A 57,671-nucleotide genomic window follows, 5' to 3' on the forward strand; every position below is an offset into this window, starting at 1 on the left:
GGTCCTCAAGAACTGGCACATATTCGACCGTTTCCGCGGCTGCCCACGCCGCGTCGGCATCTTCGCCCAGGCCGTCCTCGTCCTCTCCAGTGAGGGCCTTTAGGAAAATCGACTTTGAAAAGGCTCAAACTACATAAAAGACCCTTGGGCTGGTGACGGGTGGTTCGGCTCGCCCGACCCAGTCCAGTGTCGGGCGACACCGACGCGTCGCCGAGCTGCTACCACCTCCGATCATGTTCCTTGGGTTCTGGCTGCCGCTGCCGGAGGCGGTGGCGATGGCGGTGCCTTTGGGGCCGGGTCCCGCCGCAGACAGACGCTGGGCAGGACATGTCAGTCCCGAACTGTCTGTCGCCTCCGGTCGAGCAGGGGCCGAGAGGTCCGATCAACGGTGGGTGTGTGTGCGTCAGCCCGGAGGTGCTCGACGCGCGGCACTACCGATGGGGCTTGGCGCGCACGGCGGTGCGACAGCCTCGGCGAGATCCCAGTCGTGGGAGTTTTGAGGTGGCAACGGGTGTGGCAACGCGGGTGAACCGGCGCGTACGTCAGCGACCTTCGGAGAAGGTAGTCGACGCGGACATTGGCGTGCCATGGACCCGGGACGTCGGACCGCGGACCGCGCCCGGCCCCGTACGGTCACCCGGCAGCAGCAGCAACTGGTGTGTCGGTTGTGGACGTACGACGGCGCGAGCGCGCGGTTCCGCCGGTAGACGGCCTGTTCGTGTGATGGGGGATGGCGATTGCGGGGCCGGGGATGGTGGGGTGGTGGTTCGGGTTGTGCCCGGTTCTGTCCACGCGATCGACCTTCCTCTGTTCGGCGGTCTTTGACCACCTTCCCGGGCTCCCGCGCCATGCTGGCCCAGGGGGGCTACCCCCTGGAACCCCCGCCTCAGGGGGCTTCGCCCCCCGACCCCCCGGCCGCTGCGCTTCGCGCGAGCGGCTTTTCTTCTTTCATGTGCGGGCAGAGGCCGCCGGCAGCGCCAGTGGCCTCGTTGGTCTCAAATCTGGGCTCAGTTGCTCTTTGCTACCTTGCTACGGTCAGGGCCAAGTGCCGGCCGTGCCGTCGTGTCCCTCGTCGTCCGGGCTTGGCGTGTGCCGGAGCAGATCACCGACCAGATCGGCGATGCCGGTCCGGACCTCGCTGTGCACGGGCTGCTACCGGGTAGCCGTGCTCGCCTGCGACTTCGGCGGGCATCGTGGAGCCGCGCTCGGCGCACGCCGGCCTCGGTGCAGGCTGCGCCATTCGCCTTAGTCGGTCGCGTCGAAGGCGAACGGCTCGCGGCTTGGTGATGGCCGGAGGGTTCTTCACGATCCAGCGACGCCGCTCGGCCTCGTTCAGAGCGGTCCGCGAGGTTCGGTGAATCTGGTGGATCGTTGCGGGCTTCAGGTTGTTCATGGGTTAGTCCTCAGGGAAGCATGACCTGCGCACCAACTACCTGGGCACACTGCGGATCACCCGAGCGTTCGTGCCGGCGTTGAAGGCCAACGGCGGTGGGGCGATTGTCAAACTGCTCACCTGATCGGCGCTGGCACCGGTTGGCCCGATGGCCGGCTACAGCGCCTCCAAGGCCGCCGTGCACTCCATGACCCAGGCCCTGCGGGCCGAGCTGCGCGGTACGGGCATCACGGTTGTGGGGGCGTACCCCGGTGGCATCGGCACTGACATGCTCGCCGGGGTCGATGCCGACAGGGCCGCGCCCGAGGTCGTCGCCGCGCGCATCCTCGACGGCGTCGCCGACGGTGACAGCGTCGTGTGGCCCGACGACGCCTCGGCCGGCGCCGGTTCGGTGTACCTGGCCGACCCGGTCCGGCTGGAGGAGATGCTGGCTGGTTGACCTGGGCGCCGCCCTCGGAAGAGGGCGCAAACGCCACGGGGACCGCCCGGCTCGGCCTGGCCGGGCGGTTCAGCCAGCCGCTTCGGAGGCGCGGTGGCGGACGCGGAACGACGCGCTCTTGGCGCGGTTCCCGCACGCGGCCATGTCGCACCAGCGCCGCGAGGTGTTGCGGGAACCGTCAACGAAGACCCATCGGCAGTCCGCCCCCCGGCAGGCCTTGAGCCGGGGCCAGCCGGGTCGCGCCGTGGCACGCAGAAGGGCCGTGACGGTGGCCGCGCAGACGTCGCGAACGAGCCCGTCGGGGCCGACCGCAAGCAGGGACGGGCTACCACGCAGATCCGGACGCAGGGTGAGCCGGTCGAGCCCGGCAGGGTCGACCCGGATGTCGACGCCATTGTTACGCAGGGCGAGGCCGCGGACCACGGCGCGCAGAGCGCGAAGCGTCGTCAGGTCCTCAGGGGTGTCGGGCCGCACGGATCCCAGGTCGGCTGGCGCGTCCAGGGCTGCCCACCAGGCCCGCATCGCGGGCGGATCGGCGAGTTCGTCGTGCTCGCCGTGCCCGGTGTTGGCCACCGCTACCAGGAGCTCTTCGTCTGAAAGGCCTGGCCACCCCGGCTCCTGCATCACCTAACCACCGTACGAGATTAATCGGTTGACCATCTGGATAACCAGTGTGACCGTTACAGCGGTTACATCACCGGTGGGGTGGTGTCAGGACGGGAGGCTTCGGTGGCACCGCACGGCGGCACCACGACCGGCATCCAGGCCCGAGCCGGCGAGTTGTCGATCATCGTCGCCGCCGCCGTCGACGGGGTGGGCACCACCGTCTCGGTGGCCGCCCTGCAGGCCGTGCGCCCGGCCGACCTGCTGGCGGTCGAACTCGGCGGTGCCGCCGCGGTACTGCTCGGGACGGCGGCGGCGACCGGGCGGCTGCACCGGCGCGGAGCGGGGCGGCACCTGCTGCTCGGCGCGCCGGTGCCTGGCCTGGCGTTTCTGCTGGGCGACCTGGGGCTGGCCCGCACCAGCGCCTCGAACGGCAGCCCTGCTTCTGGCGGCCGAACCCCTGCTGTCGGTGCTGCTGGCTGTCGCCGTCCTGAGGGAACGACTGCCCGGCCGGGGGGTAGTCGCGCTCGTCGTCGGCCTCGCGGGCGGCGCGCTCGTGGCGTTGGAGCCTGGCGTCGACCGACCGGGCGGGAACATGACGGCCGGCAATCTCCTCGTCCTCGGCGCGGTCGTCGCGGCGGCGGTGTTCCTCGTCGCCACCCGCCGTTACGGCGATGTCGGTGACGGCGTCAACGCCAGCGCCTGGCAGACGACCGGCGGAACGTTGAGCGCGGCACCGTTTGCCGCCGTCGCCTGGACCGAGGGAGGCAGCCGGCTGGGTACTGCCGGCATCACAGCCTGGGCCGCGTGTGCCGCCGTCGCGCTCTGCGGCGTAGTGGCCGGGGTCGCGTTCAACCGGGGCATCGGCCGGGTGCCCGCCGCCCGTGCCGGTCAGCTGCTGAATCTGACACCGGTGGTCGGCACGGCCACGTCCGTCGCCTTCCTCGGAGAGCGCCCGACGGCGCTGCAGTGGGCAGGAGGCACAGCCATCCTCGTCGGTCTGGCAATGCTCCTGCTCAGGGGCTCGGCGTATGCCCGGCAACATCCGCTCGACGACCTGACCGGTCGCACCACCGGTGAACCCCCGGCCATGGTCGAGGTCCACTCCGGTTCGCGTGGACGTCACGAAAAGGAGCCGTGATCATGTTTCCCTGCGGCCTGGGCGTCATGCCGCCGCTGGCGTACCCGGTCGTGCTCGCTTCTCCAACCGCCGGCGAACCGCAGGCCTCAGCTCTGGGAGTCCCCATGCCACACCGTCCTGACGGGCAGCCGCTGTTCTGCGCCGTCGCCCTCGCCGAGCGCATCGAGCGGGCCGAAGCCCAACTCATCACTGAAAGCAGCGAGGCAGCCCGCCGCCGTCGACCGGGTGCCACCGGGTTCGCCACGCCCCTTGCCGGCGGCGTGGCGAGCTTCGCCGACGAGGGCTCACCGCTGAACAAGATTGTCGGACTCGGCTTCGCCGGAGCGCCCGAGGCAGCCGACCTCGACGAGGTCGAGCGGGCGTTCGCGGCCTGTGGCTCCCCGGTCCAGGTCGAACTGGCCCATCTCGCCGACCCGGCGGTCGGCGAGCTGCTGACCGGTCGCGGTTACCGGCTGATGTCATTCGAGAACGTGCTCGGCCGTGTCCTGGAAGGCTGCCCGGACCAGACGAGGCCACCAGGCGTCGAGGTCCGGCCGAGCGGCGACGACGAGTTCGAGCTGTGGCTCGACGTCGCCTTCGACGGCTTCGCCCACCCCGACACGCAGGGGGTGCCCTCGCACGAGGACTTCCCGCGCGAGGTGCTCGCGGACGCCGTGCGCGACATGGCGGCATCCGGTGTCCGACGCTACCTCGCTTTGTGCGACGGATCTGTCGCCGGTGGTGCCAGCATGCGTACGGCTGACGGCGTCGCGCAGCTCACCGGCGCGGCGACGGCGCCCGCGCACCGGCGCCGCGGTGTGCAGTCGGCGCTGCTGGCCGCCCGGCTCGCCGACGCGGTCACCGCCGGCTGCGACATCGCGGTCGTCACCACCCAGCCCGGCTCCACATCCCAGCAGAACGCGCAGCGCCAGGGATTCGACCTGCTCTACACCCGGGCCGTGCTCGTGAAACACGCCTGAACGGCCCACTGCCGGAAAGGCGAGTTCGCCGATGAGCGGGGAGACGGCCGGGCGTCGCCGAGCACGCCGACGACGCTGTCAGACCGGCGGTTACCGCCTCCGTCGCCGGCTGGGGCGGGGCGGCACGGGAGTCGGACGCGTCTAGATTCCCGGACTCGGCAGGGTTGGGGCTGCGGACCGCAGCCCCAACCCTGGGGTCAGCCGCCGGCGGCGGCCGGGATTCTGGGCGGCGCCGTATGCCTGCGTCGCCGTGTGTTTCCACTGGTAGGCGGCCTGCTTGTGCGATCGGGGACGGTGATCGTGGGGCCGGGGATGGTGGGGTGGAGGTTCGGGTTGTGCCCGGTTCTGTCCACTCTCCCCGTCTGACCAGCGCAAACGTCGACAGGCCGGTTAAACCGTCCGTCGCACAGCGCTGGAACAGAGGAAAACTTTCGATGACGGCTTCCCGGCCCCGGCAACCCAAGACCTTGATCGCTGGCCCGTTCCAGCCCGTGATCAACTCCTTCCGGCTCCACCTGAGCGCCGAAGGCAAGTCCCCCAAGATGATCCGCACGTACGTCGAAGCAGCGCAATGGTTCGCCGCCGCGCACCTGCTCGCGCACACCAAGCAACGACGACTGGACGGACGTCACCGCGGACAACGTCCGCGCGTGGCTGGTCTACCTCCTTGATCAGTACTCGGACAGCTACGCCAACAACCAGTACCGGGCCCTGCAGTAGTTTTCAATTGGCATGCGGACGAAGACAAGGTCGACAACCCGATGGGCCGGCTCAAGCCGCCCAAGGTCGCTGCCGGCGGGGCGAACATGATCGCATGGGATCGTCCTGGGCTGTGACCTCCGTGGGATCTCGCCGGCATCTGGGGGTCGTTCGGGTCGCGACCTGCGCGGAGCGCCGTATGCTGGTCTCGGTTCGTAGCGTGGCGGAGACACCAGCGAGGAGGTCTCGTCTATGGGCGCTCCAGAGATCGGCCATCCGCTGTACCCGCCGCTGCGCCCCACGGTCAGCGTCGAGGAGCTCTTGGCCGCGAGAGGCACCCAACCGATCCGGTCCCTCGACGACTTGGCCGCCGACACCTTCGATTCTGACGAGGAGCTCGACGAGTTCCTCGCGTTCACCTATGCCGAGCGTCGTCGCGACGTTGCCTGAGTCGTCGCCGTGCAGTCTGTCGTCCTTGACACCGACATCGTCTCCCTGAGCCACAAGCGCAGGTTCGGCGGACCCGTGGCAACTCGCCTGATCGGCCGCCGGCCACTGATCACGTTCGTGACCTTTGGTGAGCTCACCAAGTGGACAGACCTGTGAGACTGGGGCAGTCGCCGACGTCAGGAACTCGCAGACTGGCTTTCAGGAATCCCTGTACTGCCTGGCGACGAAGCAGTTGCCGCTACCTGGGGCATACTCTCCGCGGCCGCCACCCGGGCCGGACAGCCCCGGCCGGTCAACGACATGTGGATCGCTGCCTGCTGCCTTACCCACAATCTGCCGCTCGCCACCTTGAACCTGAAGGACTACATGTACTTCAGGGATCATCACGGTCTACGGATTCTCGGCGAGGAGTAACCGCTGTTCCCGACTTGGACAGTGGTGTGCGGGGCCGGACCGCGCCCGGCACCCGGCCGTACTGATCTCCGGCAGTCGTGGCCGATGGATCGGTGGCAGACGTATGGCGGCGTGGCAGTGTGTTTCTGCTGGTCGGCGGTCTGTTTATGCGATCGGGGATGGAGATCGCGGGGCCGGGGATCACGGGGTGGCGGTTGGGGTTGTGCCCGGTTCTGTCCACCATCAGTACTAGGTAAAGTAAAGCCCGCCAAGGATCTTGGCGGGCTTTGTGGTCTCGATCCTGGTCTCGTTTGGGCTTGTTACCCGCCGGCACCAGCGCTCAGGTTGGCCCTGCCATCGTGCCGACGGGACGCTCTCGCTGCACTGCCTGCCAGAAACCGCCCGTCGACCTGATCGGCGACGCGATGAGAGTCTCGGATTCGGGTGAGAGCATCGGTGGGGCAGGTGCTGGAATCTCCTGGGGTGCCGGTCGGGCAGGCAAAGGTCGTTCAGCCGATAACGAGCCGTTCCCCTCCGAAGTCCGCGATGATCTCCAGCTGCCCGCCGAGTGCTTTGACGTAGGCGGCGAGGGTGCGTAGCTCGCTGGCGTCGATGTTGGCCCGCTCGATGGCGGAGACGCGCTCCTGCCGGACATGCATGCGGTCGGCGACTTCTGCCTGGGTGAGGCCCAGGCTTCGACGCATCTCGGCGAGCCGATGTGCGCGGTTCTCCGCCACGAGCCGCCCGGCCCCTGCTTCGACCTCGCGGCGGTCGTGCTCGGAATCAGCTTTGACGGGCGGGTCATCTTCGGCGCCGGTACCCAGGTCGGCACCCGCGTCCAGGCGCTCGCGGACGCGGGTGTCTCGCCCGAGAAACCGGTGCTCTATTTTGGTGATCTTGATGCCGGAGGGCTCAGAGCCGCCCGGCTCGCGGCCAGTGTGGCTCAGTCCGCCGGATGGCCGGCCGTTATGCCGTGCCGCGAGCTCTACGAGCTCGCCCTGGCCTCCGAACACCGGCTCACGCAGCCACCGGTGTCGGCCGAGCTAGCCGGGTGGTCGGAACAGTGGTTTGGTGGTCATCTTGGCGAGCGGGTGCGCACCGCCCTGGTGAGCGGCCTCACCGTTCGGCAGGAGGCTGTCGGGCTGGAGCAGCTGTCCGGCCGTTCTTCGGCGGTGGACGTTGGCTGGTCGTGGAGAACTGGTCCACCTTCGAATCACTGTGCTCGGTCGCCGCGATGTCGGTCGGCTCGCCGCGGTGCCGGCACCGCGGCGACGCCCGTACTGAGCGGCGCCCGTGCTCAGGACGAGGAGAGGGCCTCCGCTGGAGTGACCCGGCTGGCCCGCACCGCCGGGTAGAGCCCGGCCAGGACGCCGATGACCAGGGTGGCGGTGAAGCCGCCGACCGTCGCCCATCCGGGCACGACCGGCGGCCATCCCCGGGTGATGGCGTAGATGCCGGTCACGACGACACCCAGCGCCACACCACCGCCCCCGCCGAGGCCGGACAGCAGCAGCGATTCGCTCAGGAACTGCGCCCGCACATGCCCCCGGGTGGCACCCAGCGACCGGCGCAGGCCGATCTCGGCGCGCCGTTCCAGGACGGAGATGACCATCGTGTTGGCGACCCCCACGCCGCCGACGAGCAGCGCCACTGCGCCGAGGCCGAGGAGCAGCGCGGTGAGGGTGTCGTCGGTGGCCTCCTTGGCCTTCAGCGCGTCGGAGGGGCGTGAGACGGCCACCTCCTCGGGGTTCGCCGGGTTGGCCGTCCGCCCCAGCACTGATCGGGTGGCTGCGATCTCGCTTTCCACCGTCCGGACGTAGACCGTGGTCGGATGGCCGTCGAAGCCGGCGTAGGTCTTCGCCGCCGTCCAGCCGATGAGGGCGGCGCTGTCGAGTTCCGGCGCGAGGGGCACCGGCGCGAGGACTCCGACGACGGCGTACCACTGCCGGCCGAGCCACACCCGGGTGCCCGGGCCGTTCAGGTCCAGCCGCTGGGCCGCCTGGGCGCCGAGGACGACGGCGGGGTAGGTCGCCGTCGCCGGGGTCAGCCACGAGCCGGCGCTCAGCTCGGCGTGCACGGTGCCCGGCAGGTCACGATCGACGGCGAGGACTTCGATGCTGCCGGTTTCTCCCGGTGGGATGTGGTCGTTGCGGTAGATGTACGCGGGGACCTTCCCGGTGGCGGCGGCCGTCTCGACCGGCCCGATCCGGTCGATCATCTGTACGGCCTCGGCCGGCAGTTTCGTGCTCTCACCGAAGACCGTGTTGCCCGGCGCGACGGTGAGCAGATTCGTGCCCAGCCGGCTGAGCGTCTGGTCGAGTTCCGCGTGGCTGGATGCCGAGATGCCGACGACCGCGAGCATCGCCCCGATGCCGATCGCGATTCCGAGGGCTGACAGCGAGACGCGCAGCGGCCGTGAACGCAGCCCGACCGCGCCGAGCCGGGCGATGTCGGCCGGGCTGAGGCGCCCGACGCGGGGCGCGCTCACGGCATTCCCGCAGCATTCGTCGCAGCGGCTGCACCGGCCGTCCCGGCTGCATCGGCGGTGACGGCCGAATCGTGGACGATGCGGCCGTCACGAAGTTCGATGCGGCGCGGCAGCCGCGCCGCGATCTGCTGGTCATGTGTGATGACGAGGACGGTGGTGCCCGCCGCGTTCAGCTCGACGAGCAGTTCCAGAACCGATTCACCGGAGACGCTGTCGAGGTTGCCGGTGGGCTCGTCGGCCAGGAGCAGCACGGGCTCCCCGACGACGGCTCGGGCGATCGCTACCCGCTGGCGCTCACCGCCGGACAGCGCGTTGGGTAGATGGCCGGTGCGGTGGCCCAGCCCGACCCGGTCCAGCGCGGACCGCGCCCGGCGCAGCCGGTCACGCAGATGCACGCCCGAATACAGCAGACCGTCGGCCACGATCTCCACCGCCGGCACCCCGGGCGGCAGGTGGAACTGCTGGAAGACGAAGCCGATCGCGGTGGCGCGCAGGGCGGACAGCGCCCGATCGGACAAGGCGGCGACCTCATGCCCGTCGATGCGCACGCTGCCGGCCGTCGGCCGGTCCAGCGTGCCCAGCACATGCAGCATCGTGGACTTGCCCGAGCCCGACGGGCCGACGATCCCGGCCAGTTCGCCGCGCCGGACGACGAGGTTGACGCCGCTCAGCGCCGTCACACCGCCGGGATAGACCTTCGAGACGTCCGTCAGTTCCACCGCGGGGGTCACGGCCGGGGTCGCGGCACGGGCCGCCGCGCGGGTCACTGCGGCAGCTCCACGGTGAGCCCGACGCGGAGATCCGGTCCGGAGACCTCGACCCGCCCCTCGGCGAACATGCCCACCTGCGCGGCGACGACCCGGGTGGAATCGCCTTCCACGAGCTCCAGGCCGTAACCCCCCTCGGCGAGGGCCAGGAGGGCCGCGACGGGGACGGTGAGCGCACCCTTCTTCTCGCGGACCACGTGCCGGATGGTCACGGCGCCGTCGACGCCGTTCAGGGCCTGTTGGTCCTGCACCGCGACGGTCAGGTGGACCTTGGAGTCGCCGCCTTCCGAACCGGTGGACGAGGACGGCTGCGCGGCGGAGGAGACCGTGCCCGCGGCGGTCTTCCCCGCGGGGAGGGTGACCGTCACCGGGGCGCCGGGTACCGCCCAGGCGGCCTCGGACTCGTCGACGGACGCGGTCACCACCTTGGTCGTCGTGGTCGCGGACAGCACGTCGGCCGGAGCGGCGGCACCGACGCCCACCAGCCGCTCGGACACGCGCAGGCGGTCCGCCGCATAGATCACCTGCCCGGGCTCGACCGTCCCGGTGTCGGGCAGCCCGAGATCGCGCTGCCAGCGTTTCACGGCGGTCCCGGTGGAGGCGGTGAACTCCTGGTCCGCGGTGAAACCCTGATAGCCCAGGGCCTGGAGGTTCTGTTCGAACTGGGCGACGTCGTTGCCCTTGACCCCCACGTTCAGCGACCGGTACATGGGCAGCTGCCCGTAGAGCAGCACGACCGGAAGGTCGTTCACCCTCAGCAAAGCCTGTCCGCGCTCAACGGTGGACCCTTCGTCGGGTAGCCAGGTGACGGTTCCGTCCGCCTTGCTCGCCACCTTCAGGCCCGCGCCGTACCCGGTGCTGCCGTCCACGGTGACGTAGTCGACGAGGGTGCCCAGCTTGATCGTGGTGGTGGTGCTCCGGTCGGGCGCCGTCCGCGCGCTGGTCCCGCCGCCCCGCCAGCCGAAGCCGACCGAGGCCGCGACGGCCAGGACGATCAGCGCAGCGGCGGCGGTGATGACGCTCGTCCGCAGCCGGCGTCCGCGCATCAGCCCACTCCGCCGCTGGTTGCCGACGGATCTCCGATGATCGACGCGCAGGCCTGGGTGGCGCGGCGCGCGCCCTCCGACGTCTGGTCCCACCCCTGCTCACCCGGGGCCGATGCCGGGTAGTAGCCGTCGGGCCCGGGGTCAGGAAAGTCCGCCGCGCCGTTCTCCCGCATGCACTTCGCATAGTCGCGGGCCATTTTTATCTCCTCCTGCGTCCGGGCGGGCCTGCTCTGCAGAACCGACGGGACCGCGGGCAGGAGCTTCTTGCACTTCTGCTGGGCGGTGGTGAATTTCGGGTCACTCTTCAGGAGCTGGAGGTCGCCTTCGAAGGTGAATTTCCCCTGAGCGTTCGGGTCGGTCACCTTGAGCCCTTCGGCGCGTAGGCACGCCACGTAGGCGCGGACGCCTTCGACATACGCCGTCACCGGGTCGCCGGTGGCGGTGGCGGCCGCCGTCGGCCTGCCGCCCGCGGTGGCGACCCGCGGTTCGTCTTTCCCCCCTCCGCAGCCGGCCAGGGCGGCGCCCGTCACGACGATCACCAACAGTCCCAGGGGTACTCGGCTCCACCGCATGAGGGCACGATAGGCGGCGGCTGTGAAGAACCCGTCAAGAATCTGTCCGTACCTCATGTGGGTTCCGGGCCCGGCCGCACCGTCCCCGCGGTCGGCCCCGTGCCGGCCTCCGCGAGTGCCTCACGGATATCTTCTGTGCAGACGGAACGGGGAGGAGCCGCCGGTGGGGGCTCGTATTCTGGTAGCCGAGGACGACGTCAAGCAGGCGAATCTGGTGCGGATCTACCTGGAACGCGAAGGTCACAGCGTGCAGGTCGCCGATGATGGGCTCACCGCACTGGATCGGTGCCGGGCGGACCGGCCCGATCTCGTCGTTCTCGACATCATGATGCCCGGCATGGACGGCCTGGAAATCTGCCGTGTTCTTCGCGGCGAGTCCGACGTGCCGATCCTGCTGCTCACGGCCCGCGCCACCGAGAATGACCTGCTGGTCGGGCTGCACATGGGTGCCGACGACTACCTGACCAAGCCGTACAGTCCGCGCGAGCTGACCGCGCGGGTCCGTGCGCTGCTGCGCCGCTCCGGCCGCCTGGCCGCGGACGACACCGTCGTCCTGACCGTCGGCGACCTGCAGGTCGACGTCGGGCGTTTCGAGGTGCGCGTCGGCGAGCGCGTCGTGAACCTCACGGCGAAGGAGTTCGGCATCCTTCAGGTGCTCGCCGCCGAGCCCGGGCGGGTCTTCACCAGGGCACAGATCATCGACCGCGCCTTCGGTTTCGATCACCATGTCGAGGAACGAACCGTGGACGCCCATGTCATGAACCTGCGCCGCAAGGTCGAGAGCGACCCCCGCCGGCCGCGGTACGTGCAGACCGTCTACGGCCGCGGGTACCGGATGGGGCAGTCCGGATGAGCTTCCGGCTGCGGGTGGTGCTGCTCATCGTCCTGCTGGTGGCCACCTCCACCGGCGCCACAGCCTGGCTGACCTTACGGCAGGCATCCCGGGAACTCAGCGACAGCGTGGCCGCGAGCCGGCACGACGCCGCCGTCGCCGTCGACGCGCTGTCCGCCTACGGGCGGCTCCACGGGTCGTGGCGGGGAGTCGCGGGCACGGTGCGCGACCTCGCCGACCAACTGCATCAACGCATTCGCCTGGAGACCGCAGGCGGGGAGCCGATCGCCGATTCGGACCTGCTCGCGGGGCGCCGCGCCCGGGCCGTCACCGGCGCGCCGACCACGGTCAACCCGCAGCCGGCCCTGCCGCCGCTAGCCGCCGCCAACCCCGACGCCCGCAGCCGGACGGTGATCACCCTCGTCGACGCGTACCGCCGCGGCTGGCTCTTCGCCGCCTGCCTCACCGAATCCGGCATCGGCGTTCAGCAGGTCTTCTACATGAAGGTGTCCGACGGGCGGGGTCAGCCGATCTTCCCGCTTTTCGAAGCGATCGACGATCAGGGCCCGGCCGTCGACGCCTGCCGGCAGCGGGCCGACAGTGAGCCCTTCGACAGCGAGACCGTCACCACCCGCGGCCGGGCCTGCGTCCAGCGGCCCGACGAGAGGACCTGCCTGCAGAACCTGCTCACGGAACAGATCGGCCAGGTCGCGCCGCCCTCCCTGCGGCTCTACATCGGCGCACAGGATGAGAACCCCCACGGGCTGTCCAGCGGGTCGATTGTCACGGCGGCCTCGGCCGTCATGCTGGCCGCGATCCTCAGCGCGCTGCTGCTCAGCAGGCGCGTGCTGCGCCCCATCGGTACGCTGATCGCCGCGTCGCGCCGCGTCGGCGCGGGTGACCTGGCCGAGCGGGTGACGGTCACCGGCCATGACGAACTCGCCGAGCTGGGCCATGCCTTCAACCGGATGGCCCAGTCCCTGGCCCAGAGCGAGGAGCGTCAGCGCCGCCTCATCGCCGACGTGGCCCACGAACTGCGGACGCCGCTGGCGAACCTGCGCGGCTACCTGGAGGCCCTCGCCGACGGGGTGATCGCGCCGAGCCCGGAACTGTTCCACTCGTTGCACGACGAGGCCCTGCTGCACCAGCGCATCGTCGACGACCTGCAGGATCTCGCGCTGGCCGAGGCGGGCCGGTTGGCCTACCACAGGGCGACCGTCGATCTGTGCGAACTCGCGGAGACCTGTCATACCGCCCACAGCGTCGCCGCCGAAGCCGCGGGCATCGCACTGCGCATCGACACGGCTGAGCCGGTCGGCGTGCAGGCCGATCCCGACCGCCTCCGGCAGGTGCTGAGCAACCTGATCCGCAACGCGGTCGCCGCCACCCCGCCCGGCGGGACCATCACGCTGCGGGTCCGCGGAACGGGCGGGCGGGCATCGATCGAGGTCGGCGACACCGGCAAGGGCATCGCCGCGCCGGATCTGCCGCATGTCTTCGACCGTTTCTGGCGGGCGGACACGGCCCGCGGGCGCGGCGGCAGCGGCCTGGGCCTGGCGATCGCCCGCCAGATCGTGACCGACCACGGCGGCACGATCGCCGTGACCAGCCGTCTCGGCGCCGGAACCACCTTCACGATCGATCTGCCGGCGACGCCGGCAGACGCTGAACAGCGCCCCCGGTGACGAGATCACCGGGGGCGCCGCAGCGCGGCCCGAAACGGCCGCCGGCCGAGTGGTTTCAGTCCGGCCGAGCAGTCTCAGTGTGAGACGTCAGCAGTGGTAGTTGGAGCCGTAGCCGACGAGCAGGTCGTCCCGGACCCAACCCTGCTTGCCCGTGGTGCTGTCATAGAGGTGCGTCCAGGTGTAGCCGCCGTCCCCCAGCTTGTAGCAGTCGTACTGGACGTAGTGGGACGTCTGCCCCTGCCCGACCGCGGTGCAGCCGGTACCCGGGCCGGTACGGATGTTGACGGCGTTGGTGTTGAAGAAGTAGCCGGTGCTCCCGTCGTAGATGCCCCAGCCGTTGTCCGGGCAGGAGGCAGCCAGCGCGGGGCTGGCGGGCAGCAACACCGTCGAGACACTGGTGGCCGCGGCGAGACCGAAGGCCGCGATGAGGGACCTTATTCGCATTTATGCTCCTTGACTTGGACAGCTCAACAAATGCCGTCGGGCGGGATGCGCCGGGCGCGCGGAATCCGCACCGCATGAATCACGCCCGACTGTCGCGGAGGGATTTCGCGTACGATTTGCAGGCGAGAAAATGAGTCGGCCGGAATGGAGTCGAGCCGGGAGCGGATTGTCGCTGAACCGCATCGAGACCGCCTGCGCCGTCACAGGGGCGCCACCGGGCGGGGGTCGGGGACGGGTTTGCTTCAACGACGCCGAACCGAAGCGCTCAGGGCGCTGAGAAGACCGGGATCGTCGAAGAATCCCGGTCTGGCCGCCTGCAGATCTGTTCTACTTGTGTACCTGTCCTGCGTGCGTGGTGAAGAGGTTTCGAACAGGCCTCCCGGAAGAGTGGGCTCTGCGGGGTTCACTCGACTCCGAAATGGAATATAGGGCAGCTCTCACCGTGACGCAAGCCGGATTTAATAATTCATCTCGCGGCTTGATAACCCGCCAACTTCAATGTCACGTTCAGTATTGGATTCGGGTTCGACTTCCCGCTCGCCGGCGCGGCGCTCCGGGTGGGGAGCGGCTGCGCCGATTGCCGCGTCGGCGCAGCTCGGATCCCTCCTCGGTGAAGGCTGGACTCGTTGGAGGTTCTGGTTTCGGCGCCGCACCGCGATTCTCTTTGCGTTTGGACTGTGACTGTGCGTCAGTCCGGGTGAGCTGGTGCTTCGCGGACCGGGCCGGCGTCGAAACAATGCGACAGTTGGCGGTATTCGCCGGCCGCACATAGTTAGGCGAGCGGTTCCAGCTTCTAGCTTGACCGTGCCGAGAGCGCGTCACCGCCCGGCCTGTCACCTGCGTCGGGTGGCGCGGCCCCCGTCCACGATCAGCGATGACGTCGCGGCGCGTCGATTCGCGTCGCCTGCGCATCGCGGATCGGGCCAGCGGCGCCCGTCGCGGCACCGGAAGCCCTTTCATCCCCGCCATTCATGTGATCAGGCTCACGATTCGCGCGACCCGTGGTCGCTGAACCCTCGGACATGCAGGCGACGTGTCAGATGCGTGGGGCCCCGCGGGGCCGAGATCGATGTAAGGGAGACTGGCGAAGAATGCGAAGGCTGTTTTCGGCGCGCCGTGTCGTGGTTCTGGCGGTGCTGGCCCTGTTGGCCGCGCTGGCTGGACCTGCGACAGCGGCGTCGGCCGCCGCCCCCGGCCAGCTCATTCTGTGCTCCAACGGGGGCTACGATTCTTTTGTGAGCTTCCCCGGCCGGGGTGGCCTGTCCACTTTCATCATCCCGAACGGCAGCTGCCACTCCACCTCGCTGGGCGGGAACTACAACGAGCAGATCGACGTCTACCGGTGGGACGGCGGTGAGCACTACCTCGGCTCGACCATCTACAACGGTTCGGTCGGCCTGGTTGTCGTGACCATCGGCGGGCCCAGTTACTACGCCTACGTTCCCTGACGGCGGATCCTGCCGCTGGAACGTCCCGGCGGCAGGCTGAGTCAGCCGGCCGGCTGTTTCCGTAGGCGTCGGCGTTCGGCAGGTGGCGACCTGCCCGTGAGCACCGCGGCGCTCTTGTCCGCCGCGGCGGCACGGGCGGTGGTCACACATCCGAACGCTTTCCGGCTCCGGGTGCACTGAAGACCGCGATGGCGCGTAACTGGCTCAGGAGCCGAGCAGGCCGGCGAGCTGTGTGCGCTGGCCAGGACCCGGTGGACGAGGGCCTGCTCGTCTGTGGTCAGGGCGTCGACGAGGGCGGGTCCGCCTCGGGCAGGTCGGCGGTCTGCTCTGGGGCGGTCTGCTCCAGGGCGGCCTGGCTGCGTGCGTCCAAAGCCGCGAAGGCCGCGGTGGCGGCGTCGTCACGTGCCATCTGGGCGACGGCCGCCGCGATCATGTAGGCGGAGACGTCTAAACCCGCCGCCAAACCTGTCGCCTCCGCAATGCACCCGAAGCGGACGAATCATCTGTTTCCGTCAAATCGTGACCACGCAAGAGTCTCAAGCCCTCACGCCGAGACATGTTGGTTGAACGTTGACAGTGTTAATTGATTATTAATTGTTGGAGTGTTCGTGTGGGCGTCGCCTGCGTGGATGCCGGCGGAACAAGTGACCCGGAAGACTCCGCCCATGACCTGGCGCCCCCGCGGCTTTGCCGCCCTAGTCGCCTGCTCGACCGTTGTAGGCGCCGCGGCCGCTGTGCTGCCCGCGACCGCCGCTTCGGCCGCAGCGTCGGCGAAGATCGTGTTCACGGAGTTCGAATATCAGGATGCCCAGGAGGCTGGCGGCGTCTCGGGAGCGAAGTACGAGTTCTTCGAGCTCACCAACGTCGGTGATGCCGCCGCCGACCTGACCGGTTGGTCCTTCTCGGACAGCCACAAGAGCACGAGCGGAGCCTTCAACTTCAGCCTCACCGGCCTGGGTAGCGTCGCTCCCGGCCAGTCCGTGATCGTCACCGAGGCCACCGCGGCGGCGTTCCGCACCAAGTGGGGCCTCGCGGAGTCGATCGTCGTGCTCGGCGGTGAGAACGTCGGCCTCGGCAACGGCGACGAGCTCCACGTCTACGACACGTCCGGCACGGCGGTCGACAACCTTGTCTACGGAACCAGCCCGCGTACGCAGGGCACGACGGGTGTGCCGATCTCGGCGGCGGCTCTCGGCGCCAACGACATCACCCAGTGGCAGCTCTCCACTCTCACCAACGACCCGAAGTCGTGGGCGGCGCCGAACGGCGGTGACACCGGCTCGCCCGGCACCAGCCAGTTCGGCAGCGGCATCGACCCGCGTGCCACCTCCGGCGGCGGCACCGGCACCGGCACCGGCGGCGGGACAGGGACGGGCGGCGGCACCTTCACGCCCGACCCCAACTGGGCGAAGATCAAGGTCAACGAGGTCTCCTCGGACAACGCCCCCGCGCCGATCCGCGACACGGTCGAGCTCGTCAACACCGGCGGCACGGCCGTGGACATCACCGGCTGGCTGCAGGGCGACAGCGGCGGCCCGACCTCCGCGACGGTCTTCTCCGACCGCGTCCACCTCGCCGACGGCACGCTGACTACGTCCGTCCCCGCGCACGGTTTCGTGTGGTTCCAGTCGCTGCCGGGCCTGTCGAGCAGCGGTGACGCGGTGCACGTCTACCTGCCGGACGCTGCGGCGGGCGCCGCCGGGACCGAGGTCGACGGTGTCACCTACACCGCCGGCGCCGCGGGCACGGAAGACCCGGCGAGCTTCGGCGCCGCGTCGGTCGCACGCTGCCCGGACGGCACCGGCGTCTTCGCCTCGGTCGCCTCGCGCAGCTTCGGTGCGTCGAACGCGACGGCCTGCCAGCAGCAGGTCGTGAACCCGAACGGGCCGACCCCGAACGACCTGCCCGCCCCCTGCGCGCCCGAAGGGCCGAGCCTCAGCGACCGGTACCTGCCGGCGAGCCCGCTGCCCTGGCCGGGCAGCTCCGTGGTCACCACCGCGGACAACCAGTGCTACTTCGAGACCAGCACCGGCCCCGAGGGGCGTGACGTCTCCGGCCTCGTCTTCTCCAGGACCGAGCCGGGCGTCCTCTGGGCGGTCAAGAACAAGAGCTGGCTGTTCAAGCTCGTCAGGCAGGGTGGTGTCTACGTCGCGGCGCCCGGCTGGACGGGCGGCAAGCAGATCTTCTTCCCGGGCGGCACCGGCCAGCCGGACTCCGAGGGGATCACCGAAGGCCCCGACGGCGCGATCTATGTGACGACCGAGCGGGACAACGCCTCGAACAAGATCGCGCTCAACTCGATCCTGCGGATCGACCCGTCGGCCGCTGGCAGCACCCTCACGGCCACCGCGCAGTGGGATCTCACCAGCGAGTACCCGTGGCTTTCGACCGGTAACTCCACCGAGGCGAATCTCGGCTTCGAGGGCGTCACCTACGTCCCGGACAGCTACCTGACGGCGAACGGGTTCGTCGACCAGCGCACCGGTGCGGCCTACGACCCGGCGAACTACCCGGGCCACGGCGCCGGTCTCTTCTTCGGCGCACTGGAGAGCAACGGCAACCTCTACGCCTACGCCCTCGGCGGCAACGGCTCGTTCACCCGGATCGCCATCGTTTCCACCGGCCTGCCGAAGGTGCAGGACGTCCAGTACGACCCCGACCTGGGCCGGATCTGGGCGCTCTGTGACAACGACTGCGCGGTGACCTCGACGCTGCTGAAGATCGACTCGACCGGGTCGATCGTCCCGGAGAAGGTCTTCTCGCGTCCCGCGGGCCTGCCGGACAACAACATCGAGGGCTTCGCGGTGGCGCCGGTCGGCTCCGCCGGCGGCCAGACCCGTGAGGTCCTCTGGGGCGACGACGGCATCTACGGTGCCGGCGTCGGCAGCGCCACCAACGGCCATGCTCTCTACGCCGGCACGCTGAACGTCGACCTCGGCCTCGGTGCGCAGGGCGTCCCGACTGCCGGTGTGTCGCCTTCGAGCGCGCCGGTCGGCAGCCAGATCACGGTGACCGGCAAGGGCTTCGTGCCGGGCGAGACGGTGGACGTCGCCCTGACGACCACGCCGGGTTCCCTCGGCACGGCCGTCGCGAACTCGACCGGTGGCCTGAGCACGACGGTGACGGTGCCGGCGGGCGCCGTCCTCGGTGCGGACGAGATCGTCCTCACCGGGCAGACGTCGGGGATCACCGCCAAGGCGGCCCTCGTGGTGCTGCCGGCCACCTGGGTGAAGACGAAGGCGTACAACGCCGGGGACAAGGTCAGCTACAACGGCCGGACGTACCAGGCGCTCTACTACACCAGCGGTGAGACGCCCGGTTCGAGGGCCGCCGGCGCCTGGGCGGAGTACGCCACCGACGCGGCCGGCAACGTGCTGTGGACGGCGACCGGGGTCTTCAAGGCCGGCGACGTCGTTCTTTACGACGGCATCCGATGGGTCGCGCAGTACTACAGCCGCGGCCAGGTGCCCGGGTCCAGCCCGAACATCTCGTGGAAGGTGGTTGTCGACAACGCCAACCCCGCCCCCTGGATCGCCAACTCCGTCTACGTGGCCGGGGACAAGGTGACCTACGAGGGCCACATCTACCAGGCCCAGTGGTACAACGCGGCCCAGGTGCCCACGAACTCCAAGGGCGCCTGGAAGCTCGTCGGCTAGGTAGACCAGCGAGGTGACTGTGGGGCCGGGCGCGTGACAAGCCCGGCCCCACAGCCGTTTCCGCCCGCTCCCGAACATCCGCTCCCGAACATCCGCTCGCCGGTCCGCTCCAGGAGCTCGGCGGTCCGGTCCAGGAGGTCGAGTCGAGAACGCGGCCGTGGGAACGATCGCAGCCCCTGAGGGCTGATCCGGATCCCGGTGGTCCGACCGCTGGTCGGGCAGCGTTGCTGCCGGGGTGGATGCGGGGTGGCGGACGCGGGGTAGGTAGTTGACGGCGGAGCGTTCTGGACCGGCTGTACCTTTCCTGTCACACCGCGTCCTGCCACACCGCGTCCTGCCACACCGTGGCGAGGCCGAGGAAAGGCACGGGGGGAGAGGTACGGGGGGGAGGCTGGGCACGGGAGCCATGGCACAGCGGCGGGCGGCCCGAACTCGGCGACCACGGCCGTGGCGGGTCGAGTGGCTGGTGGCCGTGTGTGTCGTGTTCCTGGCTGCGCTGGCAGTGATCGCCGTCGTGGGCCCCGAGGCGCGGGCGGCTCGTGCTGTCCACAGCGGCGCCGCGCTGGCCGCCGGTCTGGCTGCGGTGGCCGGGGGGTGGACATGGTGGCAGGCCAGGGATGACGGTCGTGCCCGTGCCTGGCGTCTCCTGCTCGGTCTGGCTGCTTTGACTGCTGTTCCCGGCATCGTGCAGATCGCCGTGGTCGCCGGGTCCAGTCCGCGGACGGCACTGGCGCCGCCGCCGCTGGCCGCCTATCTGACCACGTACGGACTCGCGCTCGCCAGCCTGTTGTCCGTACCGACGCGACCGGTGGCGGCCGACAGCGGCACGCCTCGAGACACCCGCGGTGGCGGCCGCCGATGGCTCACCGCGGTGCTGGACAGCGTGATCGTGGTCGGGGCCTTCGCGATCGGCGCCTGGTCGACCGTGCTGGAGCCGGCCCTGCGGGCCGGCACGCCGCACGTCGCGTCCCTGTCGCTCATCCTCGCCGTGAACCTGCTCGTCGCGGTGGCGGTGGTACTGCTGGCGACCTTTCGCCGCCCGATCGATGGCCCGCGCCCCGTCCTCCTGGGCGGCGGACTCTTCGCCCTCGCGATCTCGACCTGCGTCGGCCTGGCCTCCCAGCTCGGCGACCACGGGTCAACGACGCCCGCTCAGCTGCTCGGCTTCCCTTTCGGATGGACGCTGGTCCTCCTCGCCCTGGTAGTCCCGGCGGCGCACGTCCAGCCGCCTGTTCCCGGGCGGGCGAACTCCGTTCTGATGTGGGGCCACGCTGTCTTCCCTTATCTCCCGCTGGTGGCCGTGGGAGCCTTCCTGGCCGGTGAGGCGCTTGCAGGCACCAGGCTCGGCCAGGTGGAGATCGTCGCCGTCATCAGCCTGCTCGCGATCACCCTGGTCCGCCAGATGATCACCGTGGTTGACAACACCACGCTGCTCTCCGAGCTCCGCGAAAGCCAGCGCGACCTCCAGTACCTGGCGTTTCACGACCCACTGACCGGCCTCGCGAACCGCGCGCTGTTCCTCGACAGGGCCTCGTGGGCGCTCGAACGCCAGGCCCGCGGCGACTCCCCGGTGGGCCTGCTCTACTGCGACCTTGACGGTTTCAAGACCATCAACGACCGATACGGGCACGCTGCCGGCGACGCCCTTCTACGGCATGTCGCTGAACGGCTGTGCATCGCCACCCGGGCCTGCGACACCGTAGCCCGACTCGGCGGTGACGAGTTCGCGGTACTGCTCGATGGCGGCGGCGAAGACCTGGCCGGCCTGGCCGGCTTGGCCGACCGGGTCGCGGACGCCATCCACGCACCGCTCGCACTGGGCGACAGGTTCTACCGCCCGGAGGCAAGTTTCGGCCTCGTCCTCGCGGACAGCCCAGCCCTGAGTACCGGTTCCGCGCCACCCGCCTTACCGGGAACCCGCACCACCGAACGAGTCGACTCCCTCCTCGAGCAGGCCGACCACGCTATGTACGACGCAAAGCGGGACCATCGGCGCGGAATGGTCACCCACCGGCTGGTTGGCTGACGACGGCGTCGGCTATTGGGAGCTGCCGGGTTGTCTGCCGGCTCGTTTTCCTCCTCGGTGGGCCGTGCTGCTTTGGAGGCGGGTCACTTCCAACGTCACGGCGAAACGCCGGCCTACCCCGAACCACCAGCAGTTATCACGCAGGGTCATGCGTGGAGGTGAAGGGACAAGCTCCGCCCGTCATGCTGAGCATCCCGGGTAGAGTCGCTCTGCGCGGAGGCGCTGACTCCTCGATGTATGGTCCATTCCGTTTGCTTACGACGAGTTACCCGAAAACTCGGGGTCGCGGGGGCACGGGACCCGAAGGGGGCGGGGGTTGACAGGCACGGGCAGCGCGCCAGGTGGGAATCGGATCTGCGGCGAGGCGCATGGCGACCGGTGGTTGTGGCGGGAACTGTGCTCCGCTGGCCGGACCCGCGGTCGAATCGGACCTGGGCGGTAGCGGCCGAATGCTTGCTGCCTCGCAAGAAATGGTGAGTGCTGAGCGTGAGCGGATACAGGCGGCGCTGCCGGCCTATGAGGTGGGCGAGGCCTTAGGCCAAGGGGCGTACGGGCTGGTTTTCGCCGCGAGGCATCGCCTGCTGGGCCGCGATGTCGCGATCAAGCATCTGCTGCCTTTGCAGGGTGACCTGCCGGCCCGCCCCTCGGAGGCGCGGGTGCTCGCCAGCATGAACCACCCGCACATCGTGAAGATCCATGACTACGTCGAGGCCGTGGACGAAGGCGGGCAGCTGCGCCTGATTGTCATGGAGCTGCTGGAGAAGGAAACCCTTCATTCCCGCCTGAGGGGGCAGCGCAGCCGGGGGGAATTCGCCTGCGCTGTGGGCGTCGCCGTCGCCGAGGCGCTGGCGTACGCGCACGCGCACGATGTGATCCACCGTGATATCAAGCCGCACAACATCCTCTTCGACGAGCGTAACCAGGTAAAGGTCGCCGATTTCGGCATCGCGAAGATCATCCCCGCGTCGGGGGGCACCGTGCGGGGACTCACGGGTACTCCGATCTACATGGCGCCGGAGCAGATGTTCGGCGGCAGACTCGGGCCCTACACCGACGTCTACGCGCTCGGCGTCGTCATGCGCGAGATGCTCACGGGAGCGCCGCCCTCTGCGACCATGCCGCCACCTGGCCAGCAGCAACCTGACCCCGACCCCGACGCGGCGCTGACGCAACCTGCAGGGGCCGCCGGATCCGTGCCGGACGTAGTCAGGCGTGCCCTTGCTCAGGACCCGGCTGTGCGTCCCTCCGCGGTCGAGTTCGCGCGAGACCTCGCTGCCGCCGCCGCGCATGCCTACGGTCCGGATTGGATCTCCAGTTCCGGTGTCCGACTGCATCTTGATCCCGAGGTTCGGCGGAGAGTGCGAGCGGTGCCGCGCCCTCCGACCTCCGGGTGGCGACCGAGGCCGCTCGCGGCGATGGCCGCCCTGCTCGTGGCGGTGTTGGTCGTCGTGGTCGGGCTCAGCTCCTGGCTGGTGACAGCGCGGTCGGACGCGCGGAAGGAACGCGCAGGCAGGCAGGCGGCGGTGGTGGGCGGACTGTTGGCCCACGCCGACCGCCTGGTGGACTCCGACCCGGAGCTGGCCATCCGGCTCGCACTGGCCGCGAACAGTGTCGTGGACAATGACGAAACGCGGGCCGCCCTGCAGAGAACGTTGACCAGTACCGGGTATCGGGGCTATATCGAGCACGAGGGCGTACTGCGCGCCGTGGCGTTCTCCCCGAAAAGCGAGCGGATCGCCTTCGCTGGCGACAACGGGGAGGTCATCGTCGAGGGCCTGCCGCGGGGCCGGCCCGGCGGAGATCCGATAACACTCTCACACGGAGCCCGGGTCAACGCGATCGCCTTCGCGGACAGCAGGACCCTGGTGACCGCCGGCGAGGACGGACGGGTTCTTCTCTGGAACGTCGAAAGCGCCGGCGGCAAGCCAACCGAGCTTCTCGGCCATGACAGGAATCCGGTCAGGGCGATCGCTTTCGCGGAAGACAGGCGGACCCTCGCGACCGCCGATGCCGCCGGGCGGGTGCTCCTGCGGGACATCCTGCGCCCTGACAGTCGGCCGACCGAGCTTCCCGGCCATCGAGGGTCGGTCAACGCGGTCGCCTTCGGAAAGAACCTGACCCTCGCCACCGGCGGCGAGGACGGGGTGCTCCTCTGGGACCTCTCCCTCCCTGACAGCCAGCCGACCATCCTTCCCGGCCATGACAAACCGGTGAGCGCCGTCGCGTTCTCGGCAGGCGGCGACAGCCTCGCGACGGCGGACCGCGGTGGCACCACCAGGGTCTGGAAAATCGCCGGCAGCGGTCAGTCCGGCGCACCCGTCGTGCTGCCGCCGCGCAACACCGAGTACTCGGGCCCGATCACCGGCCTCGCCTATGCGCCTGACGGTCGGCTGATCACCGTCAATGAGGGAGACTGGGTTGACGTGCGGGACGCCGCCAACCCGAACTGGATCCTTTCCTCGTTCACATACGACCACGGTGCCCCGGCGCTCGCCGCCGCCGTCGCCCTGGATGGGAAGACACTGGCTGTTGCCGGCGAGCACGGCGGTGTCCTGCTGTGGAGCCTGGCTCCGGACGGCCAGCCGCACATCCTCGGCGGGCTCATTCCCGGCCTGTATGCGGCCGACATGACCTTCGCTCCCGACGGCACCACTCTGTTCGCCGCCGTGCAGAACACCATCAGGGTTCTGAACGTCGCGGATCCGACCAGCCCGCAGAACATCGGCGAAACCATTCCGCTGAACGGTTTCGGGACGGCGCTGGAGACGACGGTCGCCGGTTGTGGCGCGGGTGCCACCTTCACCTGCCGGCTGGCCGTATCCAGCGACACCGGACGCTTCGCGATCTTCGATATCACCGACCGTGGGAACTCCGAGCTTTTCGTGGATCAGCCTGCTCACCCGGGTAAAGCCATACATGACATGCAGTTCAGCGACGACGGGAAGCTCCTCGTCACCGGCGCCCAGGACGGTCAGGTGGCGCTCTGGAACGTGACCAACCCGCGTCAGCCGGTCCAGGTCGGCGGCATCCCCACCGCCCACAAGGGGGCAGTGCGCGACGTGGAGTTCGGTCGCGCTGGCCAAGGTCTTCTCGCCACCGCCGGTGACGACAACGCGGTCAGGCTCTGGGACGTCAACGACCCGGCGAAGCCACAGGAACTGTCCGAACTGCGCAGCCCCCCGCTGGGGCCGGTCAACGACATCACCTTCAGCATGGACGGGAAGACACTGTTCGCCGGCGGCGACGACGGAAATGTCTGGATCTGGAATATCGAGAGTGGCGGTAAAAATGCCACACTCATGGGCCGCCTCGACCGGGAAACCCGCAGTCCGGTCTACGACCTGACATTTCTCGGCGAGGACATCCTCATCGTCGCGGGTGAGGGTCAGGCGGTCAGCTTCTGGGATGTCCGGGACCGGCGCCGACCGCGCCAGCTTGGGCCGGGCGTCGCTGGCCATTTCGGCGCTGTCGTCGACACGAACGTGGCCCGTGACAAGCCTCTGATGGCGACCGCGGGCGCAGACGGGACCATTCGTCTCTGGGGCACCGAGTCGCTGCGGACGGCGGTGCCGGACGACGTCGCGGCCACGGCCTGCAGCTGGGTCGGCAGTGGACCCGGCAGGGACGACTGGGCGCTGTATATCCCCAACCTGCCCTACCGGGAGACCTGCAGGTCATGAACCTGGAACGCAATCCCCCGAATGACCAGTCCGGTCGGGCTGAGCCTGCCGAGGCTGATGACGGGCCACTGCGGGCCCAGCTCGAGAACCTCCGCCGGGACGCGGCCGAGCGGGTCCAGGCCTGGAGCAGACTTGCGGACCGCCGCCGCAGGCTCCACTACGGCGTTGGCGTCCCCGCCGCGATTCTGGCGTCCCTGGCCGGGGCCGCCACCCTCGCCGAGCTGTATCCGGTGCTCGCCGGCTTCGGCGCTCTCATCTCCGGAGTCCTCGCAACCATCCAGACATTCCTGCAGCCCGACGTGGGCGCCGTTCGGGCTCGAGAGCAGGCCATCGGCTGGCGTGAGATCCGAGAGGATGTATCGGTACTGCTGGAGGTCGACTTTTCGCTCCTGAGCAGCACTGATCGCCGGGATCAGTTCGAACAGCTGCGGGAACGCGCTCAGCTGCTTGCGCGGACCACGGCCGCGAGCCCGGCCGGGACCAGCCCCCCGACGCCTGAGCGCGGTGGCCGGCCGCTTCGTCGGCTTCCTCGGCCGTAGGGGCCATTGGTCATCGCCGCGGGTTCGTCGGTTGTGCGGCGAGGTCGGTCATTTGTTCAGGCTGGCGGTGAAGTAGTCGGTGAGCCTGCCGACGGCGAGGTCGATGTACTCGCGCCTGTCGTAGAGGTCGACGTGGCTGGCACCCCTGATCCAGTGGATCTCCGCGGGCCCGGTGGCCCGCCGGTGGGCTTCCAGGCCCATCCAGGCGGTGACGGCGTGCTCACCGAGGATCTGCAGGATCGGGCGGGGGCTGATCAGCGGGACGGCGTGGAAGACGTCGCTGGACGCCATCCTGTCGATGCTCTCCCAGGCGAGGAACTTCGCCGAGCGCTCGTGGTGGCCACGGGGGCCGCAGTAGTACTCCCAGCCTTCGACGCCGTGCTGGCCGCCGAGAGCGCCGGCCTGTTCGGCGGTCTCGGGGAACATGGTCATCACACCGGGGTCCTCCCCGCGGGCGGCGGCCGTGCGGGCCTGGGCGGCGGCGTCCAGCAGGGACTGGAAGACGGCCGGGTCCTGGGTGCCGTCGGCGCCGTAGCGGAACTGGCGCGCGGGTTCGGCGGTGCACACGGTCGCCACGGCCCTGACCCGGTGGTCGCCACCGGTGGCGGCGAGCGAGTATCCGCCGGAGGCGCACACGCCCAGCAGGCCGATCCGGTCGGCGTCGACCTCGGGCCGGGTCGTGAGGTAGGAGACGGCGGCCTTGAAGTCCTCGACTCGCTGGGCGGGGTCCTCCAGACCACGCGGCAGACCACCGGACTCACCCTGGTAGGCGGCGTCGAAGGCCAGGGCCACAAAACCCCGCTCGGCCATCAGCCGCGCGTAGGTACCGGACGTCTGCTCCTTCACCCCGGTACCGGGGTGACCGACCACCAGCGCCGGGAGCGGGGCGCCGTCAGCCGGGCGGTCTGGAACGTAGAGGTGCGCGGCGATCTCGATGCCGGCACTGTCGAACGTGACGCTGGTCCTGGCCATGAGGACGACTCTCCCTTGTCGATCAGTCGCTGGGTGCCCGCCGTCTGGTGCGTCCGGTGACGGTTCGTCCCGGCTGAGCGCACCCTGTCGGGCGGTGTCCTCACCATCGACCTCGGCCCGCGGGTGGCAAAGAGGAAGGTCTCTGCCTGGGAAGGAACCTGGCCCCTCACACCGGTGCCGTTCCCGCGGCGGAAACCGCAGACTGGAGACCATGAGCTCGGCATCGGCCTCCCACCTCGGCGCCTTCCTGAAGGCCCGCCGGGCCCAGCTGGATCCGCGGGAATGCGGCCTGCCCGGGACGGACTCCACCCGCCGGGTCGCGGGGCTGCGCCGCGAGGAGGTGGCTCAGCTCGCCGCGATCAGCGTTGACTACTACACCCGGCTCGAACAGGGGCGCGTCCGGGCCTCCGCCTCCGTGCTCGCCACCCTCGTCCGCGCCCTGCGCCTCGACGGCGACCAGGAGAGCTATCTGTACGAGCTCGCGGGCAGGAGCGACGCCCTGCCGCCTCGGCGCCGGCCGGCCCAGCGGGTACGGCCTGCCATGCGCCGCCTGCTGGACCAGCTCACCCAGACGCCCGCGCTGGTCCTCGGCAGACGCCTGGACGTCCTCGACTGGAATCCAGCAGCAGCCGCTCTCTATCTCGACTTCTCGGCGCTCTCGCCGGCTCGCCGCAACTATGTGAACCTGCTGTTCACCAACCCGGTGATCCGCGAGATGCACCACGACTGGAAACACGACGCCCGTGAGGCGGTCGCCGCGCTGCGCACGGAGGCCGCCGCGGATCCCGACGACCCGGAGCTCGCCCGCCTCGTCGGGGAACTGTCCGTCCAGGACCTCGATTTCCGCACCTGGTGGGCCGAGCACCGCGTCAGTAACGCCAGCTACGGAACGAAGCGTTACCGGCACCGCCTCGTGGGTGACCTCACCCTCGACTGCGACACCTGGGCCAGCCCCGACGGCTCCGGACAACGCCTGATGGTTCTCACCGCCGAAGCCGGCAGCCCGTCCCACGACGCCCTGCGCATTCTCACCTCCTGGAACGCGGAGCAGCCCGGCCCCGAACGAGCAGAGGACCTGAGGCGATGAGCAAGCGGATGAGCAAGCCGATGGGTACATACCGCTAGTCGAAGATGTCGGCGGCAGTGACGGTGAGACATTCCGGCGGTGCGTCGCGGATCTCCACGCGAGCGCACAGAGCGAGGCGCACCGTGGCGGAGCCGTCGATCCCGTTGCGGCCAGGGCTGGCGGCCGGGTCGGCCGGGTCCGCAGTCCAGTCGTCTGGCGGGCGACCCGAGGCCGCTGGAACGGCTGTCACGGATGGAGCGGCTGCTGTGACGGCACGAGCCTTCTCCGAAAGTCGGCCGGCGATCCGCCGGCCGTCAACAGAGCGAGCCCACTTCGCCTCGCCGAAGAGGACCGGGTGTCGGTCTCTGCCCGCGAGCACGACCGCATCGATCTCGTTCTGCCCGCCAGTGTTCCAGTAGGGCCCGACCGCGACGATGTCACTGCCCAGTGCGCCGGTGACCGCGAGTCGGCGTAGGTGTTCGCGAAACGCTTCCTCCCACGGTTTGCCGAGATGATCGTCCAGGCTCTCGATCAGAACGGGCAGGTTCGCTTTTCCCAGCCCACGCTCGATCTCCGCGCGGTATCGAGAAAGCAGCCCGAGGTAGAAGGCCAGGAAGTTGTCGGCGATTCGGTAGACCCGACGCCGGCTGCGCGCTGTTTCGGTGACCGGCATCTGTCGTTCGACCAGCCGCAGCTCGACGAGCCGATCCAGAGTGCGGGCCGGTTCGGCGCGAATGTGGTCTTTGATCTCGTTGTACTGGGTGCGGCCCTCAGCTATCGCGTGGAGTACGGCCGCCGGGTATTCACCGTGCTCCACCTCGGTGGCGAGGACCAGCTGCCCCTCGGTGAGCAGTGGCGCCCCGGGCCGGCAGGCGAGCCGTAGCAGGTTGTCGGCGAGGTCGGCGTTCTGGTCCCACCACGACAGATACAGCGGAACCCCGCCGACCAGCCCGTACACGAGCGCACGGTCGGACGGTGTCAGCCCGGGCAGCATGAGCGCGGCCTCGTGCGGACGGAACGGATGCAGTGACAGTGACAGGTCGAACCTGCCGTACAGGGGCGCCCGCTGCTCCTGCAGCGCGGTCATGTGCCGCACGGCCGACCCACACAGCAGCAGCCGTAGCCTGGTCCGCCCGGCTGTCCGGTCGAGGAAGGCCCGCAGGACGCCGGGCAGTTCGGGTGAGGTGGCGACCATCTCGGGGAACTCGTCCAGGATGACGAGGAGCGGCTCCTGCTCAGCCGCCGCGGCTAGGTCGTCGAGCGCGTCGTCCCAGTCGAGGTAGGGCCGAGCGGCGAGATCACGGATTCGCCCCGGCAGCGCGATGGCCGCCTGACGGGACAACTGCGCCAGTTCCCCGGCGGCCGCCCGGCCGGCTCCGGTATGGGACACCGACCGACGGTCCTGGGCGAAGCGCTGCAACAGCGCGGTTTTGCCGACCCGTCGCCGCCCCCACACCACCGCCGGTCGAGGGTCCGTCGATCGCCACCACGCCTCAAGGGCGGCGAGTTCGTCGGTGCGATGCACAAAGGCCATCGCCGCCCCGCCTCTCCCACCTACTCGCACCGCCTGTAACTCACCTGTCCTGTAAGTTACAGGCGCCGTGAGTAAATAGTGGCCGGTGGCCCGTGGTCCGCGACGTCGGTGAGCTCAGGGAGCAGGCGCCTCAGGCTGCTCCCAGGCCCTCGGCGACCCGGTCGAGGACCCGGGCGGCCGGCGGCGGCGGCACGAGCTGGAGGACGACGTGATCGGCGCCGGCGGCGCGCTGGTCGTCGAGGCGTGCGCGCAGCGCGGCCGGCTCGTCGGGGACGGCGAGGGCGTCGACAAGGGCGTCGCTGGCCGTCGCGAAATCGGCGTCAGTGAAGCCGTACCGCGCGAGGTTCGCCCGGTAGTTGGGCATCCCGAGGCACAGCCCGAGGTAGCGGCGCAGCTCGTCGGTCGTCTCGGTGGCGCCGAGCGCGACCATCTGCGAGGGCGCGATCCACGGGCCGGCGCCGACGGCGGCGCGCGCGGCGGCGGTGTGGGCGACGGGGCAGAAGTAGGTGTGCAGACCATCGGTGGCGGCCCCGGCGAGCTCGATCATCTTCGGGCCGAGTGCGCCGAGGAACCGTGGCGGCAGAGGATTCCGGTGCCCAGCGGCCGTGTCCATCGCCGCGAGGTAGTCGCGCAGGGCGGTCAGGGGCTTGGCGTAGGTGGAGCCGCGAGCTTCGGCGAGATGACGATGGCTGGTGCCGAGACCGAGCGCGAACCGCCCCGGGAACGCCTCGTGCAGCGTCGCCGCCGCACCGACCATCGCGCGCGGGTCCCGGGCGTGGATAGTCGCCACTCCGAGCGCGACGGTGAGCCGCTCGGTGGCCTGCAGGTAGAGCGCGGCGCGGACGAACGGGTCCAGGCTGCTGTATTCCTGCAGCCAGATCGTCGTGATGCCGGCCTTTTCCAGGTCGCGCACGGCGGCGATTGCCTCGGCGGCCGGCAGCTGGTCGAGGAAGCCCGCCCACAGGCCGATTCCGGTCGGCAGAGTGCCGGTCATACGACGTCTCCTTACTCAGCAAGGCGCCGTGTAACCGCACGGGAGCCTCGGCCGGATGCCGTCGTCGGACGGTACATCGTCGAGCCCGCGAGTTCCTCCGATGCCGTGCTGACCCCCGGGCGAAGCCTCGGGTGAGGCCTGGGGAGACGTCCGGGTGCGGGTGACAGCCGCCGGGAATGCGGCCGGCCGTGCACCGGGGCTGTGGGCTGTGGGCGGTGGCGACCCTGGCCACTTTTCCCGGGGTCACCACGGCCACGAGAACCGTCGTCAGAAGACCGGATGGGTCTCCACGTACAGCAGGCAGCTGTTCCCGAAGGTCTTCGTCCAGTGGACGGCCCTGCCTCCCCAACGGCCGTCGGCCGTGGCCGTCACCGGGGCGTAGATGGCCGGGCAGAGCACCGCGGGGTCCACGGGGAGCTGGTTGAAGTCGCCGCCCGCCGCGGCGATGGCCGCGCACGCCCCCGCCGGGTCCGGATGGGTTGCCAGGGGGCTCGGCGGACAGGTCAGCAGAACAGGTTCGCCCAGATAGGGGATGGTTCCTTCGGAGACGGTGAGGATGAACGCGCCCCGCGGGACGCCGGGTGACGCCTGCGCCGCGGCCGGCGCGAAGCCGACGGCCGCGGTCGCGATCGCCAGGGCGACGACCACTTTCCGGAAAATGGATCTCGACATTGCCACAAGAACCTCCAGTGCTGATTTTCTTCACCGCAAGATAACGGGTCCGGTCACGTGGCCGAAGGATGGCGAGTACGTGAACAGTGAAGAAAGCTGGGCGGCGAGGGGATGGCTCGGGTCGAATACGAATGAAGCGCCACACAAGCTAGAGGCCCACTGTAATGGGGTCAAGTGGCGTATGTGCGCGGTGCTGGCGATGGATCCGGCCGTCTTTCATCGCCGCAGCTCAACGGGTCGGGGCAAAATTCGTTTACGCACCTGACCGGTGGCGGACACCGAGAAGCTCCGCTGCCGTTCGCCGGGCTCGACAGTGTGGAACTGAAACGGAGGAGAATCCGAACCGGAGGAGCATTCATGACCCGTCTCCCGACCCGCTGGGTGATCCGAACCGCGGGACCAGCCGGAACCCGGCCCCGGACCCACCCCCGACCGCGGTGGGTCCGCGCTGGGCTGGCCGCCGCAGCGCTGGCGGGCCTCACCGTCGCGACCGTGGGCACCGCCGCGAGCGCGGCGTCGTCGACGGCGGCCGACGGACGTCCCGTGCCCGGTTTCGGCGGGCCGGAAGCTGAATGCCCTCCGCGCGGCACCGCGATCGGTTTCAGCGACGCCCTGAACAAGGTCGTCGTCGACGGTGAGACGGTCGGCGGCCTCTCCGGGCTCGCCTACGACGCACGCAGGCACGCGTACGCGGCGGTCGTGGATCGCTCCGGCACCCGGCCCGCGCGGATCTGGTTCCTCTCCGACACCGCCCGGCCGACGGTGGTGGGCAGCATCGTGCTGCGGACGTCCACCGGCGTCGGCTACGACGGCGGCAACTTCGACGGCGAAGGCCTCGCGGTCCTGCCCGACGGGCGGTATGTCGTCAGCTCGGAGACGGAGCCCTCGATCAGGATCTTCGACCGGACCGGGACCGAGCAGAGTGCCCTGCCGGTACCGGGTCGTTTCCGGGTGGCGCCCGCGGGTGAGGCGACCGACAACGCCACGCTCGAAGGCCTCTCCATCTCCCCGTCGGGGCGTTTCATCTACGCGGCGATGGAAGGCACCCTGGCCGGCGACGTCTCCGCGGCCGGTGAGGCCCAGACCCGGCGGATCCTCGTCTACCGGCGTACCGCCACCGGCTCGTACGAGCTGAGCCGGCAGCTGGGCTACCGGGCCGAACCCGGGCAGCGGATCTCCGAGATCGCCGCCTACGGCGAGGACGGGCTGCTCGTCCTGGAGGCCTCGTTCACCGCCGGGGTGGGTAACCGCAACGCCCTGTGGGCGGTACCGGACACCGGACGTACCGCGGATGTCACCGCGGTACCCAACCTCTCGGCGCTCCCAGCACGTGCCCTCGCCGGCAAGCAGCTCGTCGCGGACCTCACCGCCTGCCCGACGCTGGGTGCGACCAACCCCGGAACCCAGATCAACCCGCTGATGGACAACTACGAGGCTCTCGCGATCGATCCCCGAGGGCGCTTCGGACGCGGGCTGACGACCGTCAGCGTGCTCAGCGACGACAACTTCGGTGCCACTCAGGTGACCCGCCTGCTCCGGGTCGCGGTGCGGCTGCCCTGATCGACGTCCACTCCGAAGGCCGGTGGCGCCTCGGCGGTGGCGGCTCGGTGGCGGCTCGGTGGCGGCGCTGAGGCGGGCGCCGCCACCGACCCTGTCAGCGGCTGCGGCTGCGGGGGGCGACGCGGCGGGTCGGTGGGGCTGTGGTCGGGTCGTCCGGCCAGGGGTGTCGGGGGTAGCGGCCGCGCAGCTCCGCGCGGACCTGCGGGTAGCCGGTGCGCCAGAACGACCCCAGGTCGCTCGTCACCGCCACCGGGCGCCCCGCCGGCGACAGCAGGTGAAGCACCAGCGGTGCGCGGCCGTCAGCGACGACGGGAACCCGTTCCCACCCGAACACCTCGGCGATCTTCACGGCCAGCACGGGGCCGGCCGCGCCGCTGCTGCCGCTGTAGTCGAGACGCACCCGGGAGCCGCTCGGCACCGTCACCCGTTCGGGTGCCAGTTCGTCCAGCCGGCCGGCCTGTGGCCAGGGCAGCAGCCGGCGCAGCGCGTGGCCGGCGTCGATACGCCCGAGGTCGGCGCGGCGTCGCACGCCGTCGAGGTCCGGCCCGAGCCAGTCGGGGGCGCAGTCCAGCAGCGCGGCGTCGGTGACGTCGGGCCAGGGGGCGCCGAGCAGCCGGTGGCAGAACGCGAGCCGGTCGCGCAGGGCGAGCGCGTCGGTGCTCCATCGCAGCACCGGCAGGCCCGCGGCCCGCAGCCCGTCGAGCACCGCGGCCCGCAGCAGGTACGGATCGGGCCTGCCCACCGGGCGTTCGGCGAGGATGATCGCGCCGAGGCGCTCGAGCTGGCGGGCGACGATGTCGCCGCCGGACCAGGCGACCTCGTCCTCGGTGCGCAGCAGCGCCGCGCCCGCCTCCCGCGCGGTCGCCGCGTCGAGCGCGACGGCCAGGCGCACTCGGGCGGACGTCCGGCCTGGCCCGCGGTCGGCGACCGCGATGGCGAGCCAGCCCGCCCCGGTCAACGCCGAGCCCGCGGCGAGCTCGGCACCGGTCCCGCCGGCCATCAGGTAGTTCGTGCTGCCGGCGTCGCGGGCCCGCGCGAGCCGTTCGGGGAAGGCGAGGCCGACCACGAGCCCCGCCGCGAGATCGTCGGTGATCCCACCCGCATCCCGCCCCGCGGGCCCGGCAAGCTCACCGGGTCCAACGGGTTTCCCGGGTCCATCGGGCTCCCCGGTCCCGGTGGGTGGGGATTGCGCGGCTGAGCGCAGCCGGCGGGTCTCCTCCCGCCAGCGGGCGGACGCGGCCCGGTCCGTGTCGCCCCGCAGGCGGCGCCACGCGGCGACGAGGTCGTCGGACGGGCCGCCGACCGATCCGCCGACCGATCCGCCGACCGGGCCGTCCCCGGAGAGCATCGCGACGACCTCCGCCGCGCGGCGGGCGCCGACGGACCGGGTGCCGTCGAGCAGCGCCCGCGCGAGCCGCGGATGGGTCCCGACGAACGTCCTCGCGGGGTGACCCGGCCGGTCTCGTCGACGGCTCCGAGGGCCCGCAACGTCGCCCCGGCAGCTTCCATCGCGCCGGCCGGCGGCTCGCTGAGCAGGGGCAGGCCCGCCCCACCGGGATTGCCCCAGACCGCCAGTTCCAGCGCGAAGGCGGTGAGGTCGGCGACGGCGATCTCCGGTTCCGGCTGGGCGGGCAGCCGGTCATGTTCCGCGGCGGACCAGCAGCGGTACACCCGGCCCGGGGCCTCCCGCCCGGCCCGGCCCGCGCGCTGCCCGGCGGACGACCGGGACACCCGCACGGTGACCAGCGAGCCCAGCCCGCGGGCATGGTCCATCCGCGGGGAGCGGGCCAGGCCGGCGTCGACGACGACCCGCACACCGGGCACCGTGAGGCTGCTCTCCGCGACCGCGGTGGCCAGGACGACCCGGCGACGCGGGCCGGCGCGCAGCACCGCGTCCTGCGCGCCGCCGGTCTGCCGGCCGTGCAGGGTGAGGACGTCGACGGCGTCCCGGTGCCCGGCCTCCCGGCGCCCGGCGAGCCGCCCGGCGACGGCGGCGATCTCACCGGCCCCTGGCAGGAAGACGAGCACATCCCCGGATGTCTCCCGCAGCGCGCGCCCGACCGTCGCGGCGACGTGGTCGAGCAGCCTCGGGTCGACCCGCAGCCCGTGCGCCGGCGTGATCACACCTGGTGGGGGTGCCCAGACGACCTCGACGTCGTGCATCGAGGCGTCGGTCCCGATGACCGGCGCGGGCTGGTCGGGCGTGCCGAGCATCGCGGCCAGCCGCCGGGTGTCGGCGGTCGCGGAGGCGGCGACCAGGCGCAGGTCGGGACGCAGCACGGCCCGGACGTCGAGCAGGAGCGCGAGCGCCAGGTCGGCGTCGAGGTGGCGCTCGTGGCACTCGTCGAGAACGACCGCGTCGGTCCCGGGCAGTTCGGGGTCGCGTTGCAGCCGCCGGACCAGGACGCCGGTCGTGACCACCTCGACCCTGGTCGACGGCCCGGCCCGGCGCTCCCCGCGGATCGTGTAACCGACCGCGCCCCCCACCTCGCCACCGCCCCCCGCGCCACCGCCCTTCTCGCGGCCACGTATCTCGCCGCCGCCGGTGAGGCTGGCCATCCGCCGGGCCGCGGCGCGGACGGCGATTCGCCGCGGCTCGACGACCAGCACGCGGCCGGGGACGTGGTCGGCGAGCGCGAGGGGGACGAGCGTCGTCTTGCCGGTGCCTGGCGGCGCCACCAGCACCGCGGCCCCACCGGCGTGGCCCGGCCCGGGCTGTTCTCGGGCGGTCAGCGCGCCGAGGAGCGCCGGCAGGGCGGCCCGGATGGGAAGGTTCGCCCCGGCGACCGTGGCGTCGGGCAGCATTCACGGAGCCTAGTAGCTGCCATTCCAGGTGTTTTCGACCTTGCGAACCGGGGACATCCCCGGTTATCGTCCCGAGGTGGAAACGGGGATATCCCCGGATCGCTTTGCTCTGGAGGTCGCTCATGGCTTCGTCAGTGGTAACGCCTGCCGTCGGGATCGTTGAGCGGATGGCGGACGCAGTGCTCCGAGGAGACTTCGACGGTGCGTTGGCGCTGATCGCGCCCGATGCCGTCGACCATTCCGCACTGCCCGGGGCGCCCACCGGCCACGAGGGCTGGCGGCAGAAGTGGGCGGCCCTGGGCGCCCAGGCCGCGCAGGTCCGGACGACCGTCGAGCAGCGGGTGACGACCGGCGACACGGTGGCCACCCGGTACGCCCTGCGCGACGCTGCGACGGGCGAGCCGGTCGGGTTCGCCCTCGACATGCTGCGGGTCCAGGGCGGCCAGATCGTCGAGCACTGGGGCCTGCCGCTGCCGCTGCCCCTGCCGGCCGCGGCGGGTTCGACTAACTGAGCGCCTGAGCTCCCCGCGGCCCGATGCCCTGGTAGAGCAGACGCAGCAGGCGGTCGGCGTGCTGGGCGCCGGTGGACTCGGTGGTGAGGGCGATCGCGTTGACCAGCGCCAGCAGGTCGGCCACCTCGAGGTCGTCGCGGACAGTGCCGGCCCGCTGGGCGCCGGCGAGCAGGGCCGCCGCGGTTTCGCCGATCGCCCCCTGGCAGGCGGCGATCACCGCGGAGTCCTCGCTGCGCCCGGTCATCAGCGCCTCCGCGAGGCCTTTCCTGGACGTCACGTGCTCGATGAAGGCGTGCAGCCAGCCGAGCAGCGCCGGGCCCGGGGCCTGATCGACGGCAAGCTGCTCGCCCTGCGCGCACAGCGCCTCGACCTCTTCGACGCACACGCCGACGAGCAGGTCGCGGCGGGTCGGGAAGTGGCGGTAGAGCGTCGCGTTGCCCACCCCGGCCGTCCGGGCGATCTTGTCCAGTGAGGCCTGCGGGCCGTCGGCCCCGAAGACCGCCGCCGCGGCGGCGAGCAGGGCCTCGTAGTTGCGCCGGGCGTCCGCCCGATGAGGTGGCCGCAGCAGCGCGCCCAGCCCAGGGCGGTGGATCTCCGCCGGTACCGCTCCGATCGGACTCCCCGGACCGCTGCCGTGAGGGTGGTCCATGTCCTCACCGGTGGCCACTGTCACCGCCCCAGCCTTGCACCGTCCCAGCCTTGCACCTGCAGGGCCTGACCACCCGGGTTCCTGCGGGGCCAGACCACCCGGGTTTTAGAGCGGATGGCTCGTCGGCGGGCTGGAACCGGTGGGGCCTCGATGTCCTCCTGCGCGCGAACCGGAGGAGGGGCCGGCATGGTCCGCAGCCGACGTCGGCTGCGGACCACGACTCGCTCGTCGGCTGGCCTGAACCGGCGCGATCAGCCGCGGCTGTACTGGCGCGCGGTTGGTCCCTCGTACAGCGATCTGACCGTTGTCAGGCCGCCGCCGGTGTCCGCGGCCCGGAGGATGAAGTTCTGCCGGCTCGGGCTGACGCCGGGCCTGCTGTAGTCGATCTTGCCGAGGAGTCCGCCGGTGTCGATGTCAGTAAGGCTCTGCTTGGCGTGGACGACTCCCTCGCGGGTGAGATCGCCGGCCTGGCAGGCCTTCTCCAGGATCTCCGACATCACGTGCGCGGAGGCGAATCCGGAGAGCATCGTGACGCTGGGCGCGGAACCGGGGAACTTCTTCTGGTAGTCGGCGAGAGGTTCCTGGGTGACATCCTCGTCATAGGCTGGATAGGGGCTGATGTTGTAGTAGTTGGCGATGAGGGCATCCCGGGCGGGTGTCTTGAGCAGCCCGGGAGAGAAGGTCGGGTTGTTGCCGACCAGCGGGACGTTCAGTCCCTGCGTCGCGGCGACCGTGGCCGCCGAGGCGGTCTGGCCCGGGGAGCTTGCCAGGAGAATGGTCTTTACCCCCGCCGCCTTCAGTGCGGTGATCTGGGCGGTCATGTCCTGATCGCCTGGGGTCACCTTCTGCTCGACGACGCTCATGTCGTGCTGCTTGGCGAAGAAGGAGGCACCCGCGAGCGTGGTCGCTCCCCAGTCGCCCTCCAGGTAGATCACACCGATCGCGTCCCCGGGAGCGATTTTCTTTTCCTCGAGGAGATAGTCGAGGCCGTTGATGACCTCGACGTCGTAGGTCGGGCCCAGAACGGCCATGTCCGGGTTGTCGGTGAGGCTTGCCGCCCAGGTGAGCGGAACGGTGACGATGGAGTCCTGCTCGATCCGGTCGGACAGCGCCGCGGTCATCGCCGAGCCGAGCAGCTGCTGGATGCCCAGGACGTCGCCGCGCAGGCCCGAATACAACGAGGTGGCGTTCTGGACGTTGTACCCGTGGTCCTTGATCTCAAGCTTCACCTGGTAGGTGCCGCACACGCCGCCTTCGGCGTTGCGCGCGTCCCAGAAGATCTGCTGACCCGAGGTCAGCTCCTTTCCGAGAGCGGCGAAGACGCCGGTGGCGTCGGTCAGCACCCCGAGGGTGATCGTGTCACCCTCGATGCCGGCCCCGACCCGTTCGGAACCGCTGCTGGAATCCGGCGTGGAGTCCTGGCTCTTGCTGCTGCAGGCCGCCAGCACAAGCGTCGCGGCGGTGACGCATATCCCCGCGCCCCGCAGGTGACGTCGCCGCGGGCCCGGCGTCAGCCGTCCCCCTGACTGCCGCGCGACCGGTAAATCGATGGGTGCGTGCCCGGTTTCGGTCATGGAAGTTTCTGCCTCTCGGTGTGGATGACGGGTCCAGCTATCGCAAGGAATTCGGGTCGGGATGGGCCTGGGCTGAAATCTCAGGATTCGGGCGCGCTGTCATGCGCTGTCGCGAGTACCGTCGAGGCCTTCGCGGAGGCATTTGTTCTCGCCTGATCAGGCTGGGTCGGTTCAGGCTGATCAGCTGGTGGGCCGCCGCGCCACAGCCGTCGGGTGGGGATGGCATGTGCACGGACTTTCAGGTGTGACTGCGCGCGCCGGGCCAGGCCGGCGGCCCCGCTCGGTTCCAGCAGCACTATGAGCACCACCGCGGCGCCGTAGAGATAACGCGCCGCGTCGGCATAGCTCACCCCGCCGCTACCTGGCGCGGAAAGGAAGGGAAGGGAGTCGCTGTACTGCTGGAGAACGAGCGGGAGCGCGGTCACGAGAACGGCGCCGGCGGCGGCTCCACCGACGGATCCGAGCCCGCCCAGGACTATCATCATCAGATACTGGACGGAGATCTCGATGGTGAAGGACTCGGGCGCCACACTGCCGACGGAAAGCGCGTAGAGAACGCCCGAGAGACCCGCGTACATCGAGGACAGCAGAAATGCGCGTGACCGGTAGGCGGCGACGTCCACCCCGTTGACCGCGGCTGCGAGCTGATTGTCCCGTACCGCCTCGAGCGCGACTCCGCTGCGGCCACGGATGATGTTGCCCGCGAAGACCATGGCCAGGATGGCGAGCAGCAGGCCGAGATACCAGAGTCGCTCGGCCTGGCCGAAGGGAACGCCGAGCAGGACGAGATCCGGGTCGGAGTCGCTGAAGGCGAAGCCGGGCAGTGCGAAGTCCTCGACGGGCCGGCCGTTGAAACCGCCGGTGAGCGGTGTGGCGGTGTTGAGGATGTGCTGGCCGGCGACGACGAGACCAAGCGAGGCGACGGCGAGATAAAGCCCGCGGACGCGCGCCGCGACCGGGCTGAACAGCAGCCCCGCCAGCCCCGCGATGCCCACCGCCGCGATCATCGCGAGCATCGGATGAAGGCCCAGCCCGATGACGCGCTCCGAGCCCTTTCCGGTGGATTCCCCCGCGAGCAGCGAGTAGGAGATGGCGCCGACCGCGAGGAAGAACGCGTGCCCCAGGGAGAGCTGTCCGGTTGTTCCGCAGAGAAGGTTCAGCCCGACCGCGCCGATGACCGCCGCGAAGACCGCGAATCCCGTGCGTAGCCAGAACTCGTCGGCGTAGAAGGGGAGCACGACCGCGACGACGGCCAGGGCCGCGAGCAGCGACCGCCTGACATTCCCGGCGCTGGTGACGGGGCGCATGATGATCGCCCTAGACACGGTTCAGCTCCTTTGTTCCCGCGAGCCCCGTCGGCCGTACCAACAGGACGACGATCATCACGAAGTAGGGGACGACCTCTCCGATCCCGCGCCCCAGGAACAGCAGGTCATCCTGGTATCCCGCCGCCAGTGACTCGGAGACGCCGATCAGCAGCCCGGCGACGAGCGCTCCGCCGGGCGAGTCCAGCCCACCCAGGACGGCGACGGGGAAGGCGGCGAACGCCACCCACCGAATGCCCGGTTCGAGCCCCGGGGTCGGGCTGCCGGTGAGGAAGATTCCGGCGACGGCGGCCAGCGCTCCGCCGAGCAGCCAGGAGGCCAGCGCCACCCGCCCCAGCCTGATGCCCATGAGCTGGGCTGCCTCCGGATCCTCGGCGGCGGCCCGCATGGCGACTCCCCAGGAGGTGAGCCGGAACGCGGTGAACAGGCCCGCGATCACCACGGCGGCCACGGCGAACGCGATCAGCCGGTTCGCGGAGATGCTCACCCCGGCGGCCTCGACGACATCCGCACCCCAGGGATGACCGAGGCCGAGAATGTCGGAGCCGATCCGGCGGGTGAGGTCGGTCGCGATCAGGATGTCGACGCCGAGGAGCATGATGGTGAGGCTGATCGTCGGCGCGTTGCGCAGCCGGCGGACGAGGATCCGTTCGATCAGGGCGGACATTCCGGCCGCGGCGGTTACACCGAGGGCCACGGCGGCGGCGAAGCCCAGGGTCTCGTGCGTCCGGGCGATGACATACGCCCCGAGGAGCACAACCGCGCCGTGCGCGAAGTTCAGCACCTCGCTGCACCGGAAGATGATGACGAAACCGAGGGCGAGAAGGGCGTAGACCGCGCCTACCGCGAGACCGTTGGACAGCAGCGAGAAAAAGGTCGTCAAGGCTGATCCCTGTGGGGAAGGTCGGTGGCCGTGGGCGCGGCTTTGGAGGTCCCGTCCGGCGAACCCAGGTAGGCGCGGATGACCTCGGGGTCGCGCTGGATCTCGGCGGGGGTCCCGCTAGCGATGACCGTGCCGAAGTCGAGCACCGTCACCCGGTCGGCGATCGCCATGACCATGGCCATGTCGTGCTCGACGAGCAGGATCGTGATCCCCAGTCCCGCCCTGATCGAGCGCAGCTGCTCGGCCATCAGGGCGGACTCGGTGGCGTTCATTCCCGCCACCGGCTCGTCCAGGAGGAGGACGCGCGGCTCGGTGGCCAGGGCGCGGCCGACCTCGACCCGTTTGCGATCGCCGTAGGAAAGACCACTGACCTCGGCGTCGAAAAGGTCGCCGAGCTCCAGGAAATCTGCGATCTCCCTGACGCGGGCGCCGTGGAGCCGCTGTTCCCGGACAGCGGAGGGGAGCCGTAGGCCGGTCCGGACGAATCCGGCGCTCATCAGGTGGTGGCGGCCCAGCATAATGCTTCGCTCAACGGTCGCATACGGCGGGAGAACGATGTTCTGAAATGCCCGGCCGAGGCCGAGGCGAGTGATCTGGTGGGGTCGCAGCGAGGTGAGCTCGTCATCGCCGAGCCAGACCTCTCCCGCGGTGGTCCGGTACAGGCCTGAAATGACGTTGAACAGCGTCGACTTACCAGCCCCGTTCGGTCCGATGATCGCATGGATATGGCCGGGCTCGACGGACAGTGATACGTCCGAGAGCGCTTTGAGGGCACCGAAGGTGACGGACACGCCCTGGACGCGCAGCCATGGCGGCGCGTCGTCGGTCGTGACCGTGGGCGTCCCTGCTGCCGTGGCGTTGGCACCGGTCATGACCGCCACCTCGTGAGAGTCCTGGCCTCGGATGGCCGAGCCCCGTGGCCGGCGCCGGTGGGTGTGGATTCGGCCACGGGGGTCGCCGGTGCCCCGTGGCCGAGGTAGAGCTGCCGTACCTGTTCGGAGGCGGCAAGCTCGGCGGCGCTGCCGGCGAGGCTGACCTGGCCGACGTCGAGGACCACCGCGGTGTCCGCGAGCGCGAGGGCCATGGTGGCGTTCTGCTCGACCAGGACGACGCAGACGCCGTGGCGGTGGATCTCCGCCACGATCTCGCCCACCCGCTGGATCATCAGCGGCGCGAGCCCCAGCGACGGCTCGTCGAGGAGCAGCAGGCGCGGATCCGACATCAGCGCCCGACCGATCGCGAGCATCTGCTGCTCGCCGCCGGACAGCAGCGCGGCCCGCTGCCGCGAACGGGTGACCAGGATCGGGAAGAGCTCTTCGACCCGGCCTCGGGCGCGGGCCGCGGCAGCGCGGCTGCGGGCCCCGGCGGCACCGGCGCGCAGGTTGTCGTCGACGGTCAGGTGGCCGAACACCCGGCGGCCTTCGGGCACCTGAACCACCCCGGCCCGCACGATGGACGCCGCGTCCCGTCGGTGGATGGCTGTGCCGTCGACGGTGATGGTGCCGGTGTCCCGCTGGCCGCCGTGGCGATCGAGAGTTCCCGAGACCGCGCGTAACAGCGTGCTTTTTCCCGCGCCGTTGCTTCCCAACACCGTGAGAACGCCGCGTTCGGGGACCCGCAGCGAGACATCCCGCAGTGCCTGGACGGCGCCGCCATAGGTTACTGAAAGGCCGGCGACTTCCAACACGTGAAACCTCTTCTGAGTATTGACAGGTGGTTTCTTGAAAATAGAGGAACCGGAGGCTGGCGAGGTTTTCGGCATGCCTCGTACGGCGGCGAACTCAGGGTGCGGGATATGGTCTGCCGGATTCGTCGTTCCGGCCGGGAGGCGGAACGGTCGTCATCCCGCTGTCCAGTGGAGGTGATGGCTGAGCCTTTTCGTCGTCGACTCGGGCCGGCGGAATCCCTGGCCGTGCATCGTGATATGGAAAAGGCTCGCCGGACGTCCTCGGTCCGTACAAAATTACGCGGTCATGGCAGGTGAACTGCGTCAGGTGGAGGCTCTGGACGGGATCTGGTTCTGCTCGGCCCATTCCCGCAGCGGGCCCTTCAGCAGCTTTCCGCTGGGGTTCCGGGGAATCTGGTCGAGCCGGCGCAGCTGGGTCGGGAGCTTGTAGCGGGCGAGGTGGAGCGCGGCGAAGTCCCGAATCTCCTCGATCGTCGGCTCGGCGCCCGGACGGCAGCTCAGGATCGCGACCACGGTCTCTCCCCAGCGGGCGTCGGGCACGCCGACGACGGCCACGTCGAGGACGTCGGGGTGCTCGATGAGGACCCGTTCCACCTCGGCCGGGTACACGTTCTCACCACCGGTGATGATCATGTCCTTCAGGCGGTCGACGACGTAGTAGAAACCGTCCTGGTCGCGGTAGGCGATGTCCCCGGTGTGGAACCAGCCGCCGTGGTCGAACGCCGCGGCGGTGGCCGTCGGGTTCCGCCAGTAGCCGGGGGTCACGTTCGGGCCCTGGACACAGAGCTCGCCGCGGACGTCCGCCTCCTCGACGGGAATGCCGGTGCCCGGCCTCACCAGGCAGACCCTGGTGAAGGGCATCGCAACCCCGGCCGAGCCGAGCTTGTCCCGGGTCAGGCCGGCCGGCAGGTAGGTGGCGAACGGAGCGGTCTCGGTCAGGCCCCAGGCCTGCTGTAACAGAACGCCCCGGTCGGCGTACTCGCGGATCAGGCCGGGCGGTACCGGGGCACCGGCGACGATCGCGGATCTCAGGGCGGTGAGGTCCGCGGCGGCGAACCCGGGCAGCCTGGCGACCGCGCCGAACATGGCGGGTACCGCGAACAGGACCGTCACCTGGAAGCCGACGAGATCGTCCAGGAACTGCTGTGGATCGAAGGAACGGCGGATGATGACGAGGCCGCCACGCAGCAGGGTCCGCAGCGTGAGCGCGTTCAGCCCGCCGATGTGGAACAGCGGCGCGACGGCCAGCGTCACGTCGTCGTGGCGGGTGTCGACCACGTTGTCGACGTTGACGGCGTTCCACCAGATGTTGCCGTGGGTGAGGATGACGCCCTTGGGCAGGCCGGTGGTTCCCGAGGTGTACAGCAGGGCCGCGATGTCGTCGTCGTGGCGGGCCACCGGCTCCGCGACGTCGTCGGGGCCGGTGAGCAGCACCGACAGTGGGATCCACCCCGCGACGGGCTGGTCGGGCGCGGGGCAGGCCGGGTCGGTGTCGACGAGAACGTAGTGCCTGATCGACAGTGCGGCGCGCACGGACTCCACCACCTCGCGGTGGCCTTCCTCGACGATCAGGACCTCGGCGTCGCAGTTGGTCAGGACCTGGCGGATCTCGGCCGCGGCCAGCCGGAAGTTCAGCGGCGCGAAGACGGCGCCGAGGTGCGCGGCGGCGAGCATGGTCTCCAGCAGGACCGGGCTGTTGAAACCGAGATAGGCCACCCGGCCGCCCTGCGGCACACCGTGGCGGGCGAGCCCGGCGGCGAGCTGACGAACCGTCCGGGCGAGATCGCCCGCGCTCGTCGTGCGGCCTTCGTAGTGGAGGGCGGCGGCGCCCGGGGCGTATCGCGCTCGACGGTAGAGCGCAGCCGCCGGGCTGATGTCGACGGAGTTCATGGCAGGGCTCCTTGAACGGCGGTCGGGCAATGCGAGAGAACGGAAGGGTGAATGGTGAGCGAGCCTTCTCGGCCGTGCAAGGTGCGACGGCGAAGGCTCGGTGTTCTCGACACGATGTCCGGGCCCGCCGCCTCCCCCCTGTCTCCGACGTCCAGTCGTCCCCGTGGCTGACGACTGCCGTGCCCCCGCCGCAGTGCAGCGTGCGGACATAAGACGCTGGCTGCGGGGTGTGCTTCCAGCGGCTGTGCCGCGATGCGGAACATTTCCGCGGACCCTTCCGCGGGCCCTCCCGGCCAGGCTTCTCAGGGCTTCGGCGGGAGACCGCCGGGCCGAGCAGTGAGCCCCTCGTCCCGCTGGCCCGAAGGGAGCGCGGTGGCGACGGCGAAGCCGGCGATCCACTCCGGGATCGGCCGGTAGAAGCGGGATGTCATGGAGTACGCGCCGGTGGCGGCCAGGGACGCGAAGGCGGCGATCCAGGCGCGGGTCTCATGCCCGGACCCGCCGCCCTCGGCGCCCATCCATTCGACGGTCCAGGCGTCGACGTCCTCAAGCCGGCCGCCGGCGAAGGTGTCGAGGACCAGCTCGTCCCAGGCCGGGTTGATCGCAATCATGCTGGTCGATCCGCCGGCGTAGGCGCGGCCGGCCTGCACGACCCGCTCCTCGCCGCGGGCGCGCTGCTCGGGGGTGGGTGGATGGCCCTCGATCAGGGCGTCGGCGACCCGCGGTGGCGCGCCGGCGAGGATGGGCACCGGCGGGTCGTGGGAGAGGCCACCGGAGCCGATGAACAGGACCCGGCGGTCAAGGTCGGCCGCCGCCAGGCCGATGGCGGTCCCCAGGGCGCGGATCCGGCTGACCGGCCCGAACGGTGCTGCGACGCCGTTGACGAAGATCGGGACGACGGGCACCTGGTCGATGCCGCCGAAGAGCACCTGCAGCGGCTGGACGAACCCGTGGTCCACGGTCATCCGCGCGGAGACCGTCAGGTCGACGCCCCGGGCGAGCGCTCCGTCCGCGAGTGCTCGCGCGGCCTCGCCGTCGACGGAGAGGGGCCCCGCCGCGGAGCCGAAGTCCCCGACGGCGCCCGCCTCGGTGGCCAGGCAGAACGGCGGCATCTCGCGGTAGAAGAAGCCGTTGTAGTGGTCCGGCGCGTAGAGGACCACCAGGTCGGGCGCGAAGGCCCCGATGAAGGCGCGGGCGCCCGTCACCGCCTCGTCGACGGCGGCGAGGACGTCGGGCGCCGGGTCGTTCTTCCCGATCAGCGGGGAGTGGGATATCCCCACGAGCGCGGCAGGCATCAGGGCATCAGGTTCCCTTCACTCGTGCGTGTTCGTTCGTGGCTGCAGGTGCGGCGCGGGTGGGTGAATGACGATCTTTCCGGTGAGCTCGCCGTCGAGCATGAGCTGGAAGCCCTTGTCGATCTCGTCAAGGGGCAGGACCCGGTCGATGACCGGCCGCACGCCGGTGGCGTCCATCATCCGCAGCATGGCGACGAGTTCCGGACGGGTGCAGCCGGTGGAGCCCAGAATGCGTTGTTGCAGGTAGAACACCCGGGCCAGGTCGGCCGGTGGGTTCGTGCCGCTGGTGGCGCCGGCGACGACGAGCGTCCCGCCGGGGCGCAGCGACCGGAGTGAGTGCGACCAGGTGGCCTCGCCGACCGTCTCGATGACGACGTCGACCTTCTCCGGCAGCTTCGCGCCGGTGGGGAACGTCCCGCGGGCTCCCCAGGACAGCGCCTTGTCTCGTTTGTCCTCGCTGCGGCTGGTCGCGTAGACGACCGCTCCGGCCGCGGCGGCGAGGCTGATCGCGGCGGACGCCACCCCACCGCCGGCGCCCTGGACCAGCACCCGGTCGCCGGCGGTGATCCTGGCCTGGGTGAACAGCATCCGGTACGCGGTGGTCCAGGCGACCGGCAGGCACGCCGCCTGCTCGAAGGTCAGCCACCCGGGTTTCGGGACGAGGTTGCGGGTAGGCACCGTCAGGTACTGCGCGAACGCGCCGTCGTGGCGCTCGGAGAGCAGCGCCCGGTCCGGATCGAGGGTCTCGTCGCCGCCGCCGGCATCCGGATCGGCGATCACCGGGTAGACGATGACCTCGTTCCCGTCCTCGTCGATGCCGGCCGCGTCGCAGCCCAGGATGATCGGTAGCCGTTCGGCGGGATGGCCCACCCCGCGCAGGGTCCAGACGTCGTGCATGTTGAGGGACGAGGCGACCACCCGGACGACCGACCAGCCAGGTCGGGCCGCGGGCCTGGGAACATCACCGACCTTCAGCCCCGACAGCGGGTCGGTGGCGCTTTGCGCGACGGCGCGTGCTGCGAGCATGCCGTCACGATGCATCGGCCGAAGTCAGGCCGGATACCACCCGTGCCGTCCTGCGGCACGGGTGCTGGCCGAAGCGGGCGTCGGCTCGTTTCCTGGTTGCTGTGACCGCACCCGCAGGGCCTCCGGGGGCGCGGTCCGGCCTCGTCCAGCCTCGTGGATCACGCCGATGCCCCGCCCCCGGGCGGCGGGGCTGGACGAGGAGGAGGCCTGCGAACACGGTGGCGGCCCCACCGGACACGGGAGAGGAGCTCCTATGACGTCGAGCCCTGAGCTGGCCGGCCGCTCGGGTCGGCCCACCCCGACTCCGTTCGGCCCCCTGAGCCGCCCGCCCGAACTGGCCTCGACCATCGACACGTCCGGGCTGGTGGACGCCGACGGCGGCCTCGTCGACCGGGCCATCTTCACGGATCACCAGATCTACCAGCAGGAGCTGCGCCGGGTCTTCGCACCCAGCTGGCTGTTTCTCGCGCACACGGACCAGTTCCGCAGGCCCGGTGATTTCTTCGGCACCTACATGGGCGAGGACCCGGTCATCGTCACGATGGACAGGAACCGGAAGATCCGGGCCTACCTCAACTCCTGCCGGCATCGGGGCGCCCGGGTGTGCCGCGCCGACGCCGGCACCACCCGGAACTTCACCTGCACCTATCACGGATGGTCGTTCGATCTCGACGGCCGCCTGGTCAGCGTCCCGAACAAGGCCGGGTACCCGGAGAGTTTCGACACCGCCGACTGGGGCCTGGTCGAGGTCCCGCTCATCGACAGCCACCGCGGCCTGATCTTCGGCACCTGGAATCCGCGGGCGCCGTCGCTGAGCGAGGCGCTGGGCACGATGGCCTGGTACATGGACGCGATGCTCGACCACGACGGCTCGGGCACCGAGGTCGTCGGCGGCGTCCACAAATGGGTTCTGGACGGCAACTGGAAACTGGCGGCCGAGCAGTTCGCGACCGACTGGTACCACGTGAACATGAGCCACGCGTCGGCGTTGATGCTTCTGTCGCCGGAGGGAAAAGGCCCCCGGGACGAGATCGTCCATCGCAGCGGCCGCCAGTACGCCGACCCGAACGGTCACGGCGCGGGATTCCCGGTCCATCCGAGGAACCGTTTCGACGCCCAGCCGGTGCACCAGTGGTTCGACTACGACGCGGCCCGGGCCCGCCTCGGGGACGCGCGGGTCGAGGGCCCGCTGACCAACGGCCATGCCACGGTCTTCCCCAACTTCTCGTACCTGCCGGTCAACGGCAGTGTCCGGGTCTGGCATCCGAAGGGCCCCGACCGGATGGAGGTGTGGGCCTGGACGCTGGTGGACCGTTCGATGCCCGACGACGTCAAGGAAGCCCAGCGCCTCTACAACCTGCGCACCTTCGGGCCCAGCGGCGTCTTCGAGCAGGACGACGGCGAGAACTGGAGCGAGGTGCAGGCCATCTCGCGCGGGTTCGTCACCAACAGCGTCCCGCTCAACTACCAGATGGGCCTGGGCTCGGAACGCGAGGACGGGCGATATCCCGGCCTGAGCAGTGAGCTCTACAGCGATTCCGCCGGCCGCGCGTTCTACCGCCGCTGGCAGCGACTGATGAACACCCCGGCCTGGTACGAGGGGGACATATGAGCACGACGGGCATCCGGGTCGCGGCCCTCGACGACATTCCCGAGGGCGAGGGCATCGCGATCGACCGTGCCGTCACCGGCACCGACGACGACATCGCGTTGCTGCGTGACGACGACGGCACCGTGTGGGCGCTCAACGACACCTGCACCCATGAGACGGCCTCCCTCGCCGAGGGCTGGGTGGAGAAGGGGTACGTCGAGTGCCCGCTGCACGCCAGCCGGTTCTGCCTGCGTGACGGGAAGGTGGAAGGGCTGCCCGCGACCCGCGATGCCGTCGCCCACCGCACGGAGGTCCGCGACGGAGAGGTGTACCTTTTCCCGAACGAGCCCCCGAACGAGCCCCCGAACGGGGCGCCGGCGTCGTGAGCGGTGTGGCGCACAAGGTCGTGGTCGTCGGTGGCGGCATCGCCGGCGTCAGCACGGTGGCCGCCCTGCGTGCCGGCGGCTACGACGGTTCGCTGACCCTCGTCGACGCGGGCGGGCTTCCCTACGACCGGCCGCCACTGAGCAAGGACTACCTGGCCGGCAAGCGAGGCCTCGAACAGATCGCCCTGCAGCGGCCCGAATGGTACGACACGCAGTCGATCCGGCTGATCACCCGAGCCCGGGTCGCGGCGCTGCGGCCCGCGTCGGGGCGGGTCGAGCTCGCCGACGGCACCGAACTGCCCGCGGACCGGGTCGTCCTGGCCACCGGCGGCTCGGCTGCGCGCCCGCCGATCCCCGGTGCCCTGCCGATCTCTGGTGCCCTGCCGATCTCTGGCGCGCGCGGCAGCGCCGTCCATGTGCTGCGCACCGTCGACGACGCGGATCGGCTCCGGGACGCCCTGCCCTCGGCACGGCGGGTCCTGGTGGTCGGCGCCGGTCTGATCGGCGCGGAGGTCGCCTCCACGCTGGCCGGGCTGGGATGCGAGGTCGTGCTGGCCGACCCGGTGACGAGACCGCTTTCCGCCGTGGTCGGACCAGACCTCGCGGCCTGGCTGCACGACCAGCACCGGGCCCGCGGCATCCACACCGTCGCCGCCGGCCTCGCCACGCTCACGCATACGTCCAGCGGTGTCGAGGCCGCGCTGGTCGGCGAGGGGCGGGCGCGGGTGGTCGACCTCGTCGTGCTCGGGGTCGGCATGGTCTCGGACACCGGGCTTGCCGAGGCCGCCGGCCTCGACGTCGACCGAGGGGTGCTGGTGGATACCGGCCAGCGCACGTCCAACCCCGCGGTGCTGGCCGTCGGTGACGCGACCCGCGCTCGCGCGGACGGTACCCGGGCCGAGCACTGGGATGCGGCCCGGTCTGACGGGGAGTGCGCGGCGGCGACACTGCTCGGCCGGCCCGCGCCGGCCCGGCCGACCCCCTGGTTCTGGAGCGACCGCCACGGCCGGCATGTCGAGGTGGTCGGCCGGATGGCGGACGCGGACCACACCGTCGTGCGCGGGTGCTTCGGCGACGAGCCGTTCGCGGTGTTCGGCCTGCGCGGGAACCTGGTGGTCGGTGCCGCGTCCGTCGACGACGGCCACGCCACGCGCACCGCGCGCCGGCTGGTGGCTGGCGCCATCCCCGTCGACGCCGCCCAGCTGGCCGACCCGTCGACGAATCTTCGCCGGCTGCTGCGCGGCGGCTGAATCGCGGGCAGCCGTGCCGCTGGGCGGCACGACACCTGGCCGGCCCCGCTCCTGAAAGGATCGAATGAGGCGTGAGCACCACGTCCGACCGTGTCGCGACACCGGATGCGGCCGTCGCTGACCGCCGAGCCGACCTCGGTACCCATTTCGAGGTCGAACAGCTCTACTACCGCGAAGCCGAACTGCTCGACGAACACCGGTTCGTGGAATGGCTGGACCTGCTCGCGGACGACCTCGTGTACTGGATGCCGACCCGGACGGACCGGCTGCGCAGGCAGCAGGCGCTCTCCGTCGCCGCCCGTGGCGAGGCCGCCTACTACGACGAGACGAAGGCCAGCCTGCAGTGGCGGATCCGCCGGTTCGAATCCGGCTCGGCCTGGTCCGAGGACCCGCCGTCACGGACCCGGCATCTGATCACGAACGTTCGGGTACGTCACGCCGTCGTGGGCGGCGACCTGGCCCAGCCGGATCTGGCCGAGCCGGGCTTGGCCGAGCCGGGCCTGGGACCCGCGGAGGCGGTGTTGGTCGCCCGCTCGAACTTTCTTGTCTACCGCAACCGGCTCCAGCGCGAGGAGAACGTGTTCGCCGGTGAGCGCACCGATCTGCTGCGACGGACCGAGGACGGGCTGGTCATCGTGCGCCGCGCGGTCCTGCTCGATCAGAACGTGCTGCTCGCGAAGAACATCAGCACATTCTTCTGATTTCCGCGCGCATGCGGATCTCCGCTTCCTCGATCTCTGATCCCACCGCCGACCTGTTGAAGGAACCATCGTGACAACCGCCAGTGAAGTCGCGCTGAGGACGCATCGGGTGCCCACCGCACTCGGCGAGATCGCCGTTGCCGAGGCAGGCGACGGCCCGGTGCTGGTCATGCTGCACGGCGGCGGGCCCGGTGCCTCCGGCGTGAGCAACTACCATCAGAACCTCCCCGCACTGACGGACCATTTCCGGGTGGTGCTGCCCGACCAGCCTGGGTTCGGCGGCAGCTATCGGCCCACCGAGAGTGATCTCGCTGCCCGGTCCATCACCGCCATCACGGCGGTCGCGCTGCTCCAGGCACTCGACGCGCTGGGTGTCGACCGGTTCCACCTGCTCGGCAACAGCCTTGGCGGAGCCGCTGCCCTCGCGCTCGCGCAGCAGCACCCCGACCGGGTCGAGAAGCTGGTGCTGATGGCACCCGGCGGCGGCTGGCTCCCGTTCGGGCCCACGCCCACCGAGGGCCAGAAGGAGATGTTCCGCTACTACCAGGGCGGCGGCCCCAGCGAAAAGAAGATGGCCGCGTTCATCCGGACAATGGTCTTCGACCACCGTCAATTCGGCGAGGATGTCGTCCGGGCACGTTACGAGGCTTCGCTGGACGAAAGCCACATCGCCTTCTACCACTTTTACAACGCGGCGTTCGCCAGGCGCGGCGGCATGGATCCGCTGTGGCGTGACCTGCACCGGATCACCGCGCCGACGCTGCTGCTGTGGGGGCGCGACGACCGGACGATCACCCTGGAGGGGGCCCAGATCATGCTGAAGCAGATCCGGGACGTCCAGCTGCATGTGTTCGGCCGCTGCGGTCACTGGGTGCAGCTGGAGCGGGCGCGGGAGTTCGAGCGCCTGGTCACCGATTTCCTGCGGGCCGCCACATGAGTGGATGGCTTTCGGGGGACGTCGCCCTGATCACCGGCGGTGCCTCCGGGATCGGCGCGGCCGTTGCCGAGCGTTTCGTCGCCGAGGGCGCCGCTGTCGTGATCTTCGATCGCGATGCCTCCCGGCTCGACGTCGTCCGCGGGAAGTCGGCCGACCCGGATCGCGTCCACACCGTGACCGGCGACGTCCGGTCCAGCGCCGACCTGCACCGCGCGGTCGCCGAGACCGTCGACCGGTTCGGCCGGCTCGACATCCTCGTCGCCAACGCGGGAGTCTGGGACTACCAGCGCCAGCTCACCCGCCTGTCGGCCGGCGAGCTCGACGCCGCTTTCGACGAGATCTTCGCGATCAACGTCAAGGGCTACCTGCTCGCCGCCGAAGCCGCCTGGCGGGAGCTTGTCAAAGCGCGCGGCTGCATCGTCATGACGCTGTCCAACGCCTCGTTCTACGTCAACGGCGGCGGCCCGCTCTACACGGCGAGCAAACACGCCTGCCTTGGCCTGATGCGCGAGCTGGCCTATGAACTCGCGCCGAAGGTGCGGGTCAACGGGGTGGCGTGCGGGGCCATGCGCACCGACCTGCGCGGCCCCGAAACGCTCGCGCTCGCGGACCGCTCGCTCGCGGCCTCCTTCGACCGCAGGCCCGCCGACGCGCCCGCACCACCCATCCCGCTCCACAGCGCCAGCGTCGAGCCGGCGGACCTGACCGGTCCGTATGTGCTGCTGGCGGCTCGCGCGCAGAGCAGCGCCATCACCGGTCAGGCGATCCAGGCGGACGGCGGCATCGGCGTCCGCGGATTCACCTCCGGCGCGGGCGGCGACCGGCTCTGAGAGCCGGCTGGCTCTGAGAGTGGGCTGGCGCTGCTGGAGGGCTCGATCAACCGGAAGCCCAGGGGGGCATTGCCGGGTGGCGGGTGCCATGCCGGGCGGAACACAGGGAGAAAAATGAAGAAATCGGGACAACGCCTGTTAGCGCTGCTCGCCGCGGTCGGTACCGCGGCGGCGATGGCGGTGCAGGGAGCGGTGCTGGCCAGCCCGGCATCGGCCGCCACCGGGACGGCGTGCGGCAACGTCACGCAGCCCACCGTCTCCGGCGCGACGATTCAGTCGATGTCGACAGCGGACAAGGGAGCCGACCTCCTGCTGAATGTGCCGGCGCACTGTGAGGTCACGCTCTACCTGACCCACCCCGGCGACGGCGACAAGGTCCAGGTCGCGGTCTGGCTGCCGACCAACGGGTGGAACGGGCGGTTCCAGGGGACCGGCGGCGGTGGTTACGCGGCGAGCTTGCAGCTCGGTGACCTCAGCCTGGGCCCGAATGTCTCCACCCTTCCCTCGGCTGTGCAGGAGGGGTATGCCGCCGCGGCGACGGATGCCGGTATCGGCTTCAACCCGCTGAGCCCCACGGCGTGGGCGCTCAAGGCCGACGGCACCGTCAACACCGGACTGCTCACCAACTTCGCCCACCGGTCGATCCACGACATGACGGTCGCCGCGAAGCAGATTGTCGCGAGCTTCTACGGCCAGCAGGCGTCCTATTCGTACTGGAACGGCTGCTCGACCGGGGGCCGTCAGGGAATGATGGAAGCCCAGCGGTACCCGGACGACTACGACGGCATCATGGCCTCGGCCTCGGCGATCAACTGGGACACGTTCGTCCCGTCCGAGCTGTGGCCGCAGGTCGTGATGAACGACCTGAAGACCTACCCGAGTGCCTGCAAGTTCAAGGTCTTCACCGATGCGGCGATCGCTGCCTGCAACGGGGGGGACACGGTGGCCGGCGGCCTCATCAGCCAGCCGGAGACCTGCGCATTCGACCCGAAGAGTCTGATCGGCAAAGTAATCTTCTGTGATCTCACGTTCCAGACGATCACCGCCAAGGACGCCGAGGTCGTGCGACGCATCTGGGCAGGGCCGACGTCGGCGGACGGCCAGCAGGTCTGGTACGGGCTTCCGAAGGGTGCCGCGATTGACATGGTCGCCGGAACCACCTCGGACCTGCTCGGGCGGCGGAGCGGTTCACCGAACTCGCTGATCGCGGACTGGGTCAAGTACTTCCTTCTGAAGCAGCCGTCGGCTGACATCGCGGCTGTCACACCCACCCAGCTGGTGTCGCTCATCGGGCAGTCCCAGGCCGAGTACAAGGAGATCATCGGGACCGGTGACCCGGATCTGACCGCGTTCAGGAACCGGGGCGGCAAGATTCTCAGCTGGCACGGTCTCGCGGATCAGCTGATCTTCCCGCAGGGAACCGTCGACTACTACAAGCGGGTGCAGAACACCATGGGCGGGGCGGCCAGCACCAACGACTTCTACCGCCTTTTCCTCGCTCCGGGCGTCGGGCACTGCGGCATCGGCGGGAACGGGCCCGTTCCGACCAACGTTCTTGCCTCGCTCGTGAACTGGGTCGAGAACGGCCAGGCTCCGGCCACGCTGACCTCCTCGACCACCAGCCTCACGGAGGGCACGATCACCCGCAACATCTGCCTCTACCCCCAGGTCGCTCGCTACAACGGCCAGGGCGACCGAAAGGTGGCGAGCAGCTACCACTGCGCTGCCTGACCAGCGCCGCGGCCGGTTCCGTGGTCGGCACAACGTCGTGCCGACCACGGAACCGGCCCGTGCGGCCCGACGTTCTTCGGCGCGCCTACCGGGACCGGCGGAAACCAGGCGTCACAGCGCGTGGTTTCCGTCACCGCCAGTCCGAAGGTGCAAACGGTGACGCCGCAATACAGTGAAGGCGTGGAGTCGGGTCATGCTGTTGTCGCGCGCAACATCCGCCTCCTCAGGCAGCAGCGGGGGCTCTCGCTGGCCGAGCTCGCCCGCCAGTCCGGGCTGGCCAAGCAGACGCTGTCGAAGCTGGAGCAGAGCAACGGCAACCCGACCGTCGACACCCTGTTCTCGATCGCTACCGCGCTCGGCGTCCCGGTTACCCGGCTGGTTGCCGAACGCGAGCAGATCGTCGCCGTGCAGCGGGCGAACGACGTCGTCTGGCAGCGGCACGACAGCCACGAGGTCCGCCTGTTGGACCACGTCTACGGGTCCGGGGTCATCGAGAACTACCTGATGCGCATCCACCCGGTGCCGGAAGGCCAAGGCGGCGAGCCCGAGCTCCATCCGGCGGGCACACTCGAACACCTCTACGTCATTGTTGGAAGTGTCCGCGTCGGTCCGGTGGACAGCCCCATCGAGCTGCGCGAGGGAGATTTCGCGCGATACGCCGGTGACCGGCCGCACAGGTATCAGTCGCTGTCCGGTGAGAGCCTGGTACACATCGTGGTAAGTGTTCCCCGCGTCCAGCCCGGCACGGGCGCCATGGGAACCCAGCGCCAGCACGGGGGCGGCGTTCGGAGCCGGATGGGGGAGTCCTGGGCCCCGGCTGAGGAACACGGGCAGGCCGAGGAATCCTGAAAAGCATTGTTCCCGGCCGCCGGTCGGGTGAGCGGTGAAGAATGTATTTGTAAGGAGCTGGACCTAGGTCCTAGGGCCGACTCCGGTTTCAGCGCCTCTGCGCACCGTCGCCGCCGCGATGGTACGAGATGCCTCATATCCCACCCGGCGTAATATCGGCGCATATCTCGCGGGATCGAACCGCTGATGCGGGCCGGCAACCGACAGCGCCGCGAGCGGCTGCCGCGCCAGGCCCATGACCGGCACGGCGACGCAGGAGAGCCCGAGCGCCGCCTCCTGGCGGTCGTAGGCGATCCCGTCCTCGCGGATGCGCCCCAGCTCGGCGCGGAGCAGCCCGCTGTCGGAGATGGAATATTCGGTACGGGCCGGCAGCGTGGCTGTCCTGGAGATGATTTCGGCGGTGGCGGGAGTGAAGGCGAGCATCGCCTTGCCGACGCCGGTGCAGTGGGCAGGCAGCCGAGTGCCGATCCTGGATGGTGAGCGGGCTGCCCGATGGCCATGGATCTTGTTGATGTACGCGACCTCGTCGCCGTGCAACACGGCGAGATGCACCGTCTCGTGGGTGTGCTCGTAGAGATCGACGAGATAGGGGAGCAGCTTGTCGTGGACCAGTGACGTGGTCGGTCCGTAGACGCAGGATCCTAGGTCGGACACGTGCGGGCTCAGCCGGTAGTCGCTGCCGACACGCTCGACGAACTCGTTGCGCTGCAGGATCGCCAGCAGGCGAAAAGCCGTCGACTTGGTCATCTGGGTGCGTCGGGCCAGTTCGCTCACACCGATCTCGCGGCCCTCACCTGCGAGGGAACGGACGAGAAGTAACGCCTTGTCCACTGCTGTCTGCTGGCTGGCCACGGCGGACTCGATGACGTCACCGTTCTCCATGGGGTCCTCCGGCGCATCCGCGGACAACTGTAGTAGACGCTCATCCACTTTAGATGACCCCCGTCGGCGCTGTAAACCGGACCGATGGGTCCTGGAGGCATGAGTCGACGGGTTCCCCTACTGGTCGCCCGGTACATTCGGGGCGACTGGTGCTGAGGGGGCTGGGTGCCGTTCACTGCGAGCCATCCCGCGGCGGTCCTGCCGCTGCGCGGGCTCGGTCTGCCGATGAGTGCGATGGTCGTGGGCTCGATGGTTCCCGATGTGCCGGTCTTCGGCCGCTGGGCGGACCTGTACCGGCTTACCCACAGCCTGCTCGGGATCGTCACCGTCGTCCCGGCGCTGACCATCGCGGTGCTGCTGGTGTGGAGTCACCTCGTGCGTGACGCCCTGGTCGACCTGGCGCCGGATGCCGTCCGGCTGCGGCTCGCTCCCCGAGCGCGGCTGAGCCGGCGCCAGTGGATGCTGGCTCCCGCGGCCGCGATGGTCGGCGGGCTGACGCATGTGGGCTGGGACCTGTTCACCCACCGCGACCGGTGGGGTTTTCATCAGTTCGCCTGGTTGCGTGCCGAGCACGGGGGCCTGCCCGGGTATGGCTGGCTGCAGTACGCCAGCAGCGTGGCAGGGCTGGCCATCGTCGCGCTGGCGGCCGTCGCCCACCTGCGGGCCCTGCCGCGGGGGCCACGCCGGCCGCGGCGGCATCCGTCCCAGGCCGTCATCCTGCCCATGGGCGTGCTGGTGGCGGTGGTGCCGTGCGTCGCAGCCGCCGCGGCGGCGACCCAGGACCCCCGTGGACTGCGCGCCGTCGCCTTCGAGGCCGCCGTCGCCGGCGTGCTGGCCCTGATCGGCACACTCCTGATCATCGTGGCCGGCTGGTGGGCCGTACGCCCGCGCTGAGCCCCGTGTCGACGAGCAGCTTCTCCGCTGCTGGTGCTGCTGGTGCTGCGGGGAGGGCCGGTCCTGTGGACGACGCGGCGAACTCGTCGTGGCCGAACCGGCGGCTTGCGGCCGCGATCTGCTCGGCCGAGCCACCGGAGAGATCTTCGAGAGCGCACAGGACCAGGACACCGCTCGGATCGAGGTAAGGCGGCTCGGACCGATCCTGGCAGCGCCGGAGCCACGCGGAACCGGGCGAGTCTGACGGGCAGGGCGGGTCGGAAAGCAGGACCTCGAGGTGCCCGGCGCGGACGCGGACGCCGTCGATCTGGTCGCGGGTCAGCACGTGCTCCACGCCGTCACGCCGGTAGCGCAGCATCGTCCCGCTGATGAGGAGCAGGTCGGGCCGGCAGAAGAGGTAGCCGAAGATGACAGCCCAGGACCCGAAGAAGCACGACCACACGGCCGCCGGCGCACCGATCCAGGCCGGGAGATCTCCAAGGAGGGCAACACTCCACGGTGCGGCGGCCGCGGCCAGGGCCACGACCGCGAGTACGCCCCCCAGTACCCGCCGCAGCCCCGATTCGCGCAGCTCGACGGGTTCTGTGCCGATGGCGAGGCCATCCTGAAGATCATCACCGCTGAGCGGCCGAGGATCGGCTTCATGCTTTGGCCGTTCGTCCACGTGCTCCGGCTGCCCACCCGCATGCTCCGACCGCTCGTGGTGTGGTGCGGCCAGCGCGCCGCGAAGGGCCGCCAGCGCCGCGCTGCCTGTCAGGCGGCCCGCTGGATCCTTGACGAGGAATCCCTCGATCACGGCCGCCAGCGACCCGGGCGTCCGGATGAACTGGGGACGGTCGTGGAGGACGGCCTGGATCGTCGCGGCCTGGGTCGTCCGGGAGAAGGCCGATGTTCCCTCGGCCGCGTGGTACATCGTGGCGCCGAGCGAGAACAGGTCGCCCGCCGTGGACTGGCGGATGCCCGCGAACTGTTCCGGGGCGATGTACGCCAGGGTGCCGATCGGACCGTCAGTGATCGTCGGATCCGACCAGTGGGCGGCGACGCCGAAATCGACAAGCACGATGCGGCCGTCGTGGCCGATCAGAATGTTCGCGGGCTTGACGTCCCGATGGCTGATCCCGCGCTGGTGCGCCGCGACGAGTGCGTCCAGCACGGCGACGCCGATCCGGATGACCTCGTCGGCCGAAAGCGGGCCACGGGTGCGGATCGCCTCGGCCAACGACACCGATGGCACGTACTCCATGATGATCCAGGGGAGATTGTTCTCCTCGACCACGTCGAGCACGGTGACGACATGGGGATGGTCGCGAAGCTTCGCCACCATTCGCGCCTCACGCATGACCCGGGTGACCAGCAACGAGGTGTGGCCCGCCGATGCCGCCACGGGAATCCGTAGCTGCTTGGCCGCCACGGTGACGTTGAGGACCTCGTCGACGGCCCGCCAGACCGTTCCATAGCCGCCGGCACCGATCTGCTCGATCAGCTGGTATCGCCCGACGATCCTGGTGCCTACAGCGTGATCGGCTTCCGCTGCCACCGAATCCCCTTTTGCGCTTTGGCCCTGGAAAGCACAACCCTAGTGTCGATCGAGGGTCAGTGCGCCCGGCTTTGCGTGAAACGGGGTGTGGTTCTCCCTGCTCCGGCCATCTCGGTCGGAACCGGGATCAGCCGGAGATCAACGGTGTTAGGGTCGCACGGTCAGATGTGCCATGGTCCGTCGGCCCGAGAAACGAGACCGGTATGGGTGTCGATGCCCCGCAGGCCAGCCCGAACCAGGCCGCATCGAAGGAGACTGCCTCGGGCCCGGCTGCGCCACCTGCTTCGATTCGGGTGTCACGCCAGGTCAGATCCCGGATTCGCGGTGGTGCGCGGCTGCTGCGGGCCACCGTCGACACCGGTTTTCGGGCCGGCCTCAC

General features: G+C 70.2%; 47 protein-coding genes and 4 pseudogenes. 26 read left to right on the plus strand and 25 right to left on the minus strand.

The window, feature by feature from the left end; all coding sequences use genetic code 11:
* Positions 1-1,523: 1,523 nt before the first annotated feature.
* Positions 1,524-1,832 carry an SDR family NAD(P)-dependent oxidoreductase gene (locus ACG83_RS35810; RefSeq protein ID WP_304438454.1) on the plus strand — a complete coding sequence of 103 codons (309 nt, stop codon included), beginning with the start codon at positions 1,524-1,526 and terminating at the stop codon, positions 1,830-1,832.
* A gap of 69 nt (positions 1,833-1,901) precedes the next feature.
* Here ACG83_RS35810 and ACG83_RS35815 read toward each other — a convergent pair whose 3' ends face one another.
* Together ACG83_RS35815 and ACG83_RS46280 are read right to left on the minus strand one after the other, a co-directional pair.
* Positions 1,902-2,405 carry a CGNR zinc finger domain-containing protein gene (locus ACG83_RS35815; RefSeq protein ID WP_054570700.1) on the minus strand — a complete coding sequence of 168 codons (504 nt, stop codon included), beginning with the start codon at positions 2,403-2,405 and terminating at the stop codon, positions 1,902-1,904.
* A gap of 138 nt (positions 2,406-2,543) precedes the next feature.
* Positions 2,544-2,789 carry a hypothetical protein gene (locus ACG83_RS46280; RefSeq protein ID WP_063793312.1) on the minus strand — a complete coding sequence of 82 codons (246 nt, stop codon included), beginning with the start codon at positions 2,787-2,789 and terminating at the stop codon, positions 2,544-2,546.
* A gap of 115 nt (positions 2,790-2,904) precedes the next feature.
* On the opposite strand from ACG83_RS46280, the gene ACG83_RS35820 reads away from it, so the two are divergent.
* From ACG83_RS35820 to ACG83_RS48185, 5 genes and pseudogenes are all read left to right on the plus strand, one after another.
* Positions 2,905-3,576 carry a DMT family transporter gene (locus tag ACG83_RS35820; protein ID WP_063793313.1) on the plus strand — a complete coding sequence of 224 codons (672 nt, stop codon included), beginning with the start codon at positions 2,905-2,907 and terminating at the stop codon, positions 3,574-3,576.
* Positions 3,577-3,680: 104 nt separating this feature from the next.
* Complete coding sequence (locus ACG83_RS35825) at positions 3,681-4,535, plus strand: GNAT family N-acetyltransferase (protein ID WP_054570973.1); 855 nt, start codon at positions 3,681-3,683, stop codon at positions 4,533-4,535.
* Between the two features lie 434 nt (positions 4,536-4,969).
* Positions 4,970-5,206: a hypothetical protein gene (locus tag ACG83_RS44810; RefSeq protein ID WP_131831041.1), complete on the plus strand. Its 237-nt coding sequence runs from the start codon at positions 4,970-4,972 to the stop codon at positions 5,204-5,206.
* A gap of 280 nt (positions 5,207-5,486) precedes the next feature.
* The gene (locus ACG83_RS35830) at positions 5,487-5,684 is read left to right on the plus strand and encodes a hypothetical protein (protein WP_054570701.1); all 198 of its coding nucleotides are present in this window, start codon (positions 5,487-5,489) and stop codon (positions 5,682-5,684) included.
* Between the two features lie 177 nt (positions 5,685-5,861).
* Positions 5,862-6,098 (plus strand): annotated as a pseudogene (locus ACG83_RS48185) (PIN domain-containing protein); the annotation flags it as partial.
* Positions 6,099-6,586: 488 nt separating this feature from the next.
* On the opposite strand, the gene ACG83_RS48190 reads toward ACG83_RS48185, so the two are convergent.
* From ACG83_RS48190 to ACG83_RS35860, 5 genes are all read right to left on the minus strand, one after another.
* Positions 6,587-6,901 carry a helix-turn-helix transcriptional regulator gene (locus ACG83_RS48190; protein ID WP_054570974.1) on the minus strand — a complete coding sequence of 105 codons (315 nt, stop codon included), beginning with the start codon at positions 6,899-6,901 and terminating at the stop codon, positions 6,587-6,589.
* Positions 6,902-7,374: 473 nt separating this feature from the next.
* On the minus strand, positions 7,375-8,565 hold the full coding sequence (locus ACG83_RS35845; RefSeq protein ID WP_054570702.1) for an ABC transporter permease: 1,191 nt from the start codon (positions 8,563-8,565) through the stop codon (positions 7,375-7,377).
* A complete protein-coding gene (locus ACG83_RS35850; protein ID WP_083473855.1) occupies positions 8,562-9,332 on the minus strand; it encodes an ABC transporter ATP-binding protein in 771 nt (256 codons plus the stop codon). The genes ACG83_RS35845 and ACG83_RS35850 overlap by 4 nt, the downstream gene beginning before the upstream one ends.
* The gene (locus ACG83_RS35855; RefSeq protein ID WP_054570703.1) at positions 9,329-10,378 is read right to left on the minus strand and encodes a peptidoglycan-binding domain-containing protein; all 1,050 of its coding nucleotides are present in this window, start codon (positions 10,376-10,378) and stop codon (positions 9,329-9,331) included. Before ACG83_RS35855 ends, ACG83_RS35850 begins: the two co-directional genes overlap by 4 nt.
* On the minus strand, positions 10,378-11,007 hold the full coding sequence (locus ACG83_RS35860) for a hypothetical protein (RefSeq protein ID WP_054570704.1): 630 nt from the start codon (positions 11,005-11,007) through the stop codon (positions 10,378-10,380). The genes ACG83_RS35855 and ACG83_RS35860 overlap by 1 nt, the downstream gene beginning before the upstream one ends.
* Before the next feature lie 106 nt (positions 11,008-11,113).
* Here ACG83_RS35860 and ACG83_RS35865 point away from each other — a divergent pair, with 106 nt between their 5' ends.
* The 3 genes and pseudogenes from ACG83_RS35865 to ACG83_RS48200 all read left to right on the plus strand — a co-directional run.
* Complete coding sequence (locus tag ACG83_RS35865; protein ID WP_054570705.1) at positions 11,114-11,803, plus strand: response regulator transcription factor; 690 nt, start codon at positions 11,114-11,116, stop codon at positions 11,801-11,803.
* Positions 11,804-12,585: 782 nt separating this feature from the next.
* Positions 12,586-12,963: pseudogene (locus ACG83_RS48195) on the plus strand (HAMP domain-containing protein); the annotation flags it as partial.
* Between the two features lie 159 nt (positions 12,964-13,122).
* Positions 13,123-13,467 (plus strand): annotated as a pseudogene (locus ACG83_RS48200) (sensor histidine kinase); the annotation flags it as partial.
* Between the two features lie 87 nt (positions 13,468-13,554).
* Here ACG83_RS48200 and ACG83_RS35875 read toward each other — a convergent pair.
* Positions 13,555-13,911: an SH3 domain-containing protein gene (locus ACG83_RS35875; RefSeq protein ID WP_054570707.1), complete on the minus strand. Its 357-nt coding sequence runs from the start codon at positions 13,909-13,911 to the stop codon at positions 13,555-13,557.
* 1,091 nt (positions 13,912-15,002) lie between these two features.
* Between ACG83_RS35875 and ACG83_RS35880 the strand changes: the two genes are divergently transcribed.
* Positions 15,003-15,359 (plus strand): hypothetical protein, encoded by a 357-nt coding sequence (locus ACG83_RS35880; RefSeq protein ID WP_076825645.1) that lies wholly within the window; start codon positions 15,003-15,005, stop codon positions 15,357-15,359.
* Positions 15,360-15,636: 277 nt separating this feature from the next.
* On the opposite strand, the gene ACG83_RS35885 is transcribed toward ACG83_RS35880, so the two are convergent.
* Positions 15,637-15,822, minus strand: a complete 186-nt coding sequence (locus ACG83_RS35885) for a hypothetical protein (RefSeq protein WP_235498401.1) — start codon at positions 15,820-15,822, stop codon at positions 15,637-15,639.
* Between the two features lie 202 nt (positions 15,823-16,024).
* On the opposite strand from ACG83_RS35885, the gene ACG83_RS41760 reads away from it, so the two are divergent.
* From ACG83_RS41760 to ACG83_RS35905, 4 genes are all read left to right on the plus strand, one after another.
* Positions 16,025-19,015, plus strand: a complete 2,991-nt coding sequence (locus ACG83_RS41760) for a lamin tail domain-containing protein (RefSeq protein WP_161934831.1) — start codon at positions 16,025-16,027, stop codon at positions 19,013-19,015.
* A gap of 466 nt (positions 19,016-19,481) precedes the next feature.
* Positions 19,482-21,041 (plus strand): GGDEF domain-containing protein, encoded by a 1,560-nt coding sequence (locus tag ACG83_RS47815; protein WP_083749388.1) that lies wholly within the window; start codon positions 19,482-19,484, stop codon positions 21,039-21,041.
* A 473-nt stretch (positions 21,042-21,514) separates the two neighbouring features.
* Positions 21,515-24,721: a WD40 repeat domain-containing serine/threonine protein kinase gene (locus tag ACG83_RS35900; RefSeq protein ID WP_161934832.1), complete on the plus strand. Its 3,207-nt coding sequence runs from the start codon at positions 21,515-21,517 to the stop codon at positions 24,719-24,721.
* Complete coding sequence (locus ACG83_RS35905) at positions 24,718-25,260, plus strand: SLATT domain-containing protein (protein ID WP_054570711.1); 543 nt, start codon at positions 24,718-24,720, stop codon at positions 25,258-25,260. Before ACG83_RS35900 ends, ACG83_RS35905 begins: the two co-directional genes overlap by 4 nt.
* A 48-nt stretch (positions 25,261-25,308) precedes the next feature.
* Here ACG83_RS35905 and ACG83_RS35910 read toward each other — a convergent pair whose 3' ends face one another.
* Complete coding sequence (locus ACG83_RS35910) at positions 25,309-26,232, minus strand: alpha/beta hydrolase (RefSeq protein WP_054570712.1); 924 nt, start codon at positions 26,230-26,232, stop codon at positions 25,309-25,311.
* A gap of 211 nt (positions 26,233-26,443) precedes the next feature.
* Here ACG83_RS35910 and ACG83_RS35915 point away from each other — a divergent pair, with 211 nt between their 5' ends.
* The gene (locus tag ACG83_RS35915; RefSeq protein ID WP_054570713.1) at positions 26,444-27,319 is read left to right on the plus strand and encodes a helix-turn-helix domain-containing protein; all 876 of its coding nucleotides are present in this window, start codon (positions 26,444-26,446) and stop codon (positions 27,317-27,319) included.
* Between the two features lie 34 nt (positions 27,320-27,353).
* On the opposite strand, the gene ACG83_RS35920 is transcribed toward ACG83_RS35915, so the two are convergent.
* The 3 genes from ACG83_RS35920 to ACG83_RS35930 all read right to left on the minus strand — a co-directional run bounded on the left by ACG83_RS35920 (position 27,354) and on the right by ACG83_RS35930 (position 30,498).
* Positions 27,354-28,832, minus strand: a complete 1,479-nt coding sequence (locus ACG83_RS35920) for an ATP-binding protein (RefSeq protein ID WP_054570714.1) — start codon at positions 28,830-28,832, stop codon at positions 27,354-27,356.
* Positions 28,833-28,962: 130 nt separating this feature from the next.
* Entirely contained in the window at positions 28,963-29,826 is an 864-nt protein-coding gene (locus ACG83_RS35925) for a TIGR03620 family F420-dependent LLM class oxidoreductase (RefSeq protein WP_054570715.1), read from the minus strand.
* Between the two features lie 267 nt (positions 29,827-30,093).
* A complete protein-coding gene (locus tag ACG83_RS35930) occupies positions 30,094-30,498 on the minus strand; it encodes an SSI family serine proteinase inhibitor (RefSeq protein ID WP_063793315.1) in 405 nt (134 codons plus the stop codon).
* Positions 30,499-30,855: 357 nt separating this feature from the next.
* Between ACG83_RS35930 and ACG83_RS35935 the strand changes: the two genes are divergently transcribed.
* Positions 30,856-32,058: an esterase-like activity of phytase family protein gene (locus ACG83_RS35935; RefSeq protein ID WP_083473859.1), complete on the plus strand. Its 1,203-nt coding sequence runs from the start codon at positions 30,856-30,858 to the stop codon at positions 32,056-32,058.
* Positions 32,059-32,152: 94 nt separating this feature from the next.
* Here the strand turns inward: ACG83_RS35935 and hrpB are convergent.
* Positions 32,153-34,863 (minus strand): annotated as a pseudogene (gene hrpB / locus ACG83_RS35940) (ATP-dependent helicase HrpB).
* A gap of 167 nt (positions 34,864-35,030) precedes the next feature.
* On the opposite strand from hrpB, the gene ACG83_RS35945 reads away from it, so the two are divergent.
* On the plus strand, positions 35,031-35,375 hold the full coding sequence (locus ACG83_RS35945) for an ester cyclase (protein WP_054570717.1): 345 nt from the start codon (positions 35,031-35,033) through the stop codon (positions 35,373-35,375).
* On the opposite strand, the gene ACG83_RS35950 is transcribed toward ACG83_RS35945, so the two are convergent.
* From ACG83_RS35950 to ACG83_RS35990, 9 genes are all read right to left on the minus strand, one after another.
* Positions 35,368-36,048: a TetR/AcrR family transcriptional regulator gene (locus ACG83_RS35950; RefSeq protein WP_235498402.1), complete on the minus strand. Its 681-nt coding sequence runs from the start codon at positions 36,046-36,048 to the stop codon at positions 35,368-35,370. The genes ACG83_RS35945 and ACG83_RS35950 overlap by 8 nt on opposite strands.
* Positions 36,049-36,275: 227 nt before the next feature.
* On the minus strand, positions 36,276-37,598 hold the full coding sequence (locus ACG83_RS35955; protein WP_054570718.1) for an ABC transporter substrate-binding protein: 1,323 nt from the start codon (positions 37,596-37,598) through the stop codon (positions 36,276-36,278).
* A gap of 80 nt (positions 37,599-37,678) precedes the next feature.
* A complete protein-coding gene (locus tag ACG83_RS35960) occupies positions 37,679-38,905 on the minus strand; it encodes a branched-chain amino acid ABC transporter permease (RefSeq protein WP_152991625.1) in 1,227 nt (408 codons plus the stop codon).
* A 10-nt stretch (positions 38,906-38,915) separates the two neighbouring features.
* Positions 38,916-39,806 carry a branched-chain amino acid ABC transporter permease gene (locus tag ACG83_RS35965; RefSeq protein WP_054570720.1) on the minus strand — a complete coding sequence of 297 codons (891 nt, stop codon included), beginning with the start codon at positions 39,804-39,806 and terminating at the stop codon, positions 38,916-38,918.
* Entirely contained in the window at positions 39,803-40,678 is an 876-nt protein-coding gene (locus ACG83_RS35970; RefSeq protein WP_054570978.1) for an ABC transporter ATP-binding protein, read from the minus strand. The genes ACG83_RS35965 and ACG83_RS35970 overlap by 4 nt, the downstream gene beginning before the upstream one ends.
* Positions 40,675-41,493: an ABC transporter ATP-binding protein gene (locus ACG83_RS35975; RefSeq protein WP_054570721.1), complete on the minus strand. Its 819-nt coding sequence runs from the start codon at positions 41,491-41,493 to the stop codon at positions 40,675-40,677. The genes ACG83_RS35970 and ACG83_RS35975 overlap by 4 nt, the downstream gene beginning before the upstream one ends.
* A gap of 303 nt (positions 41,494-41,796) precedes the next feature.
* The gene (locus ACG83_RS35980) at positions 41,797-43,383 is read right to left on the minus strand and encodes a long-chain fatty acid--CoA ligase (protein ID WP_054570722.1); all 1,587 of its coding nucleotides are present in this window, start codon (positions 43,381-43,383) and stop codon (positions 41,797-41,799) included.
* Between the two features lie 302 nt (positions 43,384-43,685).
* Positions 43,686-44,678: a 3-carboxyethylcatechol 2,3-dioxygenase gene (locus ACG83_RS35985; RefSeq protein WP_054570723.1), complete on the minus strand. Its 993-nt coding sequence runs from the start codon at positions 44,676-44,678 to the stop codon at positions 43,686-43,688.
* Positions 44,679-44,696: 18 nt separating this feature from the next.
* A complete protein-coding gene (locus tag ACG83_RS35990; protein ID WP_054570979.1) occupies positions 44,697-45,704 on the minus strand; it encodes a quinone oxidoreductase in 1,008 nt (335 codons plus the stop codon).
* 253 nt (positions 45,705-45,957) lie between these two features.
* Between ACG83_RS35990 and ACG83_RS35995 the strand changes: the two genes are divergently transcribed.
* The 8 genes from ACG83_RS35995 (at position 45,958) to ACG83_RS36030 (ending at position 53,979) form a co-directional block, all read left to right on the plus strand.
* Positions 45,958-47,316: an aromatic ring-hydroxylating dioxygenase subunit alpha gene (locus tag ACG83_RS35995; RefSeq protein WP_054570724.1), complete on the plus strand. Its 1,359-nt coding sequence runs from the start codon at positions 45,958-45,960 to the stop codon at positions 47,314-47,316.
* Complete coding sequence (locus ACG83_RS36000) at positions 47,313-47,681, plus strand: non-heme iron oxygenase ferredoxin subunit (protein ID WP_054570725.1); 369 nt, start codon at positions 47,313-47,315, stop codon at positions 47,679-47,681. Before ACG83_RS35995 ends, ACG83_RS36000 begins: the two co-directional genes overlap by 4 nt.
* Positions 47,678-48,931 carry an NAD(P)/FAD-dependent oxidoreductase gene (locus ACG83_RS36005; RefSeq protein WP_054570726.1) on the plus strand — a complete coding sequence of 418 codons (1,254 nt, stop codon included), beginning with the start codon at positions 47,678-47,680 and terminating at the stop codon, positions 48,929-48,931. Before ACG83_RS36000 ends, ACG83_RS36005 begins: the two co-directional genes overlap by 4 nt.
* A 71-nt stretch (positions 48,932-49,002) precedes the next feature.
* A complete protein-coding gene (locus ACG83_RS36010) occupies positions 49,003-49,632 on the plus strand; it encodes an aromatic-ring-hydroxylating dioxygenase subunit beta (RefSeq protein WP_054570727.1) in 630 nt (209 codons plus the stop codon).
* 70 nt (positions 49,633-49,702) lie between these two features.
* Positions 49,703-50,569, plus strand: a complete 867-nt coding sequence (locus ACG83_RS36015) for an alpha/beta fold hydrolase (protein WP_054570728.1) — start codon at positions 49,703-49,705, stop codon at positions 50,567-50,569.
* Positions 50,566-51,399, plus strand: a complete 834-nt coding sequence (gene hcaB / locus ACG83_RS36020) for a 3-(cis-5,6-dihydroxycyclohexa-1,3-dien-1-yl)propanoate dehydrogenase (protein ID WP_054570729.1) — start codon at positions 50,566-50,568, stop codon at positions 51,397-51,399. The genes ACG83_RS36015 and hcaB overlap by 4 nt, the downstream gene beginning before the upstream one ends.
* 114 nt (positions 51,400-51,513) lie before the next feature.
* Positions 51,514-53,130 carry a tannase/feruloyl esterase family alpha/beta hydrolase gene (locus ACG83_RS36025; protein ID WP_054570730.1) on the plus strand — a complete coding sequence of 539 codons (1,617 nt, stop codon included), beginning with the start codon at positions 51,514-51,516 and terminating at the stop codon, positions 53,128-53,130.
* A gap of 156 nt (positions 53,131-53,286) precedes the next feature.
* Positions 53,287-53,979 (plus strand): helix-turn-helix domain-containing protein, encoded by a 693-nt coding sequence (locus ACG83_RS36030; RefSeq protein WP_198955480.1) that lies wholly within the window; start codon positions 53,287-53,289, stop codon positions 53,977-53,979.
* Between the two features lie 63 nt (positions 53,980-54,042).
* Here the strand turns inward: ACG83_RS36030 and ACG83_RS36035 are convergent, their stop codons facing one another.
* A complete protein-coding gene (locus ACG83_RS36035) occupies positions 54,043-54,861 on the minus strand; it encodes an IclR family transcriptional regulator (protein WP_054570731.1) in 819 nt (272 codons plus the stop codon).
* Positions 54,862-55,026: 165 nt separating this feature from the next.
* Here ACG83_RS36035 and ACG83_RS36040 point away from each other — a divergent pair, with 165 nt between their 5' ends.
* Positions 55,027-55,755, plus strand: coding sequence for a DUF4184 family protein (locus ACG83_RS36040; RefSeq protein ID WP_054570732.1), 729 nt, complete (start codon positions 55,027-55,029; stop codon positions 55,753-55,755).
* On the opposite strand, the gene ACG83_RS36045 is transcribed toward ACG83_RS36040, so the two are convergent.
* Positions 55,718-57,292, minus strand: coding sequence for a serine/threonine-protein kinase (locus tag ACG83_RS36045; protein WP_063793316.1), 1,575 nt, complete (start codon positions 57,290-57,292; stop codon positions 55,718-55,720). The genes ACG83_RS36040 and ACG83_RS36045 overlap by 38 nt on opposite strands.
* Between the last annotated feature and the right edge of the window lie 379 nt (positions 57,293-57,671).

This window comes from Frankia sp. R43, assembly GCF_001306465.1.
GTDB classification, from domain to species: domain Bacteria; phylum Actinomycetota; class Actinomycetes; order Frankiales; family Frankiaceae; genus Parafrankia; species Parafrankia irregularis.

What these genes read in the sequence shown, in the direction of transcription:
- ACG83_RS35985 (WP_054570723.1), bottom strand. Translation starts at nt 44,678, where the DNA reads ATGCCTGCCGCGCTCGTGGGGATATCCCACTCCCCGCTGATCGGGAAG.
- ACG83_RS36000 (WP_054570725.1), top strand. Translation starts at nt 47,313, where the DNA reads ATGAGCACGACGGGCATCCGGGTCGCGGCCCTCGACGACATTCCCGAG.
- ACG83_RS35860 (WP_054570704.1), bottom strand. Translation starts at nt 11,007, where the DNA reads ATGAGGTACGGACAGATTCTTGACGGGTTCTTCACAGCCGCCGCCTAT.
- ACG83_RS35920 (WP_054570714.1), bottom strand. Translation starts at nt 28,832, where the DNA reads ATGGCCTTTGTGCATCGCACCGACGAACTCGCCGCCCTTGAGGCGTGG.
- ACG83_RS35955 (WP_054570718.1), bottom strand. Translation starts at nt 37,598, where the DNA reads ATGACCGAAACCGGGCACGCACCCATCGATTTACCGGTCGCGCGGCAG.
- ACG83_RS35930 (WP_063793315.1), bottom strand. Translation starts at nt 30,498, where the DNA reads ATGTCGAGATCCATTTTCCGGAAAGTGGTCGTCGCCCTGGCGATCGCG.
- ACG83_RS35970 (WP_054570978.1), bottom strand. Translation starts at nt 40,678, where the DNA reads ATGACCGGTGCCAACGCCACGGCAGCAGGGACGCCCACGGTCACGACC.
- ACG83_RS35925 (WP_054570715.1), bottom strand. Translation starts at nt 29,826, where the DNA reads ATGACCGGCACTCTGCCGACCGGAATCGGCCTGTGGGCGGGCTTCCTC.
- ACG83_RS35960 (WP_152991625.1), bottom strand. Translation starts at nt 38,905, where the DNA reads ATGCGCCCCGTCACCAGCGCCGGGAATGTCAGGCGGTCGCTGCTCGCG.
- ACG83_RS44810 (WP_131831041.1), top strand. Translation starts at nt 4,970, where the DNA reads ATGACGGCTTCCCGGCCCCGGCAACCCAAGACCTTGATCGCTGGCCCG.
- ACG83_RS35935 (WP_083473859.1), top strand. Translation starts at nt 30,856, where the DNA reads ATGACCCGTCTCCCGACCCGCTGGGTGATCCGAACCGCGGGACCAGCC.
- ACG83_RS35875 (WP_054570707.1), bottom strand. Translation starts at nt 13,911, where the DNA reads ATGCGAATAAGGTCCCTCATCGCGGCCTTCGGTCTCGCCGCGGCCACC.
- ACG83_RS35825 (WP_054570973.1), top strand. Translation starts at nt 3,681, where the DNA reads ATGCCACACCGTCCTGACGGGCAGCCGCTGTTCTGCGCCGTCGCCCTC.
- ACG83_RS36025 (WP_054570730.1), top strand. Translation starts at nt 51,514, where the DNA reads ATGAAGAAATCGGGACAACGCCTGTTAGCGCTGCTCGCCGCGGTCGGT.
- ACG83_RS35855 (WP_054570703.1), bottom strand. Translation starts at nt 10,378, where the DNA reads ATGCGCGGACGCCGGCTGCGGACGAGCGTCATCACCGCCGCCGCTGCG.
- ACG83_RS41760 (WP_161934831.1), top strand. Translation starts at nt 16,025, where the DNA reads ATGACCTGGCGCCCCCGCGGCTTTGCCGCCCTAGTCGCCTGCTCGACC.
- ACG83_RS35880 (WP_076825645.1), top strand. Translation starts at nt 15,003, where the DNA reads ATGCGAAGGCTGTTTTCGGCGCGCCGTGTCGTGGTTCTGGCGGTGCTG.
- ACG83_RS35910 (WP_054570712.1), bottom strand. Translation starts at nt 26,232, where the DNA reads ATGGCCAGGACCAGCGTCACGTTCGACAGTGCCGGCATCGAGATCGCC.
- ACG83_RS35830 (WP_054570701.1), top strand. Translation starts at nt 5,487, where the DNA reads ATGGGCGCTCCAGAGATCGGCCATCCGCTGTACCCGCCGCTGCGCCCC.
- ACG83_RS35945 (WP_054570717.1), top strand. Translation starts at nt 35,031, where the DNA reads ATGGCGGACGCAGTGCTCCGAGGAGACTTCGACGGTGCGTTGGCGCTG.
- ACG83_RS36035 (WP_054570731.1), bottom strand. Translation starts at nt 54,861, where the DNA reads ATGGAGAACGGTGACGTCATCGAGTCCGCCGTGGCCAGCCAGCAGACA.
- hcaB (WP_054570729.1), top strand. Translation starts at nt 50,566, where the DNA reads ATGAGTGGATGGCTTTCGGGGGACGTCGCCCTGATCACCGGCGGTGCC.
- ACG83_RS35905 (WP_054570711.1), top strand. Translation starts at nt 24,718, where the DNA reads ATGAACCTGGAACGCAATCCCCCGAATGACCAGTCCGGTCGGGCTGAG.
- ACG83_RS35995 (WP_054570724.1), top strand. Translation starts at nt 45,958, where the DNA reads ATGACGTCGAGCCCTGAGCTGGCCGGCCGCTCGGGTCGGCCCACCCCG.
- ACG83_RS35980 (WP_054570722.1), bottom strand. Translation starts at nt 43,383, where the DNA reads ATGAACTCCGTCGACATCAGCCCGGCGGCTGCGCTCTACCGTCGAGCG.
- ACG83_RS35990 (WP_054570979.1), bottom strand. Translation starts at nt 45,704, where the DNA reads ATGCTCGCAGCACGCGCCGTCGCGCAAAGCGCCACCGACCCGCTGTCG.
- ACG83_RS35915 (WP_054570713.1), top strand. Translation starts at nt 26,444, where the DNA reads ATGAGCTCGGCATCGGCCTCCCACCTCGGCGCCTTCCTGAAGGCCCGC.